The sequence below is a fragment of the Paenalicyclobacillus ferrooxydans genome, assembly GCF_001399675.1.
Lineage (GTDB): Bacteria > Bacillota > Bacilli > Alicyclobacillales > Alicyclobacillaceae > Alicyclobacillus_B > Alicyclobacillus_B ferrooxydans.
This window is the reverse complement of record NZ_LJCO01000041.1, coordinates 1-48,673: the sequence shown is the minus strand read 5'-3', so window position 1 is coordinate 48,673 and position 48,673 is coordinate 1. Positions and strand designations below refer to the sequence as shown.

Genomic DNA, 48,673 nt, shown 5'->3' with positions numbered 1-48,673 from the left:
CGTCCTGAGCCAGGATCAAACTCTCAAAGTTGAGAAGTTTGCTCTCTTCGTTGCCGAAGATGCTCACTTCGAATCTGTACGTTTCACTCTCTGCGTGTGTTTAGTTTTCAAGGAACCAACTTCATTTTGATGCCTGATAGCTTGCCTCGATATCAGTGTTGTTATCAGGGTTTCATCGTAGCCGCCTCGCGGCGACATCGACTAATATATCACGCCTCCCAACTGAGATCCAGTGGAATCTTCTTCCTTTCGGGATTTTTTTAAGTTACGCAGACCTCTGTCGCAAAAGACGGCCCCACTCGCATCGCCCGGCGAGTGGGGCCCGTGTATCACCAATGTTGGTACTTACAAATGTTAGACCCCTGTTAAACGCCTGTTAAACCATTGTTAAACCATTGTTAAACCATTGTTAAACCATTGTTAAACCATTGTTAGACTGTTGTTAGACTGTTGTTAGACTGTTGTTAGACTGTTGTTAAACCATTGTTAGACCCTGTTATACCTTTGTTAGACTACTATTCGACTACAGGTAGTTGTTGTACCGCACTGGTGGCCGCGCGCAGCGCAGTGATCCACCGTGCCATTCCCCGCCAGAGCAGCGCCCTAGCCTCGACTTTTGTGTACCTTTAACTTCAACTGATGCTCAATCGAGACCCACAGAGAAACGATCAGTCCAAGCCAGATGACTAGCGCGGCAAGCCACTTGACCCCGGCCAGCGACACGATATATGCAACCACCAATGAGATGACAAGGATAGATGCGAGCCTGCCATCGTCGACCAACAATCCCCACAGTACTTTGAGTACTTTCATATTCACAGCCCCACTTTCTGTGCAGACGACGTCGACGTTCTACCGAGGGCAGATTTCACACGCTGAACAATAATAGATGAAAGGAGCAATAGAGTGACTGCGATATACAGGATCGATAAATCTTTATTAGGCCAAGCGACATTCATGCTTTCACCAACCCAAAACGCACCAAACGAGGTTAACATGATACCAACAATAAATTTCATTGTATTTTCAGGCACGAGAGACAGTGGTTTGCGGAGGACAACCCCAAGCAGTGCAACCACAACAATCGCACCAGCTGCGCCCACAATCGCGGAGGTCATTGACTTTGTGCTTAAGCCGAACGTGATAACGATAAAAATCGCCTCAAGTCCTTCAAGAAAAGTACCGCTGAAAGTCGTGGCGAAGGCAAAGCGGTCAATGCCCCGAGCTACCTGACCAGCCTTTCGCTGCCTCTCCAATTCTTCCTCATAACTCTCAGCCTCATTATGAAGGGCTTTAAGTCCACTGTAACGGAGAATCGCTTTCCGCAACCACCGAATTCCAAACAGAAGCATAAACAAACCAATAATGAGTTGCACCCAGCCTACCTGCATGATATGTACCAGCGGCGTTCCAATAATGGTCACAAGAACACCGAGCACAACAACCGCTGACAGGCCCCCCGCCAGTGCGCTCTTCCAACCGCGAATCGCACCGACGGCCATAATAATAGTCAACGCTTCAACGAACTCAACGCCTGTTCCTAAAAAACTTGAGAGAATTCCGTAAATGCCCACATACGCGCCCCCCTATCTTGCTGATAATTCTAATGTGTCACTCGATCCGTCAAGAAGCAAGCAATTCTGTGCTGAGACAGCCAAGAACACTCTTCCGTTGTGGGGCAACTCTGCTTCATGCCATACTTCCAACTGCACATTTGGTGTACCAACGAGTTTCACACGATAACGCCAGTGCACACCGTGAAACGCCTTCTGTGCAATTGTTCCCTCAAGAACGGAAAGTTGCCGCGTGATATTCGGGTGGTTCGACTCCCCATAGACCGTAATGTCTGTGGGCCGAATCGAGACCTGAGTACGCTGACCAACAGCCCCGACACCGATGGCACGTACGATATGTCCGTGGCAATCCACCCGCGCAACTCCGTTCTCGGATGCTTCAATAATTCCATCCATGAGATTCGATGCACCAAGAAACGTCGCAGCGAATGGGGTTCGGGGACGGTGATACAGTTCTACAGGCTGTCCTGCCTGTTCAATTCGTCCTTCGTTCATCAGCAAAATGGTATCTGCCATACTCAGTGCCTCCGACTGATCATGAGTCACGTACACTGTGGTGATACCAGCAGCACGAATAATATCAAGCATATCCCAACGCATTTGCTCTCGGAGCTTGGCATCCAAACTCGAGAGCGGTTCGTCCATCAAGAGCACAGACGGGCGTGGTGCTAATGCTCTCGCAATTGCGATACGCTGTTTTTGTCCCCCCGACAACTGATGTGGGAACTTCTCCTCTTGTCCGCTCATCCTCACCGTTTCAAGAACTTCCTTGACTCGCCGACCGATGTCACCCTTGTTCACCTTCCGTAGCTTCAGTCCAAATGCAATGTTGTCAAATACGTTCATATGCGGCCACAAAGCAAAGTCCTGAAACACCATGCCAACGTTTCGCTTTTCCGGTGAGAGTCCATAACCTGGCCTGCACCAGACGTCCTCTCCGACCGCAACCGTTCCTTCTTCAACATCCAAAAATCCAGCCAAGATGTTCAGCAACGTGGTTTTCCCGCAGCCAGAAGGCCCGAGCAGTGCAACAAACTGCCGGTCTTCAACAACAAAGTCCAAACCTTTGAGGACGTGTTTATCTCCAAACCATTTGTTTAGTCCCTCAGCACGGATCTGCATTTACGAATCACTCTCCCGCCATTTGTGGGCTCCCTGTTTCTTCACCCGTTATCAATTCTTGTTGCTTCACCAAGTGACTCTTCTTAACTCTTGCGCCTCCCACAAAGCGCATTCGTGTCGCCACGTATCTTCCTACGCCGTACATAATAAAGACGATGAGCATGCCAATCGTAGCCATTGCAGATCCCACGTTAAAGTTAAACGCATTGAACTGCTGCTGAATCTCTACGGGGAACGGAGGCTCTCCAGCGGGATAGAGCAACGAAGACGCAGGCAACTCAAACATCGTACCCGTGAGGGCGATGAAGAATGTCGAAACAATGGTACCGCCGATTAACGGCAACACAATCCGTGACATGACGACTCGTTCTTTTGCACCGAGCACTTGCGCAGCCGTCATCAAGTTCGGTGATAATTGAGAGATGGCACCAAGATCGAGTCGAATCGCATACGGAAGACTCCCTGCAATGTAAGCCATCCCAAGACACAAAGATGTTCCGTATAGGACCAAGTGGATAGGAATCAGCCAAACAGCGTTCCACGCAAAGATGAAGCCTGCTGCTAAAACAACGCCAGGAACCGCAATCGTAGCCATCGTAATGACGTTAACGAATCTCATCCCCAGTGTGTCACGTCTGCTGAGCTGATAGGACACGTAAAGTGCAATGATCATGGTGACGACTGCAGCCACCGCACTGTACACGATGGAACGTTCGAGAGAAGCGAGACCGTCACTGCCTGTTTGAAGAACCTTAGCATATGCATGAAGTGTCCAATTGGCTCCCTGAATTCCGTCGGCACCAGTCTTCCACATCGATGTTGCAATGGTTGATAAAACCGGGATCACGACTGAAACACCTGCCAGAATAAATGAAACAGTCGTGTACCACTGAACCTTTACCACCCGGGTCGATTCATTCCAAGAGGTAGAACTTGACACCGTAGTGTACGAACGCCGCTTGAGCCACCACATTTGAAACCACAGCACAGCGCCCATTACGACAACCAAGACAAGAGATAAGGAACCCGCAGCAGCGTAGTTAACCGGCGCCTGATTCAGGGCCGAGTAGATTTGGTATGTGAGCAGAGGAATGTGCACGGTGGGCGCAATCGCTGACGCAAATCCAAAATCCCCAAAGCCTTCTGCGAAAGCAATGGATGCACCCGCTAAAGTAGCAGGTGCCAACAGAGGAAACGTGATCCGCCAGAAAACACGGCCCTTACCAGCGCCCATCGACCGAGCTGCACGTTCAAACTGGCCGCCCATATTTTTAATCGCCGGTGTCATCGCGAGATGAACGAACGGGAAATATCGAAGGCCCATCAGGACTACAAGTCCTGGCTTTGTAAAAAACCATGCAGCCCAGCCATTCGGCAGTCCAAAGAGTTGAGACGCAATACCACCATCCTGCAGGAACTGAAGCCAGCCCTCTGCAATAACATAAGACGGAGCAAAAAACACGACCCAAACGAGCGTATCTAAAACGCGCTGGTAACGGGACGGTGCACGGACGGAGCCAAAGGCAGTTAAGGTTCCGACAACGGTCGCTGCAATAGAGGCAAACAACCCCATCACAAAGGAATTGACCAACGACTCGTAATTCAGTTTGTCAGAGAAAGATTGAATCAACGGTTCAATCGAAGGTTTGAGACTCATGTGCACATCAAAGAGATGCGGTAAAAACGTCTGTACAAACAGCGTCGCTAGCGGATAGAGGACAAGAACGCACAACACGAGAAGGCTGGGCACGGCATACGCCCAACCTCTCGATAATTTGCGGGAGCGATTAGTTGGTGATGTTTTCATGGAACCACGTCTTAATTTGAGTTTCATTTTGCGCTGCCTGTACAGGATTGACAGGAACCCAATTGATTCCACTTTGCACACGAGCAGGGTTTGCCGAAACTCCCTTGATGATAGGGCTGTAGTAAGAATCACTGCCGCCGTTTGCAGGATTAAGCATGACTTGTTGTCCTTGCTGGGATAACACAAACTCTACAAATTTCTTGGCAGCTGCCATGTCCGGAGCGTTCTTATCAATCGAGATCGTCGTCGCCATTGAGAAGGTTCCAGAGGAAGGATAGACGAGCGTAATCGGATCGCCCTTTAATTTCCCTTTCAAGAGAGCAGTATCTTGAATCGTTGCCACCTTAATCTGACCCTTAACGAGTGCGTTCAGCGTATCACCATTCGTTGGAAACACCTTCAAACCGTTGTTTTTCAGGTCCATGAAGAACTGCTCTCCAGCAGTAGTCCCCTTCAACTGCAACATACCTGCCACGTATGGGAAGGTCGGACCAGAGATGCTTGGATCGTTCATGCCAACCGCCCCCTTAAAGTACGGGTTCAGAAGGTCGCTCCAATCTTTCGGTGCGTGAGCTGCGTCAACCAACTTGTTGTTGTATCCGATTGCGGCTGCGGCCGTTACACCGGTTGGGTAATACGCCTTGTCAGAGGGAATCAAAGACTGACCTTGGGAGGTGTAGTTTGATACATCGTTCGGGGTCCATCCTGTGAGGAGCATACCTTGGTTGTCGAGCCCCTGCATTGTGGAGGCGCCGTCAAACCAAGCCACGTCCCAGTGGGGATTGGATTTCTCTGCTTCCATCTTCGCGACAATGTTCCCCGTCGAGTCGTCAACCAACTTTACCTTAATACCGGTTTTCTTTTGAAACGCATCGGCCATGGCTTGGTCATAACCTTGTGCGGAATATATCACGAGTGTCTCATTGGAAGTACTCGAGCTGTTCGATTTACTCGAGGAGTTCGATGCAGCTGCATTTCCGCTGCCAGTGGTTGTGTTGCTTGAACCTGTTGAAGTCGTTGTACCACAGCCAGCCAAAACGGAGACAAGAGCTCCTGTCGTAATCGCAGATATCATCACGTGCTTTGCTTTTAGATTCAACTTACTTCCTCCTCTAACATCCCTATTGTCTCAACGGCTTCAATCTCCGTCGAAGATAGTGTAAGGAGGGATTGTAAAAGAACCATCACGTCCGTGTAATTTTTCGTATAAGTTATGTAAAGAAGTTGTTAAACAATTCCCACAACAACTTCACAAATTCATGATGCATTATCAACACTCTGGTAATATCGCTCGTTTACAGTGTTCTATAGAAGATACAGCAAGTGGTGAAACTCCATGATGAATCCTGTTCACGTGCTTTGAAGTGAGTCAACGCATGTGGCGTGTTTTGACGTCTCACGTGATTTGAGAGGAGAAGGTTTTGTTATGGCAACCACGCGTACCGTCGAAACCATAACTTTCTCAAAATGGGATCGCACAGCACAACATACCTTGAAGGGCTTTGCTGCACGAAAGGATATACAGATCGTTGACATTCGCCGAGAGAAGGAGGACCTGGTGGTCGTATTCAAGCGCACAGTACCTGGTCTCACCAAGGCAAACAAATAGACCCCTGGTGCCATGCATCAGGGAGCGGTGACGGAGTTCATCGGCCGGGGCTCCTGTGAACGCTGCGGAATAGTCAAACCTCACAACGGGCATCTTTCAAGCAAGGATTACGCTAGCACCCGTTAGGAGAGTTTACGTGGCCCAACAAGCATCAGGACTCATGTTTAAGCAAGAAAACGGCAGCGTTTTACAACGTACTGCCGTTGTTTGGAAGACAAGTCTCGGTTCGATGGCAGCATGGGAGATCGCGCGGTTCACCGGATCGAACCACCCATACCTGGCACCCTTGACCCTCATTCTTTGCCTGCAGGTCACGATTGGGCAGTCACTTCGCTTCGCACTGTACCGCGCACTCGGCACGCTTATCGGCGTCACTATGGTCGGTTTCTTTGCCAAGGATGTCCCGGTTACAGGCCTCTCTCTCGGCATTGCATTGTTTCTCAGCACTGCGGTGATGAATCTGTTTCGCTTGAAAGACCTGCTGATTCATCAAGCCGCCCTCAGTATCTTATTTGTGCTCTACTTTGAACATCATTCAGCCGGTTATGCCATTGACCGCATCAAAGATACACTCATCGGGTGTGTGGTGGCAGTCCTCTTTATGACACTGATTGCCCCGCCGAACGACACATTGAAGGCCAAGGCCAAGCTTGAAACCTTTGCGGTTGATTTTGCGGAAATGGTTGGCCGTGCTGCACAAGCACTCCGCACCAACGACCTCGACAGCACGCGCTTTGATGTCAATCAATCCCTTAGCGCCTTGCTGAGCTCACTGCAACAACTTGAGCAGGATGTCACACAGGCGAAGTTGAGCCTTACGCTCAACATTTATGCAAAAAAGGAAGAGGTCAATCAGGTTCAAAGGCTGTTTCACGGCCTGCAACATGCAGCAATTTCCTTTATTTCTCTCTTAAAAGCGTTACGGTCGGAGGACGCCCAAGAAGTCCGGAACCATTGGGCCGATATCCTTGACGCTGTTTCCTCTGACATTCGTACCGCTGTTTATGACTCCAGTTTCTCAGCCGCAACGGCAAAGTCGTTGCTCACGAGGACTGGATTGCGAGAAGAAGCCCATAGTCAAACAGCCCTCTACGAGGCCCGCCTTTTGATAGAGTCACTCGAACAGTCACGATAATCGCGATCCGAATACAGGCTCTACAAGCGCCTTATCGCCCGCAAACCGAATATGCACGATGGATTTAACATTCAAGCAAGCGTTTGGACCATCCTCGACGTATAAACGAAGACCTTCTCCGTTTGCAGTTCCAACCTCAGTAGCAGGCCCATCTTGCCAAGCAGCAGAACAGACATCCCCGGATCGATCCGATGCATCGGGCTGCCCATGGTCTTGTACCTTCAGCGCCGTCTGGAGCTCTGACAATGTCAAGGTCTTTTTCCATGCCTGATCTGTGTGAGAGACTGAGTCCGTGAGTTCAATCTGAACGCATCGCGGACCCTTCACTTTTCCTGTCCCCCTGTCAAGCCAACTCGACTTCTCCAACTTGGTAATCGACGTTACCCGCTATGGTCTTGCCGATGAAGCACTTATCTCGGGCCGTCGTTGCAGCACGTTGGTATTCTTCTATACGGTTTTGAACACTGCCGTGGATGACGGGTGAAACAATTAGGCGAGCGAACTTTGATTGCAAAGGATACCCAGTTACAATGCCCTCCGCTTTGATGGTGACATCATCAACAGGAAGTTCCGACTTGCGCAGCACGCCAAACAACGTCGCACTGTAGCAGGCACTGACAGCTGAGATTAACAGCTCCTCCGGGCTCGTCCCCACACCTTTTCCTCCCATTGAGTCTGGAGCAGAATAGGTTACTTCGTTGCCGCCAAGCCTGACTACGCCTTCACCATTACGCCCAGTGTTAGACCAGTTCAATTCTGTCGAAAAACTCAGATCTGCCATTTGAATCTCCTCCTATGCTGAATCGAGCTGCTGCTGAATCAGGCTACTAAATCAGGCTGCAACCGTCCGTCAATCATGATTCACAGGTTGATAGTTTCCTGGGACCGCTCGCGTCGCAATAGAAAGTCGGTTCCACGCATTGATTGTGTTCACGACCATAACAAGCTGCACAAACTCAGCCTCAGAAAAGTGTAAGCGTACGTGATTGTAAACCTCATCAGAAACACCTTCTGATATCAGAGTGACTGCTTCAGTCAGCTCAAGCGCAGCCCGTTCGGCATCGGTATAGAACGGACTTTCCCGCCAGGCACTGAGACAGTAAATTCTCTGCTCCGACTCCCCGTTCGCACGTGCGTCGATGGTGTGCATATCAAGGCAGAACGCGCACCCGTTCAACTGTGAGGCACGAATCTTCATGAGCTCTACCAGCTTTTTATCGAGTCCTGTACTCTTTGTGTACGACTCAAGTACCATCATCGCACGCAGCGCGTCCGGCTCGGCGATGCGGTAATTCAGCCTGGCTTCCATATTGTCTTCTCCCTTCTCACGAACACCCGATATGACTTTCGCCTGAACCCCAGTTATCATGAACCAGATTTAATCAATTATCGCTGGCGTTCCGCATCATTTTATACTCACTGGCACTTACTTACTAATCTATTCCTTTGCCACTGATTTTCTGTGATGTACATCACCACTCGGGATAATTGGCTGCCAGGCGGATCATTCATAGCTTGGCGTGATGCAGCGCACAGAAGAATTCCCGCAAACCTGTAGGCTCTTAGATGTGAAGTCAAGTGCGACTACGTAAAACAGACTTTTATTTTGGAGGTGTTCGGGATGTCTTGGCAACAAGTTGGACGAGAATCGGACATTGCCGTTCGTGACATGAAGTCCTTTGTGATTCAAGGAGAAGCCATTACGGTGTACCATCTCGACGAAGGGTGGTACGCCACCTCTGATATCTGTACCCATCAGGATTGTTCCTTGTCAGAAGGTGACATTGAAGGCGAAGAAATTGTCTGTTGGTGTCACGGCGGCGCTTTCGATATCAAGTCTGGGCGAGCAACTCGAATGCCTTGCACGGTCCCTGTTGAGGCATTCCAGGTACAGATTAGAGATGGATGGATTGAAGTGGACCTTAGCTGACTTAGTGAGATTTATCTTCAGGGGTATGATTAGGGGCTCGTTGTCTCCGCACTTTGCGCAGTTGACAGAGGATATCTGGACGGTATCCCCTGCCGAATGCCCCCTTGTCAATAAACCAAATCTCGCCTGCAGCGATGATTAATGCAACAGTCCAATGAGCCCCAGTACAAATTCAACAATTCCAATCAGAATGACGATTCCAACGATAGACCTAGCCAATGCTGATGGTAAAAGCTTAGTGTTACGATGATATAATGGTCCGTACTTATCCATGGAAAGTCCCCCTTAAAATTAGTCAGCGGTACTTGTGTAAACGACCTATTATCAGCATAGAGGCTTTCAACATCGTATCCTGTGATCCATTGCATAACTGGATAATCGTGCATGTCGAATGGCATACATGTAAAACCTGCGCCGAGACAGGGCAAAAGAAAAAAGCCGTTAGCCTGCTATGATGACAAGGCTGACGACTTTCTTTGTGTTCAATGCAGGAGTATAGGGAGAGGCGCGCTAGCAAATCGGGTTAGTCAGCCAACTGTTTTGAGCCGCAGCTATGCCCGTTCCAAGCTCAACCTTGTGTCCGACAACATGAAGGCCAAGTTCCAGCACAGAGATTAATTTGAGAACGTCGCCTGCGTCTGTATATCCCATATGCCCAAGGCGGAGTATCTTACCTTTGAGTTTCCCAAGCCCACCACCGACAGCGACGTGGAACTGTTGCCTGAGGTACTTGCGGAATTCGTCCGCGTCAACCGTATCAAACATAACAGCTGTAAGGGTCGGACTGGCGACAGAATCCTCCGCCAGAAGTTGCAGTCCAAGTGCCCGGACCCCCGTCCTCGTCATATCGCGCAGTGCGGCATGCCGCCGATAGGACGCCTCCACCCCTCCACCCTCTTGGATCATTCGACAAGATTCAAGAAGTCCATTGACGAGTGCGACATTCGGTGTGTAGGGTGTATGTCCCTTCGGAAGCAAGTTCCGGTACCTTTTCAGATCGAGATAAAGAGACGGACATTTGTGACGCTCAATGGCCCTCCAACCTTTATCGCTTACAGACACCAACGCGATGCCAGGTGGCAACATTAACGCCTTTTGGCCCCCCGTGGCAACGATATCGATTCCCCATGCATCCATATAGAGCGGCGTTCCTGCAATTGAGCTGACAGCATCGACAACGAACACTGCTTCCGTCGCACGAACGATGCCCGCAATTTTCTCAATTGGATTGATTACCCCGGTGGAGGTCTCACAGTGCGTCGCAAACACTGCCTTTACCTCCGGATGCGTGGCAAGGGCCTTCGCGACTTCATCGGGATCGACCACGTCTCCCCATGGTGCATCTACGCGAATCACGTTGGCGCCAATGTGCTCTGCAATGTCTACCAAGTACTCGCCAAAATAACCAATGACACAAATGAGGATGCTATCCGATGGACCAATCAGGTTCACCATCGCCGTTTCCAACGCAGACGTGCCGCTGCCTGCGAGAATATACACCTCGTTTTGCGTTTGAAATACTTCTTGAGCCGCCCTCGAGGCCTGTTTTAAGACCTCCGAATGCTCCTCGTTACGGTAATCCATCATCGGATGATCGAAGGTGCGCAGAATCGCCCGCTGAATCTCACGCGGTACTTGTACTGGCCCTGGAAGACGCAGATCCATCTTTTCTGAGAACATCTACAATGACCCCTTACAAAGGATTGTGTCCGTGAACTCGCTGGGCGATTTAGTCCCAATGTCAGCCGTATGTTCGCGCTTCAGTCCGATGCCACAACCAATTATGCTCCGGACCAGTTTGGACTGCGCTTCTCGATGTGTGCTCGGACACCCTCTTGAAAATCTGCGCTTCCATATATTTTGCCGATGACGTCTTCAAACTCGGGCAAAGGTTGTTCATCCTGTAACCGGGCCAAAGCAACCTTAGTCGCCCACAGGGTGAGCGGGGCACGGGTGGCCATCTGTGTCGCAATCTGGTCAACCTGTTCGAAAAACTCTGACTCGTCGAATATGGCATTCACAAGCCCAACTGCAGCAGCTTCCTCAGCACCCATGAGACGTGTCGTGAAGATCAGTTCTTTGACCCTCGGTTCCCCAATGAGGCCGGTTAATCTCCGATAATTCCGGATGCTGAGACAATTCCCCAGGGTACGAGCAATCGGCGCTCCAAACCGGGCCTGCACGGTTGCATAGCGCAGGTCGCAGGCTGCGGCCAACACCAGTCCACCACCAATGGCGTATCCGTGAACGGCGGCAATGGTAGGCTTGTTTAACTCAAGGAGTTTGCGCGTGACATGGTCGATCCGCTGTTCATACGCCACACCGTCATCCGCTGTAAACCCTTCAAATTGTTTGATATCGGTACCTGCTGCGAACGCCTTCTCGCCGTCTCCGCGGAGCACAACCACTCGAATCGTTGAGTCCTCCCGAATCTCATCCAAATACTCACTTAACAGTTCATACATGTGCCAGGTCATCGCGTTCAGTGACTTTGGATTCGACAATGTCAAACAGGCAATATTCTCCTTTCGCTGGAAATCCACTGTTACGTTCGGAAAGTTATCAATCTTTGGTGAATTAGAGGTTGACATGCGATAAACCCCTTTCGGTATAATGACTGTATACAGTGTACGGCATTCAGAGTGCATAGGCAATTAGAAAAGAGGCGACCACATTGAAAAGCTCGCTCGAAGGGATTCGTGTCCTCGATCTGACGCAAATTATGGCGGGCCCATTTTGCACCATGCTCCTGGCAGACTTAGGAGCTGATGTCATCAAAATCGAGAAACCAGCAGGTGGAGACGATTCAAGACGCATGGGCGAAATCGTTAACGGTGAATCGGCTGCCTTCCTGACTTTAAACCGGAACAAACGAGGTATCGTCCTCGACCTGCGCACAGAACAAGGCAAAGACGTTTTATGGCGGTTGATTGCGGTATCCGATGTTCTTGTGGAAAATTTCCGTCCGGGAACGATGAGCAAACTTGGCTTTGATTATGAGTCCGTGCACCTTAAGCACCCGCAATTGGTGTATTGCTCCATTTCGGGGTTTGGTCAAACCGGACCATGGCGGGATCGCGGTGGATTTGACTTAGTGGCCCAGGCGATGAGCGGAGTCCTCTCAGTGACTGGGACCCCAGAGACACCTACGAAGGTCGGTGTGCCTATCTCGGATTTGAATGCGGGACTGTTTGCAAGTCACGCAATTCTTGCAGCACTCTACAATAGACAGCATACCGGTGTGGGACAGTACATCGAAACGTCTTTGCTCGAAGCAGCGATGGCGTATACAATTTGGGAGTCAAATGAACATTGGGTGACCGGGCACGTCCCTCAACGCCTTGGAACTGCACACCGGGCCTCTGCCCCCTATCAGGTGTTTCCTACGTCGGACGGGTTCATTGCCATTGGTGCTGCGAACCAACGGACTTGGGAGAAGCTGACCCAGGCTCTCAATCGCCCGGACTTGAGAGACGACCCAATGTTTCTAACCAATCGTGATCGCATGAGTCATATTCCACAACTCGTCGAAGCCCTGACTGAGGTATTATCAAGGAAGACGACGGACGAGTGGCTCAATTTACTTGACAAAACGGGCGTTCCGGCAGGCCCGGTGCTGTCTGTCGATCAGGTCTACCAACATCCACAGGTCATCGCGAGGAACATGAACCTTCAAAGTGAACACCCGACAGCCGGCACGGTTCATACCATTGGGTTTCCGGTAAAGTATTCCGACACCCCCGCTACACTGCGGTCGCTCGGCCCAGTTCTCGGCCAACACACATCCGAGGTACTAGCGGAAATCGGGTTCACGAAAGACCAAATCGACAACATGATCGAGCAGGGAGTTATTGTCCCGGTATGACCGGAGACAAGCACCTGCCTGGCCTTGCAGAGGCTCCTTAGACTTTGAGCAGAAAAGAGGCAACAAGTGATGGAAGTGCAAAGACCAATCCCCCTGTACATGCAGGTTTACCAAATCTTGCGTGAACAGATATTGGACGGACTTTTTAAGCCTGGTGAAACCTTGCTCGAAAGCCGCATCGCCGATCAACTGAACGTGAGCCGCACGCCTGTCCGAGAAGCCCTGCGGAAGTTAACCAGTGAGCGGCTGATTGTATCCGACGGCTCAGAACTGAGAGTCGCAAACCCGGACACTGAGGCAATTCTTGAGTTGTACACCTGCCGCAGTGCTCTCGAAGCAATTGTAGCTGCAAAATCCAGCGAGATTGCTGAGCCTGCGGAAATCGAAGAGATGGAGAAAACCTTAAACGATGCGGAATCGGCGATACAAAACGGCAGCCGTGTAGATAGTTTCACCGCGAACACGCGCTTTCACGATCTGATGGTTCAAAGTGCCCGCATGCCCCTGCTATCTGAGTTATTGGATACAATCCGAGGCCCAATTTTGATTGCTCGCCGGCAAATCCTCGCGAGGTCCGCTGAGGTTGAACGGGGTATTTTGATAGAACACAGAAAGATTCTTGAAGCAATCCGACTCCGTGACCCCGAGTTGGCTCGCCAACGCATGGAAGAACATATGAAGCATGATATGGAACGGGTTGGAATTCAGTCCTAAGAATGATTCCTACACATAAAAGCGGTCTCTCCAACACGGAGAGGCCGCTTTACTTTATTGAAGACTCTTTGGTTTTTTCTGCACGCTATTGAACAGCTGCAGACGCGGATGGGTCCTGTGAAACCTCTGAGTTTGATTCTTTCGAATTTTTATAAGCGAAATAAGCTGTCACCAATGCGCCTATAATCAGGTTGAAGATGGTATTGGCCAACGCCGGCAATGAGGCGAGTGCGCCAATATCCTTGGCAGCAAGCGAGGCGCCGAGCCCAGAGTTGTAGATGCCAACTTCAAACATGATTGCCCTTCTGTCAGGCTTCGAGAGCTTAAAGATGAAGCCGATAAACCACCCCAAAAACAGGGTCACAATAATCTGGATGCAAGTTACCATGATGATTTCCGGGATAATGTGGGCATTCTTCGAGATGACCAAGGATCCCGATGCAACCAGGTCAAGAACGATTAAGTCGAGTGTGATTGCTGAGAGTACCGGCAAGACCGGTTGCACAGCATCCACCTGTTTACGGAACAGAGACCTCAGCACGAGTCCTAATAGAACCGGTACAATAACGACCTGAATCATCTGGATAAACATCGCTTTCGCGCTGACTGTCACGAAATGATGCGCCAGCATTGATGTCGCGGGCGGAGTCAGGAGCGGAGAAATCAGCGTGTTGATAGCACTCATCGAAACAGACAACGCGACTGTCCCGCCGGACAGAAACGTAAACAAGTTGGCGGACACGCCGGATGGTGTAGAACCGTCCAAAATAACACCGGCGGCGATTTGCGGCTGATGCGAAAAGAAGATGATAGCACACAGATAGGCAACTAAGGGCACGACAATCCACTTTCCTACGATACCCGCAATAAGCGCAACGGGACTCCGGAAGATTCTGCCAATGTCTGACCACTTCAAGGTCAATCCCATAAAGAACAAAACAGCGGCCAACAGCCATAGCAACGAGGGCTTCAGAAACAGAAATGGTTTGGGAAGAAAATAGGCCACCAACGAACACGCAATCAGCCACAACACCATCAATCGGTTGAAAATGAAGTGCAGCGTCTTCAATCTTAAACCTCCCCACTCAAAATTTGAATCATCACACCAAAATGGACGTACAACCACCCCTTCGCGCCTTGATAACGGTTTCACAAAGACGTTTGTGTACTGTATACAGTATAATTCCATGGTTCAGAAAAATCAACGGAGTTGGATAAAACATCTCTTGTTGCTTCTGTATCTCGTTATGCTTCTACTTTAATGGAAGATGTACGCAAAAAAGGCCGCCCATCTCTGGACGACCTCACCGGAATTCCACCATTCCGGGCTTTTTATGGAGCCACCTATCGGATTCGAACCGATGACCTGCTCATTACGAGTGAGCCGCTCTACCCCTGAGCCAAGGTGGCATAGATACGCCAAGTTTGAACAATCGATAATGATTCAAACGGGCGTTAGATTGGTGGCGGTGAGTGGATTCGAACCACTGACTCCACGGGTATGAACCGTGTGCTCTGACCAGCTGAGCTACACCGCCGCATTTATGGTGCGGCTAATAGGAATTGAACCTATGGCCCCCACCGTGTCAAGGTGGTGCTCTCCCTCTGAGCTATAGCCGCATGGTGGTCGGAATGCCGGGATTCGAACCCGGGACCTCTACCTCCCCAAGGTAGCGCGCTACCAGGCTGCGCCACATCCCGACGGGGTTTGCTGGAGGTAAAATGTGAAACAAGTGGCTCGGGACGGAATCGAACCGCCGACACGAGGATTTTCAGTCCTCTGCTCTACCGACTGAGCTACCGAGCCGAATGGAGCTCCCAATCGGATTTGAACCGATGACCTCATCCTTACCATGGATGCGCTCTGCCGACTGAGCTATGGGAGCATTGGCTCCCCGAGTAGGATTCGAACCTACGACCCTCCGGTTAACAGCCGGATGCTCTACCGCTGAGCTATCGAGGAATAGTGCCTATTGTCAAAGACATCCAACAATAGGCTTTGTGGTGGAGGTAAACGGATTCGAACCGATGACCCCCTGCGTGCAAGGCAGGTGCTCTCCCAGCTGAGCTATACCCCCACGTGGTGCCGAAGGCCGGAGTCGAACCGGCACGGTTTCCCGCACGATTTTGAGTCGTGTGCGTCTGCCAATTCCGCCACTTCGGCATATGGTGAGCCATCCGCGACTCGAACGCGGGACACCCTGATTAAAAGTCAGGTGCTCTGCCAACTGAGCTAATGGCTCTCGTACAAATCAATCGTACCGGTGAAACGTATGTTAATTTACCACGGATCATCGTATCTTGCAAGCAAATCTGGAGCAGAAATTTATACCACAAGAGAATATTTGGCCAAAATGATGCCCAAAGTATCCTCTGAATTGTGACGTTCACGGTGTTCTGTGCTATGTTTGTCAATGAAGGTTTTGTTTCAGGTGGCATTGAAGGTTGTGCTTTGACTCATTGAAGGTTGCGCTTTGATCTGATTAAAGGTTTTGTTTCGGGTCTCATTCGGATATATATTGTGGTACAGGCACAGTGCAAAGGAGGCGTGTGGCGTGAGCAAGGTCCTGGTCTTTACTGCTTCTTTCGGCGAAGGCCACAACCAGGCTGCCTTTGCCGTCAGCGAAGCACTCCAAAATGCCGGAGCCACGGTAAAAATCGTGGACTACGTGGAATGGCTGAACCCGGCCTTCCGTTCATTTGCAAAATTCAGCTTACTGCAAGGCATCCAAAAGGCTCCCTCGCTGTATGGTCTCTTTTATAATTCGATGTCTCGGATTCAACCTGATTCCTCGTTTCAGAGGCGGTTGAACCATCTCGGTCTGACGCGTCTTATGCGGCTACTTCGCAGCTTCCAACCGGACGTGGTCGTAAGCACATTTCCCACTCCATCCGGGGTCATGTCTGAGTTGCGCACCAACGGTTGGACTTCAACTCCAAACGTTGGCATCATTACGGATTACACGTTGCACGGACAGTGGGTTCAAGAACATACAGACGCGTACTTCGTTGCAACAGATTCCGTAAAAAAACAATTACTCAGTCATGGTGTGGAGTCCTCCCAAATTTATATTTCGGGCATCCCGATTCGTTCGATATTTACCAACCGTTCGAACGCCAACCTGGCTGCGCAGCGGGTTCGTGCAAGAGAAGAGCACGGATTCGAGGCTGACGTTCCGCTGATTATCCTGATGGGCGGCGGCGCTGGGGTTCTTGGGGATGTAAACGAGTGGGAACGTCTGATGCGCAAAACGAATGCTCAATTCGCCGTCATATGCGGTCGCAACGAACGGTTGTATAAGCGCATGCAAAGTATTGAGGATCATCGCATTCGCATCCTTGGATACGTGTCCGATGTCGACGAATGGATGGCAATGGCCGATCTGATTATCACAAAGGCCGGCGGTATTACTGTCAGCGAATGCATGGCGATGGAACTGCCCATGCTCCTGTATCGACCGATTCCGGGTCAAGAAACACAAAATGCCAAGTACGCTGTTGATGCTGGCTTTGCGGTACAAGCCAAAACGTTCAAGGTGGCAAAAGAACTGATTGCCCAGCTCATCAGTAAGCCCGACACCTTGGAAGCGATGCGCGCAAACGCTCATAAAGTGAAACGTCCCAACGCGACGACGGAAATCGCTGAAACGATTCTACACATTGCGGAGCAGCCGCGAAACAAAATTGTGCCCACAAATAAAAACCTAACCATGAAAACGCGGTCGAGAGAGAAATCGATTCGTCCCATCATCACTCGTCCATGATGTCTACAACAACGGTGATTCTGTACATCATTGCTGTTATCGTCGTCTTGTTCGTTATCTACTCTTGGGTGCCGAATCTCCTTGTTCGGGTAATGCACTTGGCAGCCGTGAGAAAGGTGCCAGGCCGCTCATCTGTTGTACTGACCTTTGATGACGGTCCGGACCCGAAGTACACTCCCCGTCTGCTTGACGCTCTCCAAGCAGCAGGCATTCAGGCGACATTTTTCGTGATCGCGGAAAAGGCACAGCAAAATCCGGATATCATTGAGCGGATGCAGATTGAAGGTCATGATATCCAGATACACGGTTATCGTCACTTCATGGTGCCATTCCTTTTACCGGGTAAAACAGTGCAGCAAGTGGCTGGAGCCAGTCAAGTTTTGAAGCAAAGGTTTGCTATCAACACAACGTGGTATCGCCCTACATGGGGTCTTTGTAACGCAGTGACACTGCTTTCACCTCGAACAAGGTCACATCGGCTCATTACTTGGTCCATCATGGTTGGAGACTGGAAACGAACCCCATCGGAAACCCTGCTGCGGCGAATTGCAGACAAGCTACATCCGGGTGCAGTTATTGTTCTCCATGATAGTGACGAGACTTTCGGCTCAGACGAAAGCGCTCCAGAATCCGTGATTGCGTTGATTCCTTCCCTCGCAACTCTAGTACGTGAGCACGGCTATGAATTTGTACCGCTGATCAAGGCTGCAGGGCTTGGCGATCCGATTGGTGCCGCCAAGTAAGCCACAACACTCAAAGGGCCTTCGTGAACAACCTGTTCACGAGGGCCCTTTTCTTTTCTCTGTGGTCTAAGACATCTGTGCCCGTACCATTGTATCTCTCTGTTTGTCTATTTACATCTCCGCTCGCGTCCGTTCCCTTCTCTACGCACGGAGGTTTGCGCAGGTTTCGTATCCGTTTTGGTACAGCCAATCCCCCGCAGCCGCTGACTCGACCACATGCTCTTCGTAGCGGATCCAGGGCCTGACGTAGGACTTGTCGTAATCGCTGATCCCCTTCACCAGCGACGAGCGCACCCGTTTTGCACCGATTACAACCATGGCACTCCCTTTTGCCGGAAGTCTGATTTCCAGTTTTCGTCCATCGACAAGGATGACATGGTCGCTGGTTTCATGGAGCTGTGACAGCACGACCAAGAGGTCCTGTGCGGCCGCCCCAGTGCCGATTTGGTACCGAAAAACATGAGCAGTTGCACACTGGACACTGCTCGGTCCAAGAATCCTTTGAATAAGATGCCGAAAGGTTTCCGAGATCCCACCCAGACTAAATGGATTTTCCGGCTGGTAGAGCACGATGCCTTCACCTCGCTCAAGACGGCTGGTGCGCTGCACATCACCGAGCCATTTGGCCAGGTCCTCACAGGGTTTCATTTGGTCGTCCAGCAGCGGGACCTGACCGAAGAACAAAAGGCGCCCCCCGCGTTCAACGTAGTCCATTAGCTTTCTTTGCACATTCCGGCCAAGAAAGAATGAGCCAACCATGACAAGAACCGGATTATCAAGCAGTTCATGCACAGATACAGTCTCTACATTTGTCAGGCCAAACGAACGTTTATCACTGACACAAGTCAGCATAAATGACTCAACACCCTGACGGCCACTGATGGGACGTCGAACACCAAGGTGCTCGACGTCGCGATCCTCACCGATAAATGCACCGAGATGGCTGTACGGCGGATAAATCGCGTATGTCAGTTCGTTTGGTTGCTTCCCTTTCAGCAAGATCTCCTTATTGTCTTCTAAAAAGGTGGCCAACAGTTCAAGAGCGCGATATTTTTCCCCAGTGTCCCCCGTTTCTGAGATGGGAGCACAGTCTGGATAGGGTCTCTCTTGCATGCTGTCCAGGTCGTCAGTCCAGGCCTCTGTGGATACTCCAGTATAGACGTTAAACCCTGTTGCTCCGAGTCCCAATGCGAGCAAGGTTTGATAGAAAGGGATTTGGTGATACCGGTAGCGATAGTCATAGAGTTTGGAGAATCCCCAGTTTTCCTCCAAGTTCACACCGCGAGCCCGCTTCACCAGCAGCAGGTATCGAAGAAACGCTGTTTCGTCATGGGATACAACGCCGATCCAGTTGGTAAAGCCATAGTGAATAGGCCATTTCTCCGGAACGATACGGCTCAACCAGTAATCAAAACCGCGGGTCTCGTCCCACGGTGGATTGAGATTACAGAGAACCGGCACCTTCGCCTGCAGCACATTTGCCCAGCGTTGATACAAATCCCCGAGAAAACGACCCTGGGTTTCCCCCCAATGCAAGTAAGGCACCAGGTCCTGAACGGACTTCGTACCTTCCACGTTCAGGGCGCGCGGAATAAGGATGTCCTCTCCGCCGGGAAGCAGTCCCTCGCGAACCAAACGCTGCTGATGAAAGTTCAATCCGGACTCCGAGTAGTCATAGGCCGTCGGCGGATGTTGACCGTCGGAATAGAGCCCCTCATTCAAGACCTGCACTGCAATGACGGGGCCATTCGGGTATTCGTTTCCGTTCAGCACTTGATCACGCACTGCTGCCATCCAGTCACAGACAGCTTGGTCGAACCGCTCATCCATCGGAGCAGGCAGTACCTTGTGCCATCTGCGCACGCTCCCGCTTGCGTCCAACATGGCCTCCCCGAGCATGCCTCCCTCAACAAAATCCGGCAGCCCGCCAAAATCAGTCTCAGCGTGAATGAACGGGCCTGGCTTAACAATGGCGTACAGTCCATGCTTTTGCAGGATGGAGATAAACCTGAGCACGTTCCGATTGGATTTTGTGACGCCGGCGAAGTCGTATACCATATTTCCTTTATGTTGAATATGATGATGCCGCCACGGAATGTAAAACGTGATCGTATTCAAGCCCGCGCGTTTCAGTTTTACGATCCGATCTTCCCAGTTTTGCGGTTCGTCCCTGTAGTATGGATAGTCCGCTGAGAGTACGATCTCCGGTTCTCCCTCGACATACACTACGCCGTCTATCATCTCAATCATACGACTCGCCTCCTGGGCTTTTACCCGCGAACCTGCATTCACCATCGATTTCTCGTTCTGTGGAACAATCCCTGTATTGACCGTCACAGATGTGTGACAAAACACCTACATTCCACAGATACTTTACACCGCGTTCCCAGCTTGTTGCAGACGGTACATCTGTTGGTATCGCCCCTGCAGATTCATTAACTCTTCGTGTGTCCCTCGTTCAACGATTTGGCCTTTGTCCAAAACGAGAATCAAATCCGCATTTCGAACCGTCGACAGGCGGTGTGCAATGATGAACGTAGTTCGGCCACGCTTTAATACTTCAAGTGCGTCCTGAATGACGGTTTCTGTTTCTGTATCAATGCTCGAGGTTGCCTCGTCCAGAACAAGAATCGCCGGGTTGAACGCCAGGGCTCGTGCAAACGAGATCAACTGACGTTGACCTGCCGACAGCGTACTGCCCTTCTCCAACACGGGTTCATCCCAACCCTTTTCGATGTGCCCCATCAGTCGTTCTGCTCCGACCTCCCGCAATGCCTGGTTGACCGCCGCTCTGGACACAGACTCATCTTCCAGACTCACGTTGCCGGCAATTGTACCTGTAAATAAGAACGGGTCCTGCAAGACAATACCCATATGTCTTCGGACGTGCTGACGGGGCAGCGAACTGATGTCCTGGCCATCAATCGTAATCTGACCCTTATCGGGGTCGTAGAACCGAAACAGCAGGTTCATGATGGATGATTTGCCCGATCCGGTGTGCCCAACCAACGCCACAGTTTGCCCGTGCTTCGCTGCAAACGATATCCCTGACAGAACTTCCTTGTGCCCGTCGTACGAGAAACTGACGTCTTGAAACTCCACGTCACCTTGATACCTTGGCATCGTCCCATCGACCACATCAATCGCAGGCTGGTCAAGCAACTCAAAAACACGGCCTGCAGAAACGCGTGCCTGTTCAAGGTTGGCAAGTTGGTTGACGATGTTTACGACAGGTTGGAACAGACGGTTCAGGTAGTCGACAAAAGCGTACAAGGTACCGAATGAAATGACCCCCGCCAGATGGAAGTAACGCCAGCCAAAAAAGGATAACAACGCGATCGTAAAGATGTTGCGCAAGGCACCGGCCAGGTTGTACCCGGTCGCAGAGTTCACAGCTAACAAACGAATCTGATTGGTAAAGAATTGCTCATTTACCTCGTCAAACTCCCCAAGGGTTCGCTGCTGCCTGTTGAAAGCACGGATGACCGGAACACCCTGAATCGTTTCGTTAATCATGGCATTGATATCGCTGAGCAAGGTCCGGATTTTTTGATTCACGGTTACGGCATACTTTCGATACAGCGTTACCCAAGCCCACAATATCGGTACGAGGAGCATGCAGATCAGTGCGAGACGAACCCCCAAGATGAGCAAAGCAACGTAGATGCCTGCCATGTTGATGACCGCTGAAACAATGTTGGCGAGCACGGTGACATAGAAATCCCGAATCGCCTCGGTGTCGTTGGTGACACGGGAAACAATCTTCCCCGCAGGTGTGTTGTCAAAGTACTGAACAGGCAAGCGGTGAATCTGCGCAAACACATCCCTGCGCATTCTTTGAAGGATGCGGTTTGCTGAGACCTCTAACAAATACCTTTGCCCATACGTAAACAAAGCTGAAATCAAAAGCAATCCAAAGTAAAGGAATGCTAGGCGCCATAACCTTGGAATCTCTGGCTGGTAAAAGCGAAACAGTTCCGTCGGTGTCAGCGGTAAGGCGGTTGTCTGGATTGCTTGAGAGCTCGAAGTCCCACCCGTTCTGACCGTAAGGGTGCTGCCCTGCACGGATGCATCGGTCGTGTATGGAAGAGCTCGATTCACGAAGTAAAAACTTCGTCCAACTTGAAGAAGTGTGACCGACTTGCCGTGGGGCTGGCCTTTCGAAACCGTGTCTGACCTTTGGTAAAGGTGCCCGCGAAAGGGAACGGTGTTGTCCGTTGCAGTCGGCATTTGATACCATGTCTGCTCAATACCGACAATGTATTTATCAATCATTCGCTTCGCGATAAACGGGCCGGTTAACTCGGCACTGACCGCAATGACGAGCATGATGAGAGCAATCAGAATCGGCCGTTGATACAGCCTAGCGTATTGAAATAAACGGCGATTTACACTGGGGGCTTGCTCAATTTGCTCGTCTCGGTGGTCCTTCTGTGCAGTCAATTGCGATGCCCCCTCTCTACAGGGAAAATACCATCCGATACACTCAGCACCTCGATGGGTTCACCAGATGAGTCATCGAGTTCCAGTTGATCGCTTGTGTCCGAGTCAAGTTGCTGTCGAACGTACTGCTCATAATACCAACCAGCTTTAGCCATTAAGGAGTCATGTGTTCCTTGCTCTGCAATTCTCCCCTCGTCTAAAACCACGATCCAGTCGGCATGCTCAACTGCACTCAGTCGATGAGTCACAATAATGGTCGTTCGGCCAACCCTGGTTTCCCGGACGGCATCTACAATATGCGCCTCCGTTCTGGCATCTACAGCAGACATGGCATCATCGAGAATTAAAATCTCCGGCTCCAGGATCAGTGCACGCGCAAGTGCGATCCGCTGCTTCTGTCCTCCAGACAGGGATACCCCCCGCTCTCCAACGAGTGTTTGCAACCCGTTTGGCAGATGAAGAATGTCGCGAAGAAATCCTGCTCTGTCAAGCGCGGTGTACACTTCCTTCTCACTGGCTTCCGAATAAGCGAACCTGACATTCTCCTCGACTGTTCGTGAAAAGAGCATCGAGTCCTGCGGGACGTACCCAAGCCAGCTGTGCACCTCAGCGAGTGAGATATCTTCAATGGGGACTTCGTTTACCCTCAGTGACCCGGTGTAAGCCGGGGGGTACTCTCGTAGTAGTTGCCGAACCAAGGTGGACTTACCGCTGCCCGTCCGCCCGACAATGCCAAGTGTCTCTCCCCGCTGAACCCTCAGCGTAATATCCTTCAGGTTATCTGACTGCGACGAAGGATATCGAAATGTCAGATGCGAAAAGTCAATCACCTCAGGTACACCTGCCCTGACCGGTTGAACGGCGTCTTGAACGTCTGGGGTGTAAGCAAGGGTTTCCTCTACACGATCGAGGGATGCATTCCCGCGCTGCATGACATTAATCAGTTCTCCAATGGCTAACATGGGCCATATGAGCATACCCAAGTAGACGTTAAAAGCAGTCAATTCTCCGAGTGTCAACTGACTCTTGAACACCAAATAAGCACCATAACCAAGTCCGATTAAGTAGGTTGTTCCAATCAGGAACTTAATGGTCGGTTCAAACAGAGAATCAATTTGTGCCACAGCCAGGTTCTTTTGAAAGACATCGTCCGTTGTCTCGCGAAAGCGCCGTTCCTCCGCTCGTTCTTGGACGTAAGCCCGGATAACCCGGATGCCTGACACCGTTTCCAAAACACGGTCATTCATATCACCAAAGGCATCCTGAGCAAGCGTAAATCGTTCGTGTACGAGTTTCCCGTATTTGGTCATTGCAATGGCGATGATAGGAAGCGGTATCAAGGATACCAGAGTTAACTTCCAACTGATTAGAGTACCCATGGTCACGAGAATAGTGGCTGAGAACGTAGTGGAATCCACCAGCGTCATAATTCCAAATCCCGCTGTTTGAGAGACCGCATTTAAATCATTTGTGGCCCGAGCCATCAGATCACCAGTTCGATTGCGTTCGAAAAATGTAGGCGTCATCCGCAGGAAGTGCTTCATCAGTCGGTGACGAAGCGTTTTCTGGAGCAGGTTGGCACCGCCAAACAACTGGTATTGCCACGTGAACCCAAACCCATAGTTGATGATGATGAGCCCGATATACAGAGCAAAGGTCCAAAGTAAATGATTTGCCGTCAAGGTGCCTTGGTTCATCCTGTCGATGACTTGGCCAACAAGTGCAGGAGGCGCGACCTCAACAAAGTTCAGTGCCAGCAAGAGAACCAAGGCAATTGTATAGCGCCGTTTGTGCTCTCGGAAAAACCAACCCAGCTTTCTAAGTACGATAAACATGCAACGACCCCCATAAAAAAAACACAACGCGCATGCGTTGTGCCTCGAATTCAAGAAGAAAAGATTCAGGACATACCAAACGCAGGTCAATACTGGAATAATGACCTGCGTGAACATTTATATCACGTTTCACATGCTGTAGACATCCGTCAGGATCATATTCCCATTATGCAATTTGATGCGTAACCTGTTTGTTTGCGCATGGGAATAGCCTCCATCGTGAATTGGTGTCAGTATATGTTAAACGACAAAGAAACATACCTCTTCTTCATTGCAGAATGTACCATTTGGTTATGAAAACTGTCAACCAAGTCCTTGACATGAGATGACCGGCCCTTATAACCATGAATATTTTGGGCAAAACTCCACACACTGTCATAGATACAGCAAGAAACGGGGGAGTTCAATGACATCGTCAAACTTTAGTCTGATCTCGCGCCAAGAGCTGATGGACCTGTGCTGGAATCAGGGTCTCTCGGACGTACAAATTGCCCAGATGTACAATGTAACTGTGAATCAAGTGCACGAAAAACGGCGGCGGATGAACTTAATCCATGGACAGGTTACTGCTGAGCAGTTGCAGAGGATTGTTTCAATGACGGAGCGTATTAAAGGGTTACCCCTCGAGGCAATCACTGAAATCGAGGCCATTGTAAACCGATATCAATAACGCAAGCGAATCATCACAAATCAGGCAGGCGTGTACGCTCTCGAAGAGCCATCCGCCTGCCTCATCACCTGCATGTCATGCAGGAACCTGGTTCGGGGTCACAAGACTATACACCCGCTCGGTTCCCTCCATGCTTTGCCTCTCGGTTATCGATCAAACTCCAGATGTTCACGATAATGGTCACAACACCAGCGACAACCGTCGTGTAGTATTGGTCCAATTCGTAGTGTCCCGTGAATGGTTGTATGATGAACCAGAAACCACAAAGAAACGCCACCCAATTTTGCCACGTCTTCCAACTCTGCATCTGTACAGCTGTTGCGGCCCATACGGACGCAATCAACTGAATTGCACCCACAGTAACTGTAGTGTTTGTGGCCAGCCGCTGGGTGTGTAGTTCTAACGCCCAAGGGAGATAATCATCCACAAACCGATAACTGCGGACAGCCAGTTTCTCCATTTCATGCTTTATTCCCCCCACACGAGGATTCCCAACATTGGTCATCTTACCCTGGAGTTACAGAGCGTCGACCAGTGCAACGGTGACCTGCCATATTTTAACCACTGAGTAATTGAACAATTCCATGGAGCGGTAAATTAAAAAACCGCTGACCCAATATCAGGTCAGCGGGCATGAAGCTCGACGCTTATTCGAACTTCAGCAAAAAGTACTTCTTCTTGCCACGGCGGAAAACGAGGTATTCACTTCCGAACATATCCTCTCTCCCAAAAGTACGCTCAACGTCGGTAACACGCACCCCGTTGACACTGACAGCTCCGTTGGTGACATCTTCCCGAGCCTGACGTCTCGATGTACAGGCGCCTGATGCAACGAGCAACGACACGATATCCATCGGATCGCCAGCAGCAATGACCGTTGACGGTACACCTTGAAATACATCTTGCAACTCGGTAACGGTCAGGCCTTCAATATTGCCACTGAAAAGTACACCCGACATGTGAATAGCCCGTTCTGTCTCTGCTTTCCCATGCACCAGTGCGGTGATTTGTTCAGCGAGAACCTTTTGAGCTTTGCGGCCACCGGGATTGGTTTGAACCTCCTGCTCGAGTTCGTCGATTTCCTCTCGCGACAGGAACGTAAAGTACTTCAGAAAGCGAATGACATCCTCGTCGCCTGTATTGACCCAAAATTGATAGAACTGGTACACCGAGGTTTTTGTTTCGTCCAACCATACGGCACCAGACTCTGTTTTACCAAATTTAGTCCCGTCCGCCTTCGTGACGAGAGGCAATGTGAGGCCGTATCCTTGTTGCCCAGTAACACGGCGAATAAGATCAATGCCGGCAACGATGTTCCCCCATTGGTCAGAGCCGCCAATTTGAAGCACACAGTCATGTCGATTGAAAAGTTCAAGAAAGTCGTTAGCTTGCAATAGCATATAACTGAATTCCGTGAACGAGATGCCGCCCTCTAACCGAGTGGCCACTGATTCCCGACTGAGCATTGTATTCACACTGAAGTTTTTCCCAACATCACGCAAAAACTCAATCACAGTCATAAACTTCGACCAGTCGAGGTTGTTTACAACTTGTCCCTTGTTTTCACTGCGCTCAAAGTCGATGAAGCGCGACAACTGGTTTTGGATCTTCTCCGTCCACCCCTCCACGACCTCAGGTGAATTGAGTGTCCGTTCGGACTTCCGTCCGCTCGGGTCACCAATCAGCCCCGTTGCACCGCCAACGACTGCAATCGGCTTATGGCCAGCCAGTTGAAACCGCCGCAGTGTCAGAATGGGCAGCAAGCTGCCAATGTGCAGACTATCTGCAGTCGGATCGAAACCTACATAAAGTGAGATAGATTGCTCGTCGAGCAATCTCGCCAACTCATCTCGGTCCGTAATTTGAAACAGCAGTCCCCTGTATTCTAGATCCTCTAACATATGGCTCATAATGCGCTCCCTTCGACATGTATCCATAATCTCATTATGACACACGATGCAACGAATCAGTCACTCAAACCCACTGCGTCACATATGCAATCAGAAAACCCAACCCAAGCGAACTCGCGAGGTACAGGATAGCTAGTCCTCGGTGTGTTCGCAGCAGTTGCCGAGCTTCCACGGACATGGTGGAGAACGTTGTAAAGCCGCCACACAGACCAGTACCAAGCAACATCCACCAATCCAAGTGATGGTGGACGCTATCCAACTCCCGGAAGAAAATCCCCAGCAACAGCGTGCCTGTCATATTAATCCACCATGTTCCCCAAGGAAACACACCGCGAATGCGTGAAGTGATAAGACGCCCGGCCCCGTATCGAAACAACGATCCCACAGCTGCACCAATACTGACTAAAACAGCTGATATGAGGCTCATGACGCCACTTCTTGCTCAGCCACTACTCGGCCCCCGAGCAGCAACCCGCCAATCCATTCGCCGAACATAACGAACAGTACACCACCGACAATGCTGACAAAGCCATACGCAATCGCCAGACCCACGTGTCGTGCAACTAATTCTGATAATTCTAGACTAAATGTAGAAAACGTTGTAAAGGCTCCAATCATGCCTGTACCGAGCCCCAACCGCAGCCAAGAGGGCCATTGCCTTTCATCTGCAACGAAGTAAATTAGTCCAAGCAACATGGCGCCGATCAGATTCACAGTAATTGTCCCGAGCGGCAGAGACATCGGCGTTGGGACGAGCACTTCAACAAGATACCGGAACAGGCCTCCGATAAGCCCACCCACTCCGATAGCAATCAAGTTCATACGATCGACACCCCCCTCTCCAAGCGGCGAATTATCATATCAAAACGCAGGTAGGCTCCTGCAGACGGTTTTTAGTCATCCACAGGAGCCATTAGCCTCGAGGCGGTTATGGTGAGCTCCATCACCTTTCACAACTCATGATAGCGAATCCTCTGCGAGATTACAAATGAAAGATGCTGAAGAACGGGCGTTTGTGGGTTGTATCACAGTGGTACGCTCCATACGCTGACATAAGCCGTGTGGATTTTGCCCTGCTGTTTCAGATTTCAACAGAAGGATTGTTGAGCAACTCTGTCACGAAGTTTGGAGGATGTTCTTCATGAGTGCGTCAGCAACACTGCTCGTCTGGATGTTAGAACAGGACTTGTACGGAAACATTCCGCTGCATCGGGCAGTTCAGTTAGCCGCAAAGAGCATGGACTTAATTTGGATCCGGGTCAACAAAAGTGCCCATACCTGTCCGGCAAGGTGTACTGGGCATCCCAACATTGGTCAGAGAACAGGCAAAGGACATGCATTGGTTATACAGATCACGGGACCGGCTGCCTTAGTGGAAGACTTTAATGACCAATACAAAGACCTGCTTCATACGGCGTCCGGAACTGCACTGCTCTTGCATGGACGCTTCGTATAAGGCAAGGGGCACTGTCATCTCTTAGAATGACAATGCCCCTTGTCGTTTCACCATTTTTCCTGATTCACTTGGAGTCAAACAATTGAACACAAGTGGAGTAGTATGTTGTAATCGTCAAATCAAATTCTTCCCTGACCAACTCCCGCCTCAACCCTGCCTCTTCCCTTGCCCCACAAGGCTTCTCCCGCTTTTCCCTCCCTCTCTCCCATTTTTAACCGTTAAATGAAGTTCTTCCGTGGATCACGCCTTTTTCCACACGCTTTTCTCCGTGTTTTTTCCAGATTCATCGATTTTGCGTAAAATGAAGTTCTTCCGTGGAAGAACAGGGCAAGAGCGGGCTGAAGGGTCATGGGAGAGCAGATTTTGTCATGTGTTTTTTCTCATTTTTGATCGGGCATGGTTCAGGAATCCTTGATATATCGGGCTTTTTCGCGTCTTATTTCCTTCGGTTTTTGTCTTACCCTTGCCCCAAAACGCCTCGTCCCCTCACTAAAAAAACACGGGCGAATTCAGGCTTTCGACCCGAATCCACCCGTGCTGTAGGGAACAACTTATTTTACTCAGAGTAGAACTTATTTTGCTGGAGTAGATCGGCTTTTTGCGAAGATATAGAAGCAGGGATGACGGGACAAGGGGGAAGACCAGGGATTATGCCTCGACAATCCCATATTTGTATTCAATCTCAAATATCCAGTTTGCGAGTACCGATCCATTTCACGATTTCAGGGTCGTTATGTGAAAAGAACACACTCTGTTTCGTATCCAACGTAGCAATCTGCTCCATATCTGCTTGGCTCAGTTCAAAGTCAAAGACATTGAAGTTTTCGATAATCCGTTCTTTATGAACAGACTTCGGAATCACAACGACCTCTCTTTGGATCAGCCAGCGCAAAACCACCTGTGCAACAGACCTCTTATACTTCCCAGCGATGGATACCAAAACTTCATTTTGGAAGAGGTCATTTCTACCTTCAGCAAAAGGACCCCAAGACTCAATCTGAACGTTGTTCTCTTGCATAAACTTGGCACTTTGGCTCTGCTGGCAAAATGGGTGTGTTTCAACCTGATTTACGGCGGGTGTAACTTCATTGTGTATGATCAAATCGATTAGACGATCCACATGAAAATTACTCACGCCAAGATCCATACACATCGCCAAACGGCTGATGAATGAGATACAAATCCAAATAATCCAATTGCAATCTTTGCAGTGACTTTTCAAATGCCTTCTTCGTGCGCTCGTAACCAGTGTCCTGAACCCAGAGTTTTGTCGTGATGAATAGTTCCTCTCTGGGCGCGCTACTCCGTCTGATTGCTCTGCCTACCGCTTCTTCATTTAAATACGAGGCGGCGGTATCAATTAGCCTATAGCCTGCCATAATCGCGTCATAGACACTTTGTTCACATTGATCTGCATCAGCAATCTGGTAAACACCAAAGCCGAATATAGGCATCTCAACACCATTGTTTAAAATTACTTTTTGCATGTGAATCTCTCCCTTATCCATTGTTAGTACGACAGCATAGATATTTGAATTTAATAAATACGAAGTCACATCCAATTTGGTAGTGAACCAAGGATATCACTGGAACAACCTAATAGATAACCATATATTAAGAAAGGACGTTTCCTACTGGAGCGTCCAATTTCTGCTGACTGGTAGTTCTGATCCTCATCCAATAGGTTACTTTTTATTTCCTCACCCAGCGCAACATGACAACTTGGATACATCCGTATCAAACATAAGCGTCGCCAGTTTTAACCCTTCCGCCATCGTCAGATAGGGAGCGAGCGTTCCTTTCAAATCCTCAATCGTAAGACCAAATTTCACAGCTAATACAGCCGAATAAATCACATCACCTGCATTTTCCGCCACAACATGTGCTCCAATGATTTTACGCGAAGTTGCGTCGGCTACGAGTTTTAATACACCTGTAGTTTCTCGATTCACAAGTGCTCGTGGAACCGCTTCAAGCGGTAATACCGACGTGATGACATCATAGCCTTGTTGTTTTGCGTCTGCCTCGGTCAGTCCTACAGTTGCAATCCCTGGATTGGTGAATGTGACCCCTGGGACGACCGATAAATCCACCTTCCGTCTTTCTTCACCGAAAGCATTTGCCGCAACCGTTGCCCCCTCATAAGCCGCTACATACACAAACTGCTGTCCAAGCGTGACATCACCTGCGGCGAAAATATCGGGGTTGCTTGTCGTTAAATACTCATCCACCAGTATTTCACCACGAGTACCGACGTTCACTTTGGCATTTTCGAGCCTGAGTGAACCCGTGTTCGGTGAACGTCCCACTGCCACCAGCAAGGCATCACCTGTGATGACACGAGCTTCACCGTTGACGGTTACATGTACACTCTTGATTCCGTTCTCTTCGGTCACACGCTCATACGTCGCGCCGTGTATGATCTCAATACCTTGTTCACGAAGGGCAGTTGTGACTGCTTCCGATACCTCTGGTTCATACGATTTTAAAATTCGACTGCTCCGTTGAATCATTGTTACGTTTGCCCCAAGGTTATGCATCATTTGTCCAAGTTCGAGCGCAATGTAGCCAGAACCAATAATCACAAGATGTTCTGGTAGGGCAGTCAGTTCAAGGAGTGATGTACTCGTCAGATAATCACTGTCTCTAAGTCCTGGGATATCGGGTACAAATGGGGAAGCCCCTGTAGCCACTAAAAATTTCGAAGCGGTGATCTGCCGCTCCCCAACCTGTACAGTATTTGCGTTTACAAAATGGGCTTCTCCGCGAATGAGGTCAAATCCGTACTCTGCAATTAAATCCTCGTACTTGTGTTGACGTAATTCGCCAACCAACTCGTTTTTCCGTTCTGTCAGTGTTTTTAGATCAACAGACCCCGATGAGGTATGTAGACCGATAAACGGGTTCGTTCTTGCCAAATGATTGATTTCACCTGCGCGAAGCATCGTTTTGGAAGGAACACAGCCAATGTTCACGCACGTACCACCAACAGTGCCGCGTTCAATCATGGCGATGCGAGCATTGTATTTTGAGGCTTCGATAGCCGCAGAGAAAGCGGCTCCGCCTGAACCAATGATTACGAAGTCGTAGTCAACGCTATTATCAGGATTAAAGCTTGGGTGTATCTCTGTAGATTCCTGCATTTCAATGCCAACGGGAGCGTAACCTGCTTCCTGAACTGCCTGGAATAATGCATTTAGGCTTGTTTCAGTTCCCGACTTGAAAATGACTTCTCCCTTGCGAAAATCAGCTTTCACTTGCGTTGCTCCAACCGATGAGAGCGCAGATTCAATGTGATCCTCACAACCAGTACACGTCATACCCTTGATTTTCATTTTGAAATCTTGCATATTGCACCTCCATACTCCATTGAGTCCATGTCAACGCACAACATGAATGTGAACACGGTACTCAGCTTTCCCTTCGCGTAGAGATTTTGTGAACTTGCAATCATAAAAGACTCATGAATCCTAAAATGCTTCTTTTACATTCTTGTACAATTACTGATATGCGCCGCATTGTCTGCCACAATTCCTTTAGCCAATTGCATGATTGTACGAACACGCTCATCTGTGACGCGATATAGCACGTATTTACCTTCTTGTCGGGATGAAACGTACCCGCACCACTTCAAACAAGCCAAGTGGTTGGAAACTTGACCTTGGGATACGCCAACCGCTTCAACCAATTCACCAACACTTTTTTCACCATCTAATAGCAGTTCCGTGATTTTAAATCGTGTTGCGTTTGACAACCCGTGAAAAAACTTCGCATACAACTCGGTTTGAACTTCCTCAATTTTTTGTAGTGGCTCCACTAAGATCACTTCCTCTCTGTTACCTGCCTCGGAGTACAATGGTCATCCTTGCAATTTCTCCATTTGTGGTGAACCGAACGTGCAAGAAACACCACACCAAGTAATGCAACCACGCCTCCAATAATCCAGTCCTTTGCTTCTACGAGAAACGTCGCGACAGCGGTAAGCCCTGCGCCAGCTAATAAAACGGGCAGTCCAGACCATCATAATCCCTGAAATCGCGAGCAAACTCCAAGATCCACTTTTATCAGGTTCTCTATTCATGTTTACACCTCGTCACATACATATTTATATATCTAAATATGACAGCGCGTCAATGGCACATTATCGGAACAAGCCCAAATGTATAACAACATGGTCCTTGTTCAACTAATGGCGTATTCTCACCATCGATCACATGTGGCGGGTGCCGACTCAAACTTTCCTATGGGGCTTCTTGCTGAAAACAAAAAGGAGATGATATGTAATCATCCCCTCCATGTAATTGTTATGCAGAAATCGCGCGTCCAGATTTACGTAGTAAGTCCTGGCTCTCTCTGTTTAAGCCAATGAGGTAAACCGACTTACCTAAATGCTCATACTTAGCAATCACTTTTTGAATTCCGATCACTGACGCATAATCCCACACATGTGTATGACTAAAATCAATTTGCACTTCGTCAGGATCATCCTGAATGTCAAACAAATCGACAAAGTGATTCGTCGTTCCAAAGAACATCTGACCTCTGATAATGTAAGTCTTCACTCCATCAGGACTTAGTGTGGTTTTGGCATGAATACGCGCCATCTTCCAACCGATAAAAACCGCGTTTAAGATAACCCCTACAAAAACTCCAATCGCTAAATCATTCGTGGCAACTACCGAAACCACCGTGATGACCATAACAAGCGACTCAAAAACAGGCACTTTTCTAAGATTAAGGAGCGATTTCCACTCGAACGTGTAAACAGATACCATAAACATAACCCCAACAAGCGCGGCAACGGGAATCTGACTGACAAGTGGCTTCAGTGCAACAATCAAAGTGATTAAAAATGCGCCCGATACAAATGTCGAGAGCCGCTTACGTCCACCATACCCAACATTTAAGACCGACTGACCAATCATGGCACATCCTGCCATAGCACCAAAAAATCCTGTCAGGATGTTGGCAATACCTTGCCCGCGAATTTCCCGATCCTTGTTACTATGCGAGTGTGTCATGTCATCAACCACTGTTGCTGTCATGAGCGTTTCTAAACTACCCACCAACGCAATTGGTACGGCATACGGTAAGGTGATGGACAATGTGTGCAAATCAAAAGGAACGGCAGGGATATGAAAGAACGGCAGATGCGCCTGTAGGTGCCCTATATCCCCAACTGTCTGCAAATGTAATTTAAATACGAAACTCACAGCAGTGATGACTATAATTGCGACGATCGACGATGGAACAGCCTTTGTTAAATACGGTAATCCCCAGACAATAGCAACTGTCACACCACAAACGACGTAGGCTACCATGCCCTGCCCAACGATATGTGGGACTTGTGCTAAAAAGATCAAAATGGCTAAAGCATTCACAAACCCAGTAACAACGCTATGCGATACAAAGGTAATAAAACGACCAAGCTTTAAGACACTTATAAGCAGTTGGATTACACCAGCCAGAACACCCGTCGCAAAGAGGTACTGATCACCATGATTCTTCACCAACAGCACCATCAACAGCGCCGTCGAACCCGTCGCACCAGATATCATGCCCAAACGTCCGCCAAAGATCGAAACTACAATTGCAAGGATAAACGCACCGTATAACCCAATCATCGGGTTCACACCCGCAATCATGGAAAATGCAATCGCCTCTGGAATCAGGGCAAATGCAACCGCCATGCCAGCCAATATATCCTTCCTGACATTCGACAGCCATTCCTCTTTTAAGTTTTTAAAAATCACAAAAAACCTCCCAAAATCAAGCATTTTATGGACTCTCAAGTCTCATGAGAGTCAGGGCACACAAACACCAAGCTACATTTCGATATGCAACACAAAACCTACTGATCCCTAAGCAACCTTTGATAAAAGCACCGTTCATTTCGTAGTAAAAAAGCAATAGACTTTCAGTCATTCTCCGAAAGTCGATCCGTTCCGTCTCAGGACTCTAAGTTTAAAACGGAACATACGTAAGGTCAACCAAAGAATTTTACCTGTAAGCGCACTCATCGTTGCAGTGACTGGGATAAATTTTTTATCCACTCATACACGATTAAGGATGAATTTATAACGCTCCTTCACGTTACAATGTGCACTATATCGCAAATATCGATTTTTTAAGAACAGCACCACGTTTTATGTACATTGAACCCTCCATTTTCCCACTTGAATCACACGTACGGATGTCGCCAACCACGGTAAATACCCAAAGCAAGGACACCCAGCATTGGTGTAAATCTCGTCAACAATGTATCTCCAAAAACAAGGTAGGTCAGTGAGTTTAACGAGGATGTGCCAATCAAACCACTTGAAATTACATAACCATATCGTTATATTGTTCATTGAGGTGGTTGTATGGATTTCGAGGAACTCGCCGCTACGCTGAAGGCTCTCGCTGACCTTACTCGTCTAAAGATCATCGCGCTCCTTCAAACTCGTGACTGCTGTGTATGTGAACTTGTTCCGATATTCAAAATTTCACAACCAGCCGTATCAAAACACATGAGTCGTCTAAAGACTTCTGGTCTGGTCAAGGAGACGCGCAAAGGAATGTGGGTGTTTTATTCCTTGAACCGCGATCGCTTGGAAGAACTTGGGATATCTCTAACGAATTTACCTGACTTGTCCGAAGAACTACGGCAACTTGAACAACAGGGCTTGCTCGTGCAGTGCGATTAAGGAGCGTGAAAACACTTGGTCAAACGGTTATCTTTTCTTGACCGATACCTTACCATCTGGATTTTCGCGGCGATGGTAATCGGAATTGTTTTGGGCTATATATCACCTGGTTTCGTCAATGGACTGAACCAATTGCAAGTCGGAACCACATCCATTCCAATAGCGATTGGTTTAATCCTGATGATGTATCCGCCGCTTGCGAAAGTACGGTATGAAGAGATCGGTCAGGTATTTCGAAACGGTAAAATCCTGGGACTATCACTTGTTCAGAACTGGGTCATTGGACCTGTTTTGATGTTTGTCTTGGCACTCGTCTTCCTTCGTGGTTATCCAGAGTACATGGTTGGACTCATCATGATTGGATTGGCTCGTTGTATTGCGATGGTCATCGTCTGGAACGACCTTTCTAAAGGAAACGCGGAATACGCGGCAGGTCTCGTAGCGTTCAACTCGATTTTTCAAGTCCTCTTTTATTCGGTCTACGCCTACATTTTCGTAACCATTGTTCCGCAATGGCTCGGATTCCACAGCATGGTCATCCACATTACCATCGCTGAAGTAGCAAAGAGTGTCTTCATCTTTTTAGGCATCCCGTTCTTGGCGGGTGCGATTACCCGTTACATCTTTGTGAAAGCAAAGGGGCGTTCGTGGTACGAGAAGAATTTCGTGCCGAAAATCAGCCCAATTACACTCATTGCACTGTTATTCACCATCATTGTCATGTTCTCGCTTAAAGGCAATTTAATTGTTCGCTTGCCGATGGATGTCGTTCGAATTGCAATTCCGCTACTCATCTACTTTGTCGTCATGTTTCTTGTGTCCTTCTTTATGGGTAAACGTGCTGGAGCCGACTACTCGGTGACTTGTACCCTGTCTTTTACTGCGGCAAGTAACAACTTTGAACTTGCAATCGCTGTTGCCGTCGGTGTGTTTGGCATCAACTCTGGTGCCGCCTTTGCCGCAGTCATCGGTCCTTTAGTGGAAGTACCCGTGATGATTGCACTCGTGAAGGTCGCACTTAAGTTCCAACAAAGATATTTTCAAAAGGCAACAGCCTAAACGGAGGGAATTGTCATGGCAAACAAACGACTTATTTATTTCTTGTGCACAGGCAACTCATGCCGCAGTCAAATGGCAGAAGGCTGGGCAAGACATCTCGGTGGGGACAAGATTGAGGTTTATAGTGCAGGAATTGAAACCCATGGTCTCAATCCAAGAGCCGTCTCTGCCATGAAGAATGCGGGTGTGGATATCTCCCATCACACATCGGATTTGATCGACCTTGAAATTCTGAACAAAGCTGACTATGTAATCACCCTTTGCGGCGATGCCAACGACAAGTGCCCTGTCACACCTCCACACGTCAATCGTTTGCACTGGGGATTTGAAGACCCTGCAAAAGCTACGGGATCTGAACAGGAAATTACCGCAAAGTTTCATGAGGTGCGGGATGCCATTAAAGAACGCATTGCAAAATTCTTGAAGGAGGAAATCAACTGATGACCATTAAACGCATGCACGTTGCCGTGAATTGCACTGATTTGGAGGCATCCTTGAAGTTTTATCGAGCCTTCTTTGGCGCGGAACCAACGAAAGTCAAGGATAACTACGCCAAGTTTGAACTTGATGAACCAGCCCTTCACTTTTCTTTGAATGTCCGTCCATTCGAGAAGAATGGCGTACTTAATCACTTGGGGTTTCAAGTCAACAATACCGAAGAGGTTTTGGCGATGGGTGAACGCCTGCGTCAGAACAATTTAGTGTTAATCGACGAAATGAATACTACCTGTTGTTACGCCGTTCAAGACAAAGTGTGGGTGTATGATCCAGACGGAAACGCATGGGAAATCTTCTATACGAAAGAAGACAGCGAGTTTGAAAGTGCCGAAGATGCTCGTCATAACTTTTCCTTGTGTTGTGCACCATCCGCACAACCGAGCTTTATTGAAATCGAAATTCCTTCAAAAAAGTGAACTCAGGGAGCGTTGGTGAATGAAAATTACAGACGCAGGAAAAACATATTTATCGGACTTATTGACAGAACACAATGCAGAAGGTATTCGTGTAATATTTGCTGGCGCGGGTTGTTGCAGTCCGAAACTTGGTTTGTCACTTGATGATCCCCATGACGATGATATCGTCGAAATCATCAACGACATTAAAGTCGCCATCGAAAATCGCGTGGTTCGGCACACACAAGCTGTTACGTTAGATTATCAAAGTACGGAAGCTGGAGCAGGGCTTGTGCTGATTGGACAAAGCAATTGTTAAGTTTCATCTTAATTAGAATACGCCTCCACAATTCCACAGGAGGCGTATTTCACTCTTTTGACACTGGACTTTCCATGCATGCATGCCTGTCTTCATCACCCGTAACTTTACTTTTTCAATAGCATGATAAATACCCCAACTAAGCAAATTGCCGCACCAACCCACTCATTCAAGTCGGGCGATTTTTTATCAACAAACCATCCCCAAAGTACAGCCATCACTATGAAAACACCGCCATAAGCCGCGTATGTTTTGCCAAACGAAAACTCCTGACGAGTGGCTACTACGCCATATGCAACCATAATAATTGCTCCAATGATACCGACCCAGAGCGGTCTACCATTCCTTAACCACTGCCAAATGAGATAGCCTCCACCAATCTCCGCTAATCCTGCTAAAACAAACAGAGCTACGGCTCTGAATAACATCAAATCCATCCTCCCTTTTTGAATATGCAAATCTGGCTCCAGGGCGAACAGATGACCAAATATACTGTTCGAATACAACAATGCTCCTGCTAATCATAGCAAAACAGCTTTATTTTCACGTAGAAATCTCAATTGTTTCAAAAATGTCCCGATGCCTGTCTGCCGCCTCCCCCCGAATTCCAGCCTTTCTTACAATCCTCCACCACTGTAAGTCCTGACCCTCACGCTCAATTTCCTGCATTGCCCACCTGATTTGCCGCATCTGAAAATCCTCGACATTTTCCTTCACCGACTCCAAATACGATTTCGTCTTCGGCATCTTCTTCAAATGTTTTTCCAACAGAGACAAGTAGCCAATTCGTTTCCCAATTCTGCTGATTGAAATCCGCTCTGGCTTACCATCCGATGTGAGTATCCTCGTCACTTCAGTCCCTACCAAAGCAAGAATTTCCTCGTCTCGCTTGCCCCAGTCAACCCTCAAATTTGTCGTGATTACCCGTTTTGGTTTCGGCGAATGTGCTATCAACCAACTCTTATCGTTGCGATAAAGCCATGTGTACAACGCCTTGTTCATGTGCCTAAGTTCAGTTCGTGACTTCTGCTCGTTCAGCCTCACCAATTCGCTCCAAGCATGCCGTTGACGTTTCCGAAGGTCATCAGGGACAGGAGAAGATGTTGCCTTGCAATCTTGTTGGGGAAGATCAGCGTACTTCTTTACAGTGTTGACATCGACGTGCAGTCTTCGGGCAATCTCCCGTAAACTCAAGTCTTCTTTCAAGAACTCACCGAGTTTCTGCTCCCACACTGACCCGAAAGCCTTTATTCTCCCAATCCTGTATTTGTCGTCTATGCTGGTGTCTGGTCCCTTCCGTGCATAGACAAACCCGCACGAACATAAGAAAGTACCAATCGCACGCTTCACCTTACTGTCGTATCGAATGGACATATCTTCAACGACGGGTTGTAAATAGTGATCGGCGGCTGGATTCAAACACAGCCACGGGGATGTTCCAAAGGGTTGGTACTGTGGGTCATTTACGAACATGTCATCCAAACTGATACCGAGAAACTGCATCAGGAGCAAGTGTCGTATTGGATGAAACGTCTTGCGATGCTTTCGCACCATAGCGTTCAGCCAGTTGTCGTCTCTCTCCGAAACGGAAGATTGCATGACCTCCAGAAATGGTTCCCCGTAATAGCTTAGAAACTCCCGTCGAAACTCCACTTGTCTTACATGACCATGGACATTGGCAAGTCCTATCTCCTTTAAACGAGCAACATAGTGGTTCGCAAACCATTCCATCGGACGATTCGCATAGCTGGAGTTGAGTAACTTATCCACATTGTCCACAAGCATTCGATATTTTGTGGATAACTCGTCATCTTCTAACAATATGGTTATCTTTGAAATGGCATCGTCCCATGCTGATGGGACATCTTCGACGAAGACTCCCTCTTTGTCCCCGTTTGTATCCTGCGTTTCTTGTTGATAATCCTCACGAGTGGCAGTCATGAACTCATGTCGGTTCATAGGTAACAATCGGCTTCGATACAGTGGAATCCTGTGAATTGGACATATATATACCCCAGGTACTTGGTGAACGCGATGCCAATGTGGCTCTCCCCAACGAATTTTATCCGCATCGAAACATTCACGACAGTATTTGAGTGTCTTATTCGTGCTGATGGAACTTGCCATAATACCGAGCCGCCCATGTACGGAGTGCCCAATGTCGCCTTTCATGGACTCAAAAACCAGGTTTGCCCGTTGTGGTGGAAGAAAGGCACTATAAAAGGGAAATAGGGTATGTGCTTTAATCAATACATCGGTTTTATACCGATGATTTACTGGCAGATTGCTCACCAAGGCATCAAAATGGGCTGGTAAGTCTACTACAGCCGTTACTGTAGTTATCCCGTACAAATCCATAATGGTTGCTTTTGGACTGATGTTGCCGCTCGCGGCGTGGTGGCGAGCCAGTATGCTATAGAAAACCTCGTCAACGAATGGGGTTGGAAAGAATGCAACCATATCCTTAACCCACACCAAACAAGGGATCGTCGGATGTAGGTTTAATAATTCCACCCTGTTTCAACACTTCATAGGCACTCAGTCCCTTCGTTTTGCCCTCTGCAACTGCAACGCGAATATCACCCTCGACAGCCTGACCCTTCAAAGCAGAGCGTTCATCAGTTTTATCCGACGCACCTTGGGCATGAAGAGCCAAAGCTGTTTTGACTACGGACGGCACAGTCAGGGTTTCCTTTCCCTCCAACACTTTGTTGACCAGCCGTTTGGCTGTCGCAGGTTGGATTTCAAGCTCTAACAGCTTGATGATGGACTCTTCTGTGACACTTGTTGCCTGACGTTCAACCTGTTTCTTCTTCGCTAATTGCAACTCCTTGATCTTCTGACTCATCCTGGCGGCTGAAGACTCCCGTTCGATAAACGAACTGATGTCGATGGGCTGGATATCCTCGTACTTAGCGAGTTCACGCACGTTACCAGATCGCAATGATGAAAGCATGGGTTGAACCAAACGTAGTTGTTCGTTAGCGACCTGCCGAAACAAGGACACATTTAACGTCTCTTTTCCAGAGGACATGGCACGGATCTGCGCCATAACAAAAATCTTGACCGCGATATCCACAATTCCCTGGCTAAGATCATACAATTCGGCACTCAATTCGGGTGTTAAAGTTACGGGTTTTTGAACCCATTGATAGTCCCAAAGTCCCTCAATTAACAAATTCCAACTTGCGTCCTGCTTCATTCGCTCCCAAACCATGTCTCCTTGCCCACTTCCACGCCTTGCCTGTCGAAACTGTGACTGGAGTACCCCCGCCGCTTTGTTGGTTCCGATTAGCACCACTGGGATTCCAATCGTATTGACCAGTGTGACGAAGTAATTGAGCATTTTCTCCGCCCCTTGGCTCTTGGCGGTACTCAAGTGTTGTATCTCGTCAATGACAAGCAAGCCCAATCCATATGTACGTGAAATCTGAGACATGGCAGGTTGAAGTGCACTAATTGGGTAACGTGCAGATCCGTATTGGCGGTAATATCTCGTGCCCAACAACAAATCAACATTTCGAAAGAAATCTATGGTTAAACCCTTGATTGATCCATCGTGGGGACAATCGACTTTCAGCCAGGTTATTTGATACTCACTGAATGGGATACCCTGATATTCCGAATGAACAATGACTTGTGGATACAATGATAAGATTCTATTGATAGCTGTGCTCTTCCCCAATCCACTCGGTCCGATAATCGTGAGTGCCGACTGAGAACGAAACCCTTGATTCCCGCTTGCCTCTACATGACGGCTCCTCATCCATTCTTGCGCCCCGTCGATTTGTTCCAAAAAGCCAGATTGAATTGGATTACGATACACATATCCCTGCCGTATGAGGCGTGAAATCCGATTTTCCAAGTCGAGATGAACGCCAAGTGGTTGGAAATACTGAAAGAGGCGTTGAACCAAATGAAAACGAATATGCGTCTCCAACTGTCGCTCTTTCGGATCAAGTGGAGGGTATATGGCTAAGTGGTCGATTACTCCCTCTTGCGACAGTATCGGTGGAAGTGCCTCGATAAACGGATTGTATTTGTAATCCACAACGTCCTGGTCTCGATATTCTGCAACAACAGCTTCGCAACCGTTTGGGATGAGCACCTTACTCATCGCTTCCATTGAATCTCTCCTTCTGCTTTCTCTTTAACAAAGCCAATTCGGAATTGAGTTCATCTTCCATAGTCTCTGGATTCAGTGGTACAACTTGCCCCTCACTTTGAGACTTTGGTTTGTCCAACACAAAGGCATCTACCTGGCGGTTTAACGCTTTCTCGACATGACGATTGATACGAATATCCCGAACTCGCTTGCTCTTACTCTCGCCCGTGTTGCGCTCCTGTTTTGTCATCCGTTCCGCGTCTTTGATGATGTCATCAATCTCAGATAGGAGATCCACTTTTTGCTGTAGCATCCTATCCTCGTTTGCACTTCGGTCGAACTTCTCTTGCTCAAGAAGATGCTCGATCTCCTCCAGGGTTTTGTCCCGATATCGCGCCTGATGATTGAGCAGGTAACACTTATCAAAGCCCTTGCCGTCCTCGTGCGGTATATAGATGTAGTTTAGATTTCGGGGATCGTAGGATACTGTGACTTTGACACTCTTACCATCATTTCGCGCTTTCTCGAACCATCGCTCTCGCAAAGCCTTCTCGGTGGAATACAACAAACCCTTAAAACAACGGATTCCTCGCGCGGTGATGGATGCTTGAACAGTGGGCATTAGGTGCAAACGCATTAAGTCTTCGGGGATAGTACGTAATTTTCCAGCGCGGTTTTGGATGCCCCAGTTCCACAGTTTCAGAGGTATTGGGGGTACATCGTCCGCAACCATTTGTGCATCCCGTTGGTACGAGTTCATCGAGGTGCTATTGTGATGCAAAACCGCCCGAATCATAATTTGGGTGAATTGATATAGATCGAGCGTCGCGTCAAGCCTATAATCATGTGACCCCCGCTCCCGAAAATCAGGTTGAATCCCGCCAGGTAATATAGGTTTTACATATCCGTTCAGTGTCTTGAAGAACCGTTCAACGATTGGTTTCCAGTCGGGTCGAAAGCTACCTGTAGTCATAATCTTTACATTCAAATTCCGAATGAGCGGCTCTGCCATTTTACTTGCCATCTCACCCTGATCAGCTAACAAAGCTTCTGGCAGGTGGTGAACTGGAAAGTCCTCTTCGGCTATATCGATGATGCCGTACTCCTTACAGAATTCAACCTTGTTTTGTACGGTATTGTAGAGTGCACCCATTGCTCCTAACCAACTTGGACCTTCCAAGCCAACATACAATCCACAGACCATGCGAGAGAACGTATCTATGACACCATAAACGACGGGTCTGCCGATGACCCAGTTACGGTTGTACCTTGAAACGAGATAAACATCAGCAATCGTAGCATCTATTTGATAGATACTACCAGGTCCGAAAGCTTGAGATGTACCATCCCCTAAAAGGGATCTATGACGCTGAAGGTAACTTTTCTTAGATTGGCGAGCAGATATTTCGCGTTTCCAGTCCCGTTCTTTGTAAAAATGATATTTGAATTGTCCAAGTGTCGGAGTTTCCGCAGTCGATTTTAGTACCCTCTGTTCTGTTCCCTCGGCATCCCGCACTGCATCCGAATAATACTCGCGGCGCATCAACTCGTAGCTACGTACAAGAGATAGTCCCTGCCCATAATAAAAACGGTTCAGAGCTACTCGGAATATCCGTTTGGTCGTTTCGTCAACATTGATCCCGTTTCCGACAATCTCTGCAAACTTTCGTGGGCGACCTCTCTTTCTTCCTATTAAAGTAGAGCTTCGGTTCATCACCCCCGCCCTGTAGTTAGGCACAAGTGCATTTTTGTGTTGTCCACGTTGCCAGAATCGTCGTAGATACGAGCGAATTGTTTTTTCGCTAACCCCAAATAGCACATTCGCCTTCTTTATCACGTCTGCACGATGACTCGGATAAAAGACGTTCGGCTGATTCTTCGTGCCCGTGACCACCTGAATAATCTCCCATGCCTTATCTCGAATGGCTCGTTCTTTTTCAGTTATAGAATTTTCGGTAATCAGATTCATGTGCGGATCATCCGACATGGCAACAACTTGCCCCAATGAAACCAACGTCAAGAGGTCATCTACTTGTCGAAACTTAGGAAGACTGGTTCGCCCCAAAATCTCGATGGTCACAACCTCCTTCTGGAGTCCATCAGTCCACAAAATACGCTCAATGTGATCGGGAGAGCCATCTTCGCCCATAAACTGAATCAGCATATTAACCGTCAACTGCATCTCGGACATCACCGCCATCCCTTATTGCATCACTCCCACGGACTAATTCCTTCACTGGTTTGCCCAAGTCGATACGTTCGTCCATGTTTACCAACACCTGTTTCTTCGCAATCAAATGACGCAATAACAACAACCCTGATCCTGGGGTGAGGTTGAATTGAGTGTCCAGAGCATTGGTGGCATCTCTCACCGATTTCCGAGTTCCGTCCAACCACTCAAGCAAAATGCCTTTCAATCTTGGAACATCCTGAACCGAAAACTCTGCGTCGTCATCCAAGTTCTTTGCTGAATGCACCCATTCAATATTCTTAGCTCTGGTGACGTTGATATCATGTTGGGTCACAATTCCCCAATCAATCTGCTTTTCGGCAAAATAGCGTCTTAGTAACTCGAAACGCTCCAAGACTTTCGACTTCTCCAACTCAGCGGCGGCTTTCACACTCCGAGCGATGTACCGTTTCGTCCCGTCTGCGTTCATCAGAGTTAAGAGAAAGGTTGTTACAAAAATATAGGCAGTGCCACCACTCTCCTTATCGCAATACTTGTCTAAATCAATATCGCAATCACCAAGAGTATCTTGGAGATCCAACGCTGGGTAATGCTCACGAATGTCCCAAATTTCATTCCCATCAAATTCGAGGAGATAGAAGTAGCGCGTCTCAATATCGCTCAAAAAGTGATGGATGCGACCAGTCTTCCAGCCCTTGATGCGACTGGAACGACCGTTCGAAGGGTAATCCTGCGCCGTAATCCAAGGGCGGTATCCTTCCAACTCACCCTGTCCCCGCCCCTCCTTCAACCACTTATTCATCTTCCCTTCTGTCCACGGCTGTTTCGCCATTGTTATCACATCCCTATCTTCAGACAAAAAAAGCGAGTGTCTTGCCTATAAGCGATGCTTCTCCGTTTTTTTTAAGGAGAATCGCTTGGCAAAACACTCGCCCATATTCGATCTGCAATCATTCAATGAAACTTAAGGCACTTGTTCCAGGTATCCCTTCGGTACATCAAGCACCAGACCATCTTTGCATTTTGGACATTCAAACTCATCATACCATCGTTCTTCTTCAGGTGTATCTGGCGCATTAACCATGTATGAATAGACTAACTTTGCCCCGCAACCCAAACAAACATTCGAAACAAAGAACGGTTCGTCATTCGGTCGCCTGTCCGATGGTCTATTTGGCTTAATCATCAACAAGCCCCCTATAATCAAACCTACAATAGTTCCGTTTTCCGTTTCATTTCTTCCCTGCTTGGGTGAGCATAAAGCATGGTTGTCTTCACATTGGAGTGCCCCGCGATTGACATGGTTTCATGAATCGAAAACCCCGACTCAAGTAAACGAGTGACAAAAAAATGTCTCAAAGAATGGGGCGTAATGACTGAACTGTACCTCTTGAAAAGTTTATTTACGACAGTTCTGTCCAGTCGCTCCCGCTCCCGCGATGAGAACAGGTACTCACTGTCCGATGTTCGTAACGATAAATACGCCCGTATTGCGTTAACGATTTTGGTATTTAGATAGACAGTTCTTTGCTTTCCACCTTTTCCCTTACGCACAACAAGCTCTTTCGTCTGCAAGTTGATATCCAAAACTTTTGTGTTGAGTAACTCACTAATTCGCAAACCGCTGTACGCCAACGTCGTCGTGATCGCGTACAATCGCTTGTCCCCTGCCTCCAATATCTCTTGACGGAAGCGTTCCACGTCTGATTTTTGGATCGTACACGGATTAGCGTATTCGCTCTGGACTCTACAAAAATCTTCTTTACCGATAACAACGTCATTCTGAGTGCCTCTCTTCAATAGGAAGGAGTTGTAAGAAACGAGTGCACTCATATGTCCGTTACAAGTTTTAGCACTTAAATGTTTACCCTTGTGCTTTTTAATGTTGAGAAGATAGCTTTTGTAATCAAGAACATTTTCACGGTAAAGCTTTGTGCATTCCATTGCATATGTATCACGGAACCATTTGAAGTATTGCTGAACATTCAGAATATACGTCTTAATGGTATTTACACTCTTACCCGATTGAGTCAGAAACGCCGAATATTCTTCGATGAAGTCTATCATTCTTCACCTCCACAATACGGTCGTAAATTCTGTTGCATTAAATTTGTGACTGGGTTCACGAACTTCTGTTGCACGATACCCAAATACTAACTCCAGATTCGGGCTTAAGCAATCTCGCAATTCAACATAAGTGACATTCTGACGCATTACTCTGGTAGCTTCACGATACTTTGAGATGTACCTATAAAAGTTGGAGCTAAAAGGTCGGGAGGCTAATGAACGGTAGGGTAATTACTACGTGGCGAGAACAAGCCTGTACCTCGAACCCACCACGATAAATAGCACACATGGGGATGAAATAAGGCAACGAAAGATGAAGAAAAAGTCTCTCTATATCATCAAAGACGCTAACCTCTTGAAATATCACCCGCCAGCTCCATCATCCGAATAAAGGCATCCTCGGAAAGTACATCGGAAATTTCCCTACCCTCATCGCTTGTTTGCATTCGAAGCGCGTCTTTACTCTTCCATTGCATACGTTGGCTTTCCAAGCATTCCTGAACCCATTCGCTGAAGAGAATTTCATCCTCTAAGTGGAAAACCGCCTCATGGTTGAAGTATTGCTCATCCCTCATGGTTATCCCTCCTGTTGCAAAACAGAATAGAACGTATGTTCCTAAATGTCCATAGGGTGAGAATAGCTGGTCATGAACGGATCAAGGGAAAGCACGTTTAGTAGCATTGGGGAACGAACTTACACATCGAGGTTTTCATAATGGATGAGTCCTTCGTCATGCAGGGCTCGACCCATGACTTGCTTTATCCGCCCGCTACCTCCAGCCAGTCAGGGGCAATCTCATCAACCCATTTATTGATCGTCATTTCCGCTTGTTCCAGTCGAGACAGGAGGTCTTCCAGACACTGTAGGTACGACTCTGCACCATTTAGGGAATAGCGATCAAACCCATTCTGCACTGTCGTAAGAAGATCAAAGAGACCGAGCGCGCGTGATTGCGACTTTGGGCGTGGGACCTCCTTGCGAATGGCATCTTCAAGCATGATCAACTTCTCATGAATTGGAATCAAATCCAATACGTTCATTATTTAACCTTCCTTTCGATTCATGGAGTGAACGTATCACTATTTTTGTATACGAACTTGGAGAACTGTGAGGTAGGGTTCTGGATACGAAGACATGTAACATTCAATCTCGGTTAGATGGAATTTCGAGTTAACATCAGGCGATTTGCGACTTGACTCGCTTAATCATGCCCACCAGCATTCTGATTAACTCGTCTGATTCCTTGTCCAGCTTCGTGTGAGTTTCTATGTCAATATAGCCGAGGTCTAAAGACAACTGCAAAAAGCACCGCGTTTCCTGCAACGAGCCTAAAGCATTCGACAGAAACATCATCTTTTTTCGCGGATACAACTGAAAACCGCAGGATTCGCTGATGTTCAACGGCACGCTACTACTGGATCGCTGACCTTGGGACCCCAAAGCATAGATTTCGTTTTTCGGGAATTTTCTGGTTAGGGCATAGACATCTTGACAGAGTTTCATAGATCGTTGCCAGATCGTCAGTACCCTGTAATCCCTCGCGATAAAGTCTTCGTCGTTATTACGGTTCAATCGTTTTCCTCCCCCCTATGAGACTGATTCGTAAAGCTCAGTAATCCGCCCTATATGTTCAGTGCTGTCCTGATACATTGCCTCACTCGCAAAAATATGGGTGGTCAACTCGCACTCTATGATTTCAACGCGAAGTGTATCCAGGACTTCTACCTTAGTTCCAATATAGGAGCAGTTCAGAAAAGCATTTTTGAGGTCTAAAGCTTTTTGACGCATATCGAGCAGTGCGTCAAGGGATTTCGGGTTAAGGGTCTGTAGGAAGACCTGGTGCTGGAGATTGTCCAGCCTTTCCATGATGTCTTGAATCGTTGTCAATTCCGCTTATCCTCCCTTCGTGGCGGTTGCCTATGATCCAATGATAGTCTGTGTCAAGCCTTTAGAATATAGATTTTCGGTCGAATGCTGTCTGAGCAACACCAGCAGGATATCAACCGTAGGGTTGTATGGAATTTAAGGGATAATGTCGAAAATCGGCAGGCAAATATACTTCTGAGGCGTGCTGTGCGTTTGGGTGATCATTATCACAAAGTTACAGTCTGTTGCCCACAGCGAAATTTACTTCTTAAACTGACATTCTGTACCGCCGCGAAGAAAGATGCATAAACATAGTTCAATCAAGATGACCTGATTTTTGTGATGTTCAACCCGTCGTGATTTCCAGAACGGCTCACTTTTGCCCCATAGAAAGTGGTATAGTTGGCGCGCGTCTTCCGCTTGATCGAAAATAATGAGATATAAAAGATTCTCTTGAATAAAGTGGTATGTCTCCCTCCTATCTAAGATAGTAGGTAGCCTTATACCACTTTTCTATGGTTTTATTTGCAAATTCTAATTACAAAGATTGGATTCAATCAACGCCTGCGCGTAGGAGACTACAACATCCTTTCGCAAACAATGAAGTCCATCAGACAGTATGTAATTATTGCGGTACAGCGTCCAACTTTATTAGGTTATCTTGCTCCGTAAAGGGAAAAACCGTGTCTCATCAGTCGCCTGGGGGCGACACAACCGTAAAAGGGTAATTTTGACTATCTCAAATATAGTGGAAAGGCACCACGTTCCGAGGTTCAATTGGTAGTGTCCCGTCAAGTGGTGTAAATTTGAGTGCAACCCCTTAGTGTCGGCTATTTATGCAACACTGACGTTGGCGCCAGCAATTGCTGTTCGTCGGTACCGGTGAGTTTTGCCATGGACTCTCGG

46 protein-coding genes, 10 tRNA genes, 1 pseudogene and 1 riboswitch are annotated in these 48,673 nt (G+C 48.3%); of the genes and pseudogenes, 14 read left to right on the top strand and 43 right to left on the bottom strand.

Annotation, left to right across the window (positions count from 1 at the left end; all coding sequences use genetic code 11):
• Positions 1–603 precede the first annotated feature (603 nt).
• From AN477_RS09245 to AN477_RS09225, 5 genes are read right to left on the bottom strand one after another with little or no spacing between them, the layout of a single operon-like run.
• The gene (locus tag AN477_RS09245) at positions 604–813 is read right to left on the bottom strand and encodes a hypothetical protein (RefSeq protein WP_054968877.1); all 210 of its coding nucleotides are present in this window, start codon (positions 811–813) and stop codon (positions 604–606) included.
• Between the two features lie 2 nt (positions 814–815).
• Positions 816–1,574 carry a COG4280 domain-containing protein gene (locus tag AN477_RS09240; protein ID WP_054968876.1) on the bottom strand — a complete coding sequence of 253 codons (759 nt, stop codon included), beginning with the start codon at positions 1,572–1,574 and terminating at the stop codon, positions 816–818.
• Positions 1,575–1,586: 12 nt separating this feature from the next.
• The gene (locus tag AN477_RS09235; protein ID WP_054968875.1) at positions 1,587–2,696 is read right to left on the bottom strand and encodes an ABC transporter ATP-binding protein; all 1,110 of its coding nucleotides are present in this window, start codon (positions 2,694–2,696) and stop codon (positions 1,587–1,589) included.
• 7 nt (positions 2,697–2,703) lie between these two features.
• A complete protein-coding gene (locus AN477_RS09230) occupies positions 2,704–4,503 on the bottom strand; it encodes an ABC transporter permease (protein WP_169787868.1) in 1,800 nt (599 codons plus the stop codon).
• Positions 4,484–5,602 (bottom strand): ABC transporter substrate-binding protein, encoded by a 1,119-nt coding sequence (locus AN477_RS09225; protein WP_211265986.1) that lies wholly within the window; start codon positions 5,600–5,602, stop codon positions 4,484–4,486. The genes AN477_RS09230 and AN477_RS09225 overlap by 20 nt, the downstream gene beginning before the upstream one ends.
• Before the next feature lie 327 nt (positions 5,603–5,929).
• Here AN477_RS09225 and AN477_RS09220 point away from each other — a divergent pair, with 327 nt between their 5' ends.
• Positions 5,930–6,112, top strand: a complete 183-nt coding sequence (locus AN477_RS09220) for a hypothetical protein (RefSeq protein WP_054968873.1) — start codon at positions 5,930–5,932, stop codon at positions 6,110–6,112.
• A gap of 136 nt (positions 6,113–6,248) precedes the next feature.
• Entirely contained in the window at positions 6,249–7,247 is a 999-nt protein-coding gene (locus tag AN477_RS09215) for an FUSC family protein (protein ID WP_054968872.1), read from the top strand.
• Here AN477_RS09215 and AN477_RS09210 read toward each other — a convergent pair.
• The 3 genes from AN477_RS09210 to AN477_RS09200 all read right to left on the bottom strand — a co-directional run bounded on the left by AN477_RS09210 (position 7,239) and on the right by AN477_RS09200 (position 8,556).
• On the bottom strand, positions 7,239–7,574 hold the full coding sequence (locus tag AN477_RS09210) for a hypothetical protein (protein WP_054968871.1): 336 nt from the start codon (positions 7,572–7,574) through the stop codon (positions 7,239–7,241). The genes AN477_RS09215 and AN477_RS09210 overlap by 9 nt on opposite strands.
• 16 nt (positions 7,575–7,590) lie before the next feature.
• On the bottom strand, positions 7,591–8,028 hold the full coding sequence (locus AN477_RS09205; protein ID WP_054968870.1) for an OsmC family protein: 438 nt from the start codon (positions 8,026–8,028) through the stop codon (positions 7,591–7,593).
• Positions 8,029–8,097: 69 nt separating this feature from the next.
• Positions 8,098–8,556 carry a carboxymuconolactone decarboxylase family protein gene (locus AN477_RS09200; RefSeq protein ID WP_054968869.1) on the bottom strand — a complete coding sequence of 153 codons (459 nt, stop codon included), beginning with the start codon at positions 8,554–8,556 and terminating at the stop codon, positions 8,098–8,100.
• Positions 8,557–8,868: 312 nt separating this feature from the next.
• Here AN477_RS09200 and AN477_RS09195 point away from each other — a divergent pair, with 312 nt between their 5' ends.
• Complete coding sequence (locus AN477_RS09195) at positions 8,869–9,177, top strand: Rieske (2Fe-2S) protein (RefSeq protein WP_054968868.1); 309 nt, start codon at positions 8,869–8,871, stop codon at positions 9,175–9,177.
• A 510-nt stretch (positions 9,178–9,687) separates the two neighbouring features.
• Here AN477_RS09195 and AN477_RS09190 read toward each other — a convergent pair.
• Entirely contained in the window at positions 9,688–10,857 is a 1,170-nt protein-coding gene (locus AN477_RS09190) for a pyridoxal-phosphate-dependent aminotransferase family protein (RefSeq protein WP_054968867.1), read from the bottom strand.
• Positions 10,858–10,958: 101 nt separating this feature from the next.
• Complete coding sequence (locus AN477_RS09185) at positions 10,959–11,768, bottom strand: enoyl-CoA hydratase (RefSeq protein ID WP_054968866.1); 810 nt, start codon at positions 11,766–11,768, stop codon at positions 10,959–10,961.
• A gap of 83 nt (positions 11,769–11,851) precedes the next feature.
• On the opposite strand from AN477_RS09185, the gene AN477_RS09180 reads away from it, so the two are divergent.
• Together AN477_RS09180 and AN477_RS09175 are read left to right on the top strand one after the other, a co-directional pair.
• A complete protein-coding gene (locus tag AN477_RS09180) occupies positions 11,852–13,042 on the top strand; it encodes a CaiB/BaiF CoA transferase family protein (protein ID WP_211265985.1) in 1,191 nt (396 codons plus the stop codon).
• 69 nt (positions 13,043–13,111) lie between these two features.
• Positions 13,112–13,756 (top strand): GntR family transcriptional regulator, encoded by a 645-nt coding sequence (locus AN477_RS09175; protein ID WP_054968864.1) that lies wholly within the window; start codon positions 13,112–13,114, stop codon positions 13,754–13,756.
• An 85-nt stretch (positions 13,757–13,841) separates the two neighbouring features.
• On the opposite strand, the gene AN477_RS09170 is transcribed toward AN477_RS09175, so the two are convergent.
• The 11 genes from AN477_RS09170 to AN477_RS09120 all read right to left on the bottom strand — a co-directional run bounded on the left by AN477_RS09170 (position 13,842) and on the right by AN477_RS09120 (position 15,999).
• Positions 13,842–14,825 (bottom strand): bile acid:sodium symporter family protein, encoded by a 984-nt coding sequence (locus AN477_RS09170; protein WP_054968863.1) that lies wholly within the window; start codon positions 14,823–14,825, stop codon positions 13,842–13,844.
• A 266-nt stretch (positions 14,826–15,091) separates the two neighbouring features.
• Positions 15,092–15,166: transfer RNA gene (locus tag AN477_RS09165), tRNA-Thr, on the bottom strand.
• Positions 15,167–15,217: 51 nt separating this feature from the next.
• Positions 15,218–15,294, bottom strand: a tRNA-Met gene (locus AN477_RS09160).
• 7 nt (positions 15,295–15,301) lie between these two features.
• A tRNA-Val gene (locus tag AN477_RS09155) sits at positions 15,302–15,376 on the bottom strand.
• Between the two features lie 4 nt (positions 15,377–15,380).
• A tRNA-Pro gene (locus tag AN477_RS09150) sits at positions 15,381–15,457 on the bottom strand.
• A 33-nt stretch (positions 15,458–15,490) separates the two neighbouring features.
• Positions 15,491–15,563: transfer RNA gene (locus tag AN477_RS09145), tRNA-Phe, on the bottom strand.
• 3 nt (positions 15,564–15,566) lie between these two features.
• Positions 15,567–15,642: transfer RNA gene (locus AN477_RS09140), tRNA-Thr, on the bottom strand.
• A 2-nt stretch (positions 15,643–15,644) separates the two neighbouring features.
• A tRNA-Asn gene (locus AN477_RS09135) sits at positions 15,645–15,719 on the bottom strand.
• A gap of 39 nt (positions 15,720–15,758) precedes the next feature.
• A tRNA-Ala gene (locus AN477_RS09130) sits at positions 15,759–15,834 on the bottom strand.
• A 3-nt stretch (positions 15,835–15,837) separates the two neighbouring features.
• Positions 15,838–15,920 (bottom strand) — tRNA-Leu (locus tag AN477_RS09125).
• Positions 15,921–15,923: 3 nt separating this feature from the next.
• Positions 15,924–15,999, bottom strand: a tRNA-Lys gene (locus tag AN477_RS09120).
• 312 nt (positions 16,000–16,311) lie between these two features.
• Here AN477_RS09120 and AN477_RS09115 point away from each other — a divergent pair.
• Positions 16,312–17,520: an MGDG synthase family glycosyltransferase gene (locus AN477_RS09115; RefSeq protein ID WP_054968862.1), complete on the top strand. Its 1,209-nt coding sequence runs from the start codon at positions 16,312–16,314 to the stop codon at positions 17,518–17,520.
• Complete coding sequence (locus AN477_RS09110; RefSeq protein ID WP_245631770.1) at positions 17,517–18,263, top strand: polysaccharide deacetylase family protein; 747 nt, start codon at positions 17,517–17,519, stop codon at positions 18,261–18,263. Before AN477_RS09115 ends, AN477_RS09110 begins: the two co-directional genes overlap by 4 nt.
• A gap of 141 nt (positions 18,264–18,404) precedes the next feature.
• Here AN477_RS09110 and AN477_RS09105 read toward each other — a convergent pair whose 3' ends face one another.
• The 3 genes from AN477_RS09105 to AN477_RS09095 form a co-directional block, all read right to left on the bottom strand.
• Positions 18,405–20,513: a beta-galactosidase gene (locus AN477_RS09105; protein ID WP_054968861.1), complete on the bottom strand. Its 2,109-nt coding sequence runs from the start codon at positions 20,511–20,513 to the stop codon at positions 18,405–18,407.
• A gap of 123 nt (positions 20,514–20,636) precedes the next feature.
• On the bottom strand, positions 20,637–22,592 hold the full coding sequence (locus AN477_RS09100) for an ABC transporter ATP-binding protein (RefSeq protein WP_083486106.1): 1,956 nt from the start codon (positions 22,590–22,592) through the stop codon (positions 20,637–20,639).
• Positions 22,593–22,702: 110 nt separating this feature from the next.
• On the bottom strand, positions 22,703–24,541 hold the full coding sequence (locus AN477_RS09095; protein ID WP_083486101.1) for an ABC transporter ATP-binding protein: 1,839 nt from the start codon (positions 24,539–24,541) through the stop codon (positions 22,703–22,705).
• A gap of 406 nt (positions 24,542–24,947) precedes the next feature.
• Here AN477_RS09095 and AN477_RS09090 point away from each other — a divergent pair, with 406 nt between their 5' ends.
• On the top strand, positions 24,948–25,211 hold the full coding sequence (locus tag AN477_RS09090; protein ID WP_054968860.1) for a hypothetical protein: 264 nt from the start codon (positions 24,948–24,950) through the stop codon (positions 25,209–25,211).
• 106 nt (positions 25,212–25,317) lie between these two features.
• Here AN477_RS09090 and AN477_RS09085 read toward each other — a convergent pair whose 3' ends face one another.
• From AN477_RS09085 to crcB, 4 genes are all read right to left on the bottom strand, one after another.
• Complete coding sequence (locus AN477_RS09085) at positions 25,318–25,671, bottom strand: SPW repeat domain-containing protein (RefSeq protein ID WP_054968859.1); 354 nt, start codon at positions 25,669–25,671, stop codon at positions 25,318–25,320.
• A 187-nt stretch (positions 25,672–25,858) separates the two neighbouring features.
• A complete protein-coding gene (gene tyrS / locus AN477_RS09080) occupies positions 25,859–27,121 on the bottom strand; it encodes a tyrosine--tRNA ligase (protein ID WP_054968858.1) in 1,263 nt (420 codons plus the stop codon).
• A gap of 64 nt (positions 27,122–27,185) precedes the next feature.
• Positions 27,186–27,548, bottom strand: a complete 363-nt coding sequence (locus AN477_RS09075) for a FluC/FEX family fluoride channel (RefSeq protein ID WP_054968857.1) — start codon at positions 27,546–27,548, stop codon at positions 27,186–27,188.
• Entirely contained in the window at positions 27,545–27,943 is a 399-nt protein-coding gene (gene crcB, locus AN477_RS09070; protein ID WP_054968856.1) for a fluoride efflux transporter CrcB, read from the bottom strand. Before crcB ends, AN477_RS09075 begins: the two co-directional genes overlap by 4 nt.
• 75 nt (positions 27,944–28,018) lie before the next feature.
• Positions 28,019–28,078, bottom strand: a riboswitch (Fluoride riboswitch).
• Between the two features lie 184 nt (positions 28,079–28,262).
• Here crcB and AN477_RS09065 point away from each other — a divergent pair.
• Positions 28,263–28,577, top strand: coding sequence for a hypothetical protein (locus AN477_RS09065; protein ID WP_054968855.1), 315 nt, complete (start codon positions 28,263–28,265; stop codon positions 28,575–28,577).
• 682 nt (positions 28,578–29,259) lie between these two features.
• On the opposite strand, the pseudogene AN477_RS09060 reads toward AN477_RS09065, so the two are convergent.
• The 4 genes and pseudogenes from AN477_RS09060 to AN477_RS09045 form a co-directional block, all read right to left on the bottom strand.
• A pseudogene (locus AN477_RS09060) lies at positions 29,260–30,064 on the bottom strand (aldo/keto reductase).
• 213 nt (positions 30,065–30,277) lie between these two features.
• Positions 30,278–31,927, bottom strand: coding sequence for a mercury(II) reductase (gene merA, locus AN477_RS09055; protein WP_054968854.1), 1,650 nt, complete (start codon positions 31,925–31,927; stop codon positions 30,278–30,280).
• Between the two features lie 134 nt (positions 31,928–32,061).
• Complete coding sequence (locus AN477_RS09050) at positions 32,062–32,394, bottom strand: ArsR/SmtB family transcription factor (RefSeq protein ID WP_245631769.1); 333 nt, start codon at positions 32,392–32,394, stop codon at positions 32,062–32,064.
• A gap of 487 nt (positions 32,395–32,881) precedes the next feature.
• Complete coding sequence (locus AN477_RS09045; protein WP_425388150.1) at positions 32,882–34,327, bottom strand: SulP family inorganic anion transporter; 1,446 nt, start codon at positions 34,325–34,327, stop codon at positions 32,882–32,884.
• Positions 34,328–34,942: 615 nt separating this feature from the next.
• Between AN477_RS09045 and AN477_RS09040 the strand changes: the two genes are divergently transcribed.
• Genes AN477_RS09040 through AN477_RS09020 form a run of 5 tightly spaced genes read left to right on the top strand, consistent with a single transcriptional unit; the run spans position 34,943 to position 37,537 of the window.
• The gene (locus AN477_RS09040; RefSeq protein WP_054968852.1) at positions 34,943–35,266 is read left to right on the top strand and encodes an ArsR/SmtB family transcription factor; all 324 of its coding nucleotides are present in this window, start codon (positions 34,943–34,945) and stop codon (positions 35,264–35,266) included.
• A 15-nt stretch (positions 35,267–35,281) separates the two neighbouring features.
• A complete protein-coding gene (gene arsB, locus AN477_RS09035; protein WP_054968851.1) occupies positions 35,282–36,325 on the top strand; it encodes an ACR3 family arsenite efflux transporter in 1,044 nt (347 codons plus the stop codon).
• A 15-nt stretch (positions 36,326–36,340) separates the two neighbouring features.
• Positions 36,341–36,766 carry an arsenate reductase (thioredoxin) gene (gene arsC / locus AN477_RS09030; RefSeq protein WP_054968850.1) on the top strand — a complete coding sequence of 142 codons (426 nt, stop codon included), beginning with the start codon at positions 36,341–36,343 and terminating at the stop codon, positions 36,764–36,766.
• On the top strand, positions 36,766–37,239 hold the full coding sequence (locus AN477_RS09025; RefSeq protein ID WP_054968849.1) for an ArsI/CadI family heavy metal resistance metalloenzyme: 474 nt from the start codon (positions 36,766–36,768) through the stop codon (positions 37,237–37,239). Before arsC ends, AN477_RS09025 begins: the two co-directional genes overlap by 1 nt.
• A gap of 19 nt (positions 37,240–37,258) precedes the next feature.
• On the top strand, positions 37,259–37,537 hold the full coding sequence (locus tag AN477_RS09020) for a hypothetical protein (RefSeq protein WP_054968848.1): 279 nt from the start codon (positions 37,259–37,261) through the stop codon (positions 37,535–37,537).
• Positions 37,538–37,644: 107 nt separating this feature from the next.
• On the opposite strand, the gene AN477_RS09015 is transcribed toward AN477_RS09020, so the two are convergent.
• The 11 genes from AN477_RS09015 to AN477_RS08965 form a co-directional block, all read right to left on the bottom strand.
• Entirely contained in the window at positions 37,645–37,965 is a 321-nt protein-coding gene (locus AN477_RS09015) for a YnfA family protein (protein WP_211265988.1), read from the bottom strand.
• A 115-nt stretch (positions 37,966–38,080) separates the two neighbouring features.
• Positions 38,081–39,997, bottom strand: a complete 1,917-nt coding sequence (locus AN477_RS09010) for a TnsD family Tn7-like transposition protein (protein ID WP_054968846.1) — start codon at positions 39,995–39,997, stop codon at positions 38,081–38,083.
• Positions 39,998–40,001: 4 nt separating this feature from the next.
• Entirely contained in the window at positions 40,002–41,663 is a 1,662-nt protein-coding gene (locus AN477_RS09005; RefSeq protein ID WP_211265984.1) for an ATP-binding protein, read from the bottom strand.
• Entirely contained in the window at positions 41,647–43,833 is a 2,187-nt protein-coding gene (locus AN477_RS09000) for a Mu transposase C-terminal domain-containing protein (protein ID WP_211265983.1), read from the bottom strand. The genes AN477_RS09005 and AN477_RS09000 overlap by 17 nt, the downstream gene beginning before the upstream one ends.
• The gene (locus tag AN477_RS08995; RefSeq protein WP_169787867.1) at positions 43,808–44,635 is read right to left on the bottom strand and encodes a TnsA endonuclease C-terminal domain-containing protein; all 828 of its coding nucleotides are present in this window, start codon (positions 44,633–44,635) and stop codon (positions 43,808–43,810) included. The genes AN477_RS09000 and AN477_RS08995 overlap by 26 nt, the downstream gene beginning before the upstream one ends.
• 162 nt (positions 44,636–44,797) lie before the next feature.
• Positions 44,798–45,019, bottom strand: coding sequence for a hypothetical protein (locus AN477_RS08990; RefSeq protein WP_054968844.1), 222 nt, complete (start codon positions 45,017–45,019; stop codon positions 44,798–44,800).
• A gap of 23 nt (positions 45,020–45,042) precedes the next feature.
• On the bottom strand, positions 45,043–45,900 hold the full coding sequence (locus AN477_RS08985; protein ID WP_054968843.1) for a tyrosine-type recombinase/integrase: 858 nt from the start codon (positions 45,898–45,900) through the stop codon (positions 45,043–45,045).
• A 347-nt stretch (positions 45,901–46,247) separates the two neighbouring features.
• Positions 46,248–46,475, bottom strand: a complete 228-nt coding sequence (locus AN477_RS08980; protein ID WP_054968842.1) for a hypothetical protein — start codon at positions 46,473–46,475, stop codon at positions 46,248–46,250.
• A 184-nt stretch (positions 46,476–46,659) separates the two neighbouring features.
• Positions 46,660–46,941, bottom strand: a complete 282-nt coding sequence (locus AN477_RS08975; RefSeq protein ID WP_054968841.1) for a hypothetical protein — start codon at positions 46,939–46,941, stop codon at positions 46,660–46,662.
• A 136-nt stretch (positions 46,942–47,077) separates the two neighbouring features.
• Complete coding sequence (locus tag AN477_RS08970; RefSeq protein ID WP_054968840.1) at positions 47,078–47,473, bottom strand: four helix bundle protein; 396 nt, start codon at positions 47,471–47,473, stop codon at positions 47,078–47,080.
• Between the two features lie 15 nt (positions 47,474–47,488).
• Positions 47,489–47,788 (bottom strand): hypothetical protein, encoded by a 300-nt coding sequence (locus tag AN477_RS08965; RefSeq protein ID WP_054968839.1) that lies wholly within the window; start codon positions 47,786–47,788, stop codon positions 47,489–47,491.
• Between the last annotated feature and the right edge of the window lie 885 nt (positions 47,789–48,673).

Bases quoted from the DNA above. Each gene is read 5' to 3' on its own strand.
- AN477_RS09245 (WP_054968877.1), bottom strand. From the start codon at position 813: ATGAAAGTACTCAAAGTACTGTGGGGATTGTTGGTCGACGATGGCAGG.
- AN477_RS09235 (WP_054968875.1), bottom strand. From the start codon at position 2,696: ATGCAGATCCGTGCTGAGGGACTAAACAAATGGTTTGGAGATAAACAC.
- AN477_RS09230 (WP_169787868.1), bottom strand. From the start codon at position 4,503: ATGAAAACATCACCAACTAATCGCTCCCGCAAATTATCGAGAGGTTGG.
- AN477_RS09220 (WP_054968873.1), top strand. From the start codon at position 5,930: ATGGCAACCACGCGTACCGTCGAAACCATAACTTTCTCAAAATGGGAT.
- AN477_RS09205 (WP_054968870.1), bottom strand. From the start codon at position 8,028: ATGGCAGATCTGAGTTTTTCGACAGAATTGAACTGGTCTAACACTGGG.
- AN477_RS09200 (WP_054968869.1), bottom strand. From the start codon at position 8,556: ATGGAAGCCAGGCTGAATTACCGCATCGCCGAGCCGGACGCGCTGCGT.
- AN477_RS09195 (WP_054968868.1), top strand. From the start codon at position 8,869: ATGTCTTGGCAACAAGTTGGACGAGAATCGGACATTGCCGTTCGTGAC.
- AN477_RS09190 (WP_054968867.1), bottom strand. From the start codon at position 10,857: ATGTTCTCAGAAAAGATGGATCTGCGTCTTCCAGGGCCAGTACAAGTA.
- AN477_RS09185 (WP_054968866.1), bottom strand. From the start codon at position 11,768: ATGTCAACCTCTAATTCACCAAAGATTGATAACTTTCCGAACGTAACA.
- AN477_RS09175 (WP_054968864.1), top strand. From the start codon at position 13,112: ATGGAAGTGCAAAGACCAATCCCCCTGTACATGCAGGTTTACCAAATC.
- AN477_RS09110 (WP_245631770.1), top strand. From the start codon at position 17,517: ATGATGTCTACAACAACGGTGATTCTGTACATCATTGCTGTTATCGTC.
- AN477_RS09105 (WP_054968861.1), bottom strand. From the start codon at position 20,513: ATGATTGAGATGATAGACGGCGTAGTGTATGTCGAGGGAGAACCGGAG.
- AN477_RS09100 (WP_083486106.1), bottom strand. From the start codon at position 22,592: ATGCTCGTCATTGCGGTCAGTGCCGAGTTAACCGGCCCGTTTATCGCG.
- AN477_RS09095 (WP_083486101.1), bottom strand. From the start codon at position 24,541: ATGTTTATCGTACTTAGAAAGCTGGGTTGGTTTTTCCGAGAGCACAAA.
- AN477_RS09090 (WP_054968860.1), top strand. From the start codon at position 24,948: ATGACATCGTCAAACTTTAGTCTGATCTCGCGCCAAGAGCTGATGGAC.
- AN477_RS09085 (WP_054968859.1), bottom strand. From the start codon at position 25,671: ATGGAGAAACTGGCTGTCCGCAGTTATCGGTTTGTGGATGATTATCTC.
- tyrS (WP_054968858.1), bottom strand. From the start codon at position 27,121: ATGAGCCATATGTTAGAGGATCTAGAATACAGGGGACTGCTGTTTCAA.
- AN477_RS09075 (WP_054968857.1), bottom strand. From the start codon at position 27,548: ATGAGCCTCATATCAGCTGTTTTAGTCAGTATTGGTGCAGCTGTGGGA.
- crcB (WP_054968856.1), bottom strand. From the start codon at position 27,943: ATGAACTTGATTGCTATCGGAGTGGGTGGGCTTATCGGAGGCCTGTTC.
- AN477_RS09065 (WP_054968855.1), top strand. From the start codon at position 28,263: ATGAGTGCGTCAGCAACACTGCTCGTCTGGATGTTAGAACAGGACTTG.
- merA (WP_054968854.1), bottom strand. From the start codon at position 31,927: ATGCAAGATTTCAAAATGAAAATCAAGGGTATGACGTGTACTGGTTGT.
- AN477_RS09040 (WP_054968852.1), top strand. From the start codon at position 34,943: ATGGATTTCGAGGAACTCGCCGCTACGCTGAAGGCTCTCGCTGACCTT.
- arsC (WP_054968850.1), top strand. From the start codon at position 36,341: ATGGCAAACAAACGACTTATTTATTTCTTGTGCACAGGCAACTCATGC.
- AN477_RS09025 (WP_054968849.1), top strand. From the start codon at position 36,766: ATGACCATTAAACGCATGCACGTTGCCGTGAATTGCACTGATTTGGAG.
- AN477_RS09020 (WP_054968848.1), top strand. From the start codon at position 37,259: ATGAAAATTACAGACGCAGGAAAAACATATTTATCGGACTTATTGACA.
- AN477_RS09015 (WP_211265988.1), bottom strand. From the start codon at position 37,965: ATGTTATTCAGAGCCGTAGCTCTGTTTGTTTTAGCAGGATTAGCGGAG.
- AN477_RS09010 (WP_054968846.1), bottom strand. From the start codon at position 39,997: ATGGTTGCATTCTTTCCAACCCCATTCGTTGACGAGGTTTTCTATAGC.
- AN477_RS09005 (WP_211265984.1), bottom strand. From the start codon at position 41,663: ATGGAAGCGATGAGTAAGGTGCTCATCCCAAACGGTTGCGAAGCTGTT.
- AN477_RS09000 (WP_211265983.1), bottom strand. From the start codon at position 43,833: ATGTCCGAGATGCAGTTGACGGTTAATATGCTGATTCAGTTTATGGGC.
- AN477_RS08995 (WP_169787867.1), bottom strand. From the start codon at position 44,635: ATGAATAAGTGGTTGAAGGAGGGGCGGGGACAGGGTGAGTTGGAAGGA.
- AN477_RS08990 (WP_054968844.1), bottom strand. From the start codon at position 45,019: ATGATTAAGCCAAATAGACCATCGGACAGGCGACCGAATGACGAACCG.
- AN477_RS08985 (WP_054968843.1), bottom strand. From the start codon at position 45,900: ATGATAGACTTCATCGAAGAATATTCGGCGTTTCTGACTCAATCGGGT.
- AN477_RS08980 (WP_054968842.1), bottom strand. From the start codon at position 46,475: ATGAGGGATGAGCAATACTTCAACCATGAGGCGGTTTTCCACTTAGAG.
- AN477_RS08975 (WP_054968841.1), bottom strand. From the start codon at position 46,941: ATGAACGTATTGGATTTGATTCCAATTCATGAGAAGTTGATCATGCTT.